A 57,059-nucleotide genomic window follows, 5' to 3' on the forward strand; every position below is an offset into this window, starting at 1 on the left:
CATGGCCGGTGCTTCGTAACTGCCGCCGGACAGTTCCAGCAGGTCGATGGGCAGCGGGTTGAGCATTTCGACCACGGCGCGTGCATCGGCTTCTGCAAAACCGCCCCGTTGGAAGTCGGCGGAGTTGAGTTTGACGGCGACACAAAACGACGGGCTGACGTTGGCGCGTACCGCACGGATCACTTCCAGCAGCAACCGCGCGCGGTTCTCCAGGGTGCCGCCCCAGCGGTCGGTGCGCTGGTTGCTCAACGGCGACAGGAACTGGCTGAGCAAGTAGCCATGGGCGCCGTGGATCTGCACGCCGGTAAACCCGGCTTTTTCAGCCAGGCGTGCGCTGGTGGCAAAGCGCTGGATCACATCCTGGATGTCGTCTTCGGTCATGGCCTTGGGCGTGGCAAACATCTTCGAGAAACCGCCCAGGTCGAGCGCCACGGCGGACGGTGCAATGGCTTGCTGGCGCAAGTTGGCCGGTGTCTGGCGGCCTGGGTGGCTGAGCTGAACCCAGAAGTGCACGCCGTTGCCGCGCGCCACGTCGGCCCACTCGCGAAAGCTCGCCAGGTGCTGCTCGTCTTCGAGGGCCACGCCACCGGGGCCGGTCATGGCGCGGCGGTCGATCATCACGTTGCCGGTGATCAACAAGCCAGGCTCGCCCTGCGCCCAAGCCTTGTACAGCTGCTTCAGTTCAGGGGACGGCGCCTGATTGCCATCGGCCATGTTTTCTTCCATCGCGGCCTTGGCGATGCGGTTGGAGAGGACTTGGCCATTAGGCAGTTGCAGGGCTTCAAAGGGTGACATGGGTTGACTCCTGAGCGGGGGAGGCCTCAGGCTAAGCTTAAAGTTAACTTTAATGTCAAGCAGGTGCGGCGATGAATATTGGTGAGCTGGCAAAGCAGAGTGGGCTGGCAGCGTCGCGGATCCGCTTTTATGAGGCCGAGGGGCTGATCAGCCAGGTGGGGCGCCAGGCCAATGGTTATCGGCGTTATGCACCAGAGGCCCTGCAAACCCTGCAACTGATCCAGAGCGCGCAACAGGCCGGTTTTACCTTGCAGGAACTCAAGGCGCTGATGCCGGCGCCGGGTGAGCACAAGCGTGAAGAGCTGATCGAGGCGCTGGAGCGCAAGGTCGCGCAGATCGAAGAGATGCAAGCGCAACTGGCTCATAGCAAGGCGCAATTGCTGGGAGTGATCGAAGCGGTGCGGGCGCAGCCCGAAGGTGTGCCGTGCAGCATGGGGCAAAAGCAGGTGCTGGCGTCGATCAAACTCAATGCATAAAAAAAGCCCTGGCATGCCAGGGCTTTTTCATGCGCCAAGACTCAGCGACGGCGGAACAACGGCAGTGGTTCGTCCGTGGCGGCCTGGTACGTCACCGAGAAGTCCTTGAGGCTTTCCAGTGCTTCGTAGGGGTCTTTGTCGGCGCGTAGGGCGAAGGCATCGAACCCGCAACGGCGCAGGTAGAACAGTTGGTCGCGCAGCACATCGCCAATCGCGCGCAGCTCGCCTTTGTAACCATAACGGTCACGCAGCAGGCGCGCGTTCGAGTAGTTGCGGCCGTCGGTGAAGGCCGGAAAGTTCAGGGCGATGACCTGGAAGTGCTCCACGTCGTCACCGATTTCTTCGGCTTCTTCCTCTGCATCCAGCCACACACCCAGGCCGCCATCGCGGGCCTTGAGGGCGTGGCCGTGTTCGCGCCACAGGGCCAACGGCACGATCAGGTCGTCGCAGTTGGAAATGCCGTCGAAGCTCGCGTCCTTGGGCAGCAGGTGCCAGGTTTCGTCGAGGACTTCGTTGTTCTTAATGATTCGCTGCATAGACGCGCTCCTTGAACAGGTCGATGCCGATGCGCTGGTAGGTGTCGATGAAACGCTCATCTTCGGTGCGCTGTTCGATGTACACATCGATCAGTTTGCCGATCACCTCGGGCATGGCTTCCTGGGCGAAGGATGGGCCGAGGATCTTGCCCAGGCTCGCATCGCGGCTGGCGCTGCCACCCAGGGACACTTGGTAGAATTCTTCGCCTTTCTTGTCCACGCCCAGGATGCCGATGTGGCCGACGTGGTGGTGACCACAGGCGTTCATGCAACCGGAGATGTTCAGGTCCAGCTCGCCGATGTCGAACAGGTAGTCCAGATCGTCGAAACGGCGCTGGATCGATTCGGCAATCGGGATCGACTTGGCGTTGGCCAGGGAGCAGAAGTCGCCGCCCGGGCAGCAGATGATGTCGGTCAGCAGGCCGATATTCGGCGTGGCGAAACCGCCTTCGCGCAGCTCGCCCCACAGGGTGAACAGTTGGCTCTGTTCGACGTCCGCGAGGATGATGTTCTGCTCGTGGGAGGTGCGCAGTTGACCGAAGCTGTAGCGCTCGGCCAAGTCGGCGACGGCGTCCAGCTGCTTGTCGGTGATATCGCCCGGTGCAACACCGGTCGGTTTCAGCGACAGGGTCACCGCCACGTAGCCCGGCTTCTTGTGCGCCAGGGTGTTGCGGCCACGCCAGCGGGCGAAGCCTGGGTGTTCTTGGTCCAGCGCTGCGAACTCGGCGTCCTGATTGCTCAGGGCTTTGTATTCAGGGTCGACGAAGTGCTTGGCGACGCGGTGCACTTCGGCTTCGGTCAGGGTGGTCTGGCCGCCGCGCAGGTGTTCCATCTCGGCGTCGACTTTCTGGGCGAACACCTCAGGAGTCAGCGCCTTGACCAGGATCTTGATCCGGGCCTTGTACTTGTTGTCACGACGGCCGTAGCGGTTGTAGACCCGCAGGATCGCGTCGAGGTAGCTCAACAGGTCCTGCCACGGCAGGAACTCGTTGATGAAGGCACCGACCACCGGGGTACGGCCCAGGCCACCACCGACCAATACGCGAAAGCCCAGCTCGCCGGCTGCGTTGTGCACCGGTTCCAGGCCGATATCGTGCACTTCGATGGCCGCACGGTCCGAGGTCGAGCCATTGATGGCGATCTTGAACTTGCGCGGCAGGTAGGCGAATTCGGGGTGGAAGGTGGTCCATTGACGGACGATTTCGCACCAGGGGCGTGGGTCGATCAGCTCGTCGGCGGCAACACCGGCGAATTGGTCGGTGGTCACGTTGCGCAGGCAGTTACCGCTGGTCTGAATAGCGTGCATCTGCACGGTGGCCAATTCAGCCAGGATATCCGGCACATCTTCCAGCGCCGGCCAGTTGAACTGTACGTTCTGGCGGGTACTGATGTGGGCATAGCCTTTGTCGAAGTCGCGGGCAATCTTGGCCATCATGCGCGTCTGGCGCGACGTCAGTTGGCCGTAGGGCACGGCCACCCGCAGCATCGGCGCAAAGCGCTGAACATAAAGGCCATTTTGCAGGCGCAGAGGGCGGAACTCTTCTTCGCTCAGTTCACCTGCCAGATAGCGTCGGGTCTGATCACGGAACTGCTTGACGCGGTCCTCGATGATGCGCTGATCGTATTCGTCGTATACGTACATATAGGTCCTGTTCTCGGCAAATCTGCGCGCACGGCCGCGCACTCCCAACGGAGCCGGCGCACGATACCAGTTTGCGTTTATGCGCAAAAGTGATGTTTGAGTATATGCAAATAACCAAATCGCCTAATGAGAACCGTTATCGCCATACCCACATTTGTCATGCGGGCAATCATCAACTTTACTGTGCTCGTGTCTTCGTGCAATCACCTATAAAACCGACAAGAGGCGATGCGATGAGCAATCCGACAAAAGCCCGTAAACCCGACAGTACCGTTGATGCCTGGGCCATCCTGTTCCTGATCATTCTGGTCGTGGGAACTGCCGTGTTCTGGGTAAGCCACCAGTAAACAGCCTCGATTGACTGTCGCAATGCCACTATCATGGCGGTCAATATTCAAGGCTTGAACATCCATGTCGAAGGTGCTGATTGCGTGTGTGTGGTTGCTGGGATCGGCGTACGGGGCGATGGCCCATGCCACGTCGGTGGTGTTTCTCAACCCTGGCATGTCGACGGAAACCTTCTGGGTCAGCTACGCGCAATTCATGCAGGCCGGTGCCAAGGACCTCGGCCTGCATTTGCGTGTGCGCTATGCCGAGCGTGACGCCCATAACACCCTGAGCCAGGCCCGCGAAGCACTGCAAGGCAGCGAACGGCCGGATTATCTGGTGCTGGTGAACGAGCAGTATGTCGCCCCGCAGATCCTGCGCATGGCCCAGGGCAGTGGGGTGAAGCTGCTGATCGTGAACAATGCGCTGACCGCCGATCAGGTGCAATTGCTCGGCAACAGTGCAGGCTGGATCGCCAGCATGGTTGCCGACGACGAACAGGCCGGCTACCTGATGCTCACCGATCTACTGCGCCAGCACGGTCCGGTCGCAGCCGGTGAGACCATCGACCTGCTGGCATTCTCCGGCACCAAGACCACCCCAGCTGCGCAGTTGCGTGAACAGGGCTTGCACCGCGCCCTGGCCGAGCACCCTGAAGTACGCCTGCGTCAATTGGTCTACGGCGAATGGAGCCGTCAACGTGCGTTCGAGCAAGCCACGCTGCTGTTCAAGCGCTATCCGCAAACCGCGCTGGTGTGGTCGGCCAACGACGAGATGGCGCTGGGTGCCATGCAGGCATTGCAGGACAGCGGGCGCGTGCCGGGCAAGGAGGTGTTGTTCAGCGCGGTGAACAGTTCGCCGCAGATCTTGCAGGCGCGGCTGGAGGGGCGCTTGAGTACGCTGGTTGCCGGGCATTTCACCCTGGGCGGCTGGGCGATGGTGTTGATTAATGATGACGCCAAGGGCGTGGATATCAGCGCCCATGGTGGGCGTGACCGCCAGGAGGCGCTGTTCCAGCTGATAGGCGCCTCCCAGGCACAACGCTTGCTGGGCCCCACGGCGCCTGTCGATTTTCGCGCACTGTCTGCCCTCGGCAAGCCAGCGTCCTACCGTTACCCGTTCAGCCTGCAACTGCTGCTGCGCTAGACACCGGCCAACAGCAGCACCAGCTTGACGATGCCGAACAGCGTCAAGGCAAACACCGCCGTGAACAGAATACCCAGCACAACAAAGTGGCTGGGCTTGCCGTGGGTGAAGTCGCGGGCGCGGTTCTTGCCGCTTTGCACGCCAAACGCGGCCGCCATCACACTGTGCAACATTTGCCAGAAAGTAGGGGGCTTGTTGTTGACTGGATCGTCCATACATCCCTCGACACAAGGTGTGTGAGGGACAGCATAGACAATCCCGCCGGGCTTAGTTGTCGTAACCCAGGTTCGGCGCCAACCAACGCTCGGTCACGCTCAGGTCCTGGCCTTTGCGCGCTGTATAGCTCGCCACCTGGTCCTTGTCGATCTTGCCCACGGCAAAGTACTGCGCCTGCGGGTGGGCAAAGTACCAACCGCTGACCGCTGCCGCCGGGAACATCGCGTAGTGCTCGGTGAGGAACACGCCACTGCGGCCCGCTTCCATCTCACGTGCCTCCGGGTCCAGCAGTTGGAACAAGGTGCCTTTCTCGGTGTGGTCCGGGCACGCCGGGTAGCCCGGGGCAGGGCGGATGCCGCTGTACTGCTCCTTAATCAGCGCCTCGTTGTCCAGTTGCTCATCCTTGGCATAACCCCAGTAGTCTTTACGCACTTGCTGGTGCAGCCACTCGGCGCAGGCTTCGGCCAGGCGGTCGGCCAGGGCCTTGACCATGATCGAGTTGTAGTCGTCGCCCGCGTCCTGGTAGGCCTTGGCCACTTCTTCGGCGCCGATGCCGGCGGTGGTGATGAAACCACCGATGTAGTCGGTCACGCCGCTGTCCTTGGGCGCCACGAAGTCGGCCAGGGAGAAGTTCGGCTTGCCGTCGGTCTTGATAATCTGCTGGCGCAAGTGATGCAAGGTCGCCAGCGGCTTGCCGTCTTCGCCGTAAACTTCCAGGTCATCGTCCTTGACTTGGTTGGCTGGCCAGAAACCAAACACTGCACGGGCGCTGATGAGTTTTTCGTCGATCAGCTTGGCGAGCATTTCCTGGGCGTCGGCGTACAACGCGGTAGCCGCTTCGCCGACGACTTCATCGGTGAGGATGCGTGGGAATTTCCCCGCCAGGTCCCAGGAAATGAAGAACGGCGTCCAGTCGATGTACTCGGCCAGCACCTTGAGGTCGATATTGTCCAGCACCTTGGCGCCGGTAAAGGTCGGCACTACCGGCGTGTAGGTGCTCCAGTCGAACTGCGGCTTCTTGGCGATGGCGGCCGGGTAGCTCAGGCGTTCGGTGCGGGCGCTGCGGTTTGCGGTGCGTTCACGCACTTCCACGTATTCTTCGCGGGTACGCTCCACGAAGCCGGCTTTCAGCTCCTTGGACAGCAACTGAGTCGCCACGCCGACCGCACGCGAGGCGTCGGTGACATACACCACGGCATCGTTGCTGTACTTGGGCTCGATCTTCACCGCCGTGTGCGCCTTGGAGGTGGTGGCGCCACCGATCATCAGTGGCAGGTGGAAGTCCTGGCGCTGCATCTCACGGGCCACGTGCACCATCTCGTCCAGGGACGGCGTGATCAGGCCGGACAGCCCGATGATGTCGCACTTCTGCTCCTTGGCCACTTGCAGGATCTTCTCTGCTGGCACCATCACGCCGAGGTCTACGATGTCGTAGCCGTTGCAACCCAGCACCACGCCGACGATGTTTTTCCCGATGTCATGCACGTCGCCTTTTACCGTGGCCATCAGGATCTTGCCCTTGGCTTCCGGCTTGTCGCCTTTTTCCAGCTCGATGAACGGAATCAAGTGCGCCACGGCCTGCTTCATCACACGGGCGGATTTCACCACTTGGGGCAGGAACATTTTGCCCGCGCCAAACAGGTCGCCGACGATGTTCATGCCGGACATCAGCGGGCCTTCGATCACTTCTATAGGCCGTGCGAACGACAGTCGCGACTCTTCGGTGTCCTCGACAATATGCGTGGTGATGCCCTTGACCAGCGCGTGTTCCAGGCGCTTGTTCACCGGCCAGCCGCGCCATTCTTCGGTCTCGGCTTCCTTGACGCTGCCGTCGCCCTTGTACTTGTCAGCGATGGCGAGGAGGGCGTCGGTGCCGTCCGGCGTGCGGTTGAGCACCACGTCTTCCACGGCGTCACGCAGCTCGGCCGGGATCTGGTCGTAGATCTCCAGCTGGCCGGCGTTGACGATGCCCATGGTCAGGCCGTTGCGGATCGCATACAGCAGGAACACCGAGTGGATCGCCTCACGCACCGGGTTGTTGCCACGGAACGAGAACGACACGTTGGACACGCCGCCGGAGCTCAATGCGTAGGGCAGTTCATCGCGGATGTAGGCACAGGCGTTGATGAAGTCGACGGCGTAGTTGTTGTGCTCTTCAATCCCGGTGGCGACCGCGAAGATGTTCGGGTCGAAGATGATGTCTTCCGGCGGGAAGCCGACTTCGTTCACCAGGATGTCATAGGAGCGTTTGCAGATTTCTTTCTTGCGCGCTTCGGTGTCAGCCTGGCCGGCTTCGTCGAACGCCATCACTACCACGGCGGCGCCGTAGCGCTTGCACAGCTTGGCGTGGTGGATGAACTGCTCCACACCTTCCTTCATGCTGATGGAGTTGACGATGCCCTTGCCCTGGATGCATTTGAGGCCGGCCTCGATCACTTCCCACTTGGAGGAGTCGATCATGATCGGCACGCGGGAGATGTCCGGCTCGCCGGCAATCAGATTGAGGAAGGTCACCATGGCCTTCTTCGAATCCAGCATGCCCTCGTCCATGTTGATGTCGATCACCTGGGCGCCGGCTTCCACCTGCTGCAGGGCGACTTCCAGGGCTTCGGTGTAGTTGTCCTCGCGGATCAGGCGGGCGAACTTGGCCGAGCCGGTGATGTTGGTGCGCTCACCGACGTTGACGAACAACGAGCTGCGGTCGATGGTGAACGGCTCCAGGCCCGACAGGCGGCAGGCTTTCGGGATATCCGGGATCTGGCGCGGCGCGTAACCGGCCACGGCCTTGGCGATGGCCTCGATGTGGCCCGGTGTGGTACCGCAGCAACCGCCGACAATGTTCAGAAAGCCGCTCTGGGCGAACTCTTCGATGACCTTGGCGGTTTGTGACGGTAACTCGTCGTACTCGCCGAATTCGTTGGGTAGACCGGCGTTCGGGTGCGCAGAAACGTGGGTGTTGGCCTTGTTCGACAACTCTTCCAGGTACGGACGCAACTCGCTGGCACCCAGGGCGCAGTTCAGCCCCACGGAAATCGGCTTGGCGTGGGCCACGGAGTTCCAGAACGCTTCGGTGGTCTGGCCCGACAGGGTACGGCCGGAGGCGTCGGTGATGGTGCCGGAGATCATGATCGGCAGTTCGATGCTCAGCTCCTCAAACACACCTTGCACGGCAAAGATCGCAGCCTTGGCGTTGAGGGTGTCGAAAATGGTCTCGATCAGGATCAGGTCGGCGCCGCCTTCGATCAGGCCTTTGGTGGCCTCGGTGTAGTTTTCCACCAGCTCATCGAAGGTTACGTTGCGGTAGCCGGGGTTGTTCACGTCGGGCGACAGCGAGCAGGTGCGGCTGGTCGGGCCGAGCACGCCGGCGACGAAACGCGGCTTGGCCGGATTTTCGGCGGTCTTGGCGTCGGCGATCTTGCGCGCCAGGCGTGCGCCTTCTACGTTTAGCTCGTAGGCCAGTTCTTCCATGCCGTAGTCGGCCATGGAGATGCGCGTGGCGTTGAAGGTGTTGGTTTCGAGGATGTCGGCACCGGCATCCAGGTAGGCTTTTTCGATGCCACCGATCACGTCCGGACGGGTGATTACCAGCAGGTCGTTGTTACCCTTGACGTCGCTTGGCCAATCGGCGAAACGTTTGCCACGGTAGTCGTTTTCCTCAAGCTTGTAGCTCTGGATCATCGTGCCCATACCGCCGTCGAGGATCAGGATACGTTCCTTGAGGGCTTGATGAAGGGCTTGCAGACGAACGCTACGATCGGACATGGGACTACTCTGGTCAGGCATTTCGGAGGGCGTGAATCATAACAAACCTGTGCCGATTTAGAGTATGTGCAGTTTTTGCATGAATATCGTTCATGTTGTTGTAGGGTGTGGCCCGGTAGAATCACTGGCAAATTTTCAGCGTACGTATTGAATCGGAACCGGATACATGTCACTTCGCCTCATCACCAGCGCCGTCCTGGCACTGGTCGCCTGCATTGCACAGGCCGACGGACCCGCCCCGGCGATTTCGTACACCCGCGACATTCAACCCATCTTCACCGAGAAATGCGTGGCCTGCCACGCCTGCTACGACTCCGCTTGCCAACTGAACCTGGGCAGCGGCGAAGGCGCAGCCCGTGGCGCCAGCAAAGTGCCGGTCTACGATGGCGAGCGCAGCCAGGCGACGCCGACCACCCGTTTGTTCTATGACGCGTTTGGCAAGCAAGCCTGGCAGCAAAAGGGCTTCTATTCCGTGCTGGACGCCCAGGGCAGCCAGGCAGCCTTGATGGCGCGCATGCTGGAGTTGGGCCATAACGCACCGTTGCAGCCCAACGCCAAGTTGCCTGAAGACATCGTGCTGGGCCTGAACCGTGAAAACATGTGCGCCATGCCGGGTGAGTTCAACGCTTACGCGGGTGCCCATCCCAAGGAAGGCATGCCGTTGGCGGTCACCGGCCTGACGGACCAGCAGTACCAGACCCTGCAACGCTGGCTCGCGTCCGGCGCACCTATCGACGAGCAAGGTCTGGCGCCCAGTGCCAAGGAAGCCCTGCAGGTACAACAGTGGGAAAACCTGTTCAACCAGCCCGGAGCGCGGGAAAGCCTGGTGGCACGCTGGCTGTTCGAGCACTTGTTTCTCGCGCATATCTATTTTGAAAACGGCGAGCCAGGGCATTTCTTCCAGTGGGTGCGCTCGCGTACGCCAAGCGGCCAGCCAATCGACCTGATCGCCACCCGTCGCCCCAATGATGACCCAGGCACCCGTGTGTATTACCGCCTGTGGCCGGTGCAGGGCGTGATCGTGCATAAGACCCACATCACGTACCCGTTCAGTGCCGAGAAGATGGCACGCATTAAAGAGTTGTTCTACGCCGGCAACTGGCAGGTCGACGCCTTGCCGGGCTATGGCCCAGGCCGTCGCGCCAATCCGTTCGAAACCTTCGAAGCCATCCCGGCCAAGGCGCGTTACCAGTTCATGCTGGACAACGCCGAGTACTTCGTACGCACCTTCATCCGTGGGCCGGTGTGCCGTGGGCAGATCGCCACGGACGTGATCCGCGACAACTTCTGGACCCTGTTCCAGGACCCGGAGCACGACCTGTACATCACCGATGCGCGCTATCGCGGCCAGGCCACGCCGTTGCTGGCCATGCCGGGGCAGAACGATGACGTCGGCAGCGTGCTCAGCCTATGGTTGGCTTACCGCGACAAGCGCAATGCTTACGAGGCCCTGCGCCGCGACAGCTACGCCGACTTGCCCCCGCCAAGCTGGTCGAGCCTGTGGGCCGGTAATGACAATGCCTTGCTGAGCATCTTCCGCCACTTCGACAGCGCCTCGGTCACCAAAGGCCTGATCGGCGAAGTGCCGCAAACCATGTGGCTGTTCGACTACCCGCTGCTGGAGCGCACCTATTATCAGTTGGCGGTGAACTTCGATGTGTTCGGCAATGTGTCGCACCAGGCCCAGACCCGATTGTACTTCGACCTGATCCGCAATGGCGCCGAGCAGAACTTCCTGCGCTTGATGCCGGCCGATTCTCGCGATGACTTTATGGATGATTGGTATCAGAACAGCGGCAAACTCAAACTGTGGCTGGACTATGAGGCGATTGATGACGATAAGCCTACCGGCCTGCACCTGAGCGAAAACGATCCGAAGCGCGACTTTGCCAACCAGTTGCTGGCGCGTTACGGCGATTTGAATGCGAGCCCGGATCCGATCAACCGTTGCATGGGTGCCTATTGCTCCCGTGATGGTGTCGACCCCGCCATTCAGGATGCGGAGCAGGCGCTGAGCCGCCTGACGTCACGCCCGGCCGCTGGGCTCAAGGTTATCGATCAATTGCCTGAAGCGACGATGCTGCGGGTTGAGACTGCCAGCGGTCAGCGTGTGGTTTACAGCATGTTGCGCAATCGTGCTCACAGTAATGTGGCGTTTCTGTTGGGTGAGGCTTATCGCTATCAGCCGGGCCTGGATACGGTGACGATTTATCCGGGTGTGCTGAGCAGCTACCCGAACTTTATGTTCAATATTCCGGCCCAGGAAGTGCCGGTGTTTGTGGCTGAAATGGAGCGGGCCAAGGATGCCAAGCGGTTTGAGAAGATTGTGGATCGCTGGGGTGTGCGGCGTAGTCATCCGCTGTTTTGGCAGTATTTCCATGATCTGTCGGCGTATATTCGTGAGACTACGCCGGTGGAGGAGGGGGTGTTGGATATGAATCGGTATGAGAATTTGTGAGATTGTTTCGGAGTACATATCCGTTGCTGCGGTAACGGCTGATATTGGTTCCGCCCTTACGGCGGCTCACTTTTGAAAAGCGCAAAAGTAAGCAAAACGCTCTTGCCCCAACACTCGGCACCTCGCCTAGGCTCGGCATGCCCTCACTCCGGCTTGAATCCGTGGGCCGCCGCGATGGGCCATCCTTGGCCCAGCGCGGCTAACCCGGCGTCCTGCCGGGTTACCCACGGATTCAAGCCTGCGTTCGGCCAGCGTGTTTGACGGGGCGCCTCAGATCAAGATCAAGAGCGACTCGCTTCGCATCGTGGATACGCAGTCCGCTGTAGGAGCCGGCTTGCCGGCGAAAAACGTGAGACCGCCGCGTTTTGTCTGATTCCCCGCGTCATCGTTGAAGACCATCGCAGGCAAGGACTAGGCGTCCCCCCAGCTCCTACAGAGACCGCGTTTGCTTTTGCCTTTGCTTCACACCACTCAAGCCGGCTGTCAGGCCGCTGTGCTTTTGATTTTGATCTTAGGCGCCCCGTCAAACACGCTGGCCGGAATTCGACAGGGATTTGGGGGGTAAACCGGCAGGGATGCCGGTTTAGCCGCCCCGCGCCATGGATGGCGCGTGGCGGCGGCCCCCCAAATCACTGTCGGATTACGGGCACACCGAGCCTAGGCGAGGTGCCGAGTGTTGGGGCAAGAGCGTTTTGCTTACTTTTGCGCTTTTCAAAAGTGAGCCGCTGTAAGAGCGGAACCATAAGCAGCCGTTACCCAAATAACGGATATACACCCAACCCAACCCAACCCCATCAAACCCACCCCAACCAACTCCAGTAAGTCCCCGCAAACACCAACATCAACAAATAACCAACAAGCGTCACCAAAACCCCCACCTTGGCAAACTGCCGCGCCGTAAACGTCCCCGTCCCCAGACACACCATATTCTGCGGCGCATTGATCGGCAGAATAAACCCATAACTCATCACAAACCCCAACAGCATCGTCATCCCCAGCCGACTGAACTCCCCCGGCAATGTCTGCAACACCGCAATCAAAATCGGCAGCAGCGCCGAGGTCAACGCCGTCGCACTGGCAAACCCCAAATGAATCACGATCAAAAACGCCCCCAGAATCGCAAACACCCCCAGCGGCCCCACCTGATCCAACCCCGTGTGCGCCACCACCGCAGCCCCCAACCACTGCCCCGCCTGGGTGGTCAACAGCGCCGTGCCCAGACTGATGCCCACCCCAAACACAATCACCGTGCCCCACGGGATCCGCGACTGCACATCCTTCCAAGTCATCACGCCGATACCCGGCAGCAACAGCAACACCAGCCCCGCGTACGTGGTCGAGGTGGTGTCAAAACTGTGCAAACGCCCTTCCGTGGCCCAGGCCAGCAGCAACATCACCGACACCGTCAACAGGCGCTTCTGCGGCCCGGTCATCGGCCCGATATCTACCAGCGATTGCGCTACCGCCTCCTTGCCACCGGGAATGCTGTCGGTCTCCGGCGGCAGCAACTTGAGCACCAGGAACAGCAACACCGCCGACATGATCAACGCCCACGGCGCCCCCGCGATCAGCCAGTCGATCCACGACACGCGCTGGCCAAGCATCTTGTCCATGAAGCCAACGGTCAGCAGGTTCTGCGCGGCGGCGGTCTGGATGCCAACGTTCCAGATGCTGGTGCCCTGGGCCACCACGATCATGATGCCGGCGGCGATGTTCGAGCGCTTGTCCACGCCGAACGCGGCGATCACCCCCATCATGATCGGCACCACGCAAGCACTGCGCGCGGTGGCGCTGGGCACCACCAGGCTGAGCAGAATGGTCACCGCAATCGCCCCCAGCAGGATGCGTCGGGTGCTGGTGCCGACGCGGCTCAGGGTGACCAGGGCGATGCGTCGGTCCAGGCCGGTGTGGGTCATGGCGGCAGCGATAAACAATGCGCCCGCCACCAGCGCCAGCGCCGGATTGGAGAAGCCGGTCAGCGCCATGCTGATGGCCGGGCTGGTGCCAATCAAATGAGTGGAGTCTTGCAGCGACGGCGCGGTGCCGAGCAGAAAGGCCATCAACGAGGTGATCATGATCGCGCTGGCTTCATAGGACACCGCTTCGGTGATCCACACCACCACGGCAAACGCGAGGATCGCCAGCATGCGGTGCCCGGCCACCGGCAAGTCGGCGGGCAGCGGCAACAGCAGCACACCGGCCATCACCAGCACGGCGATCACCAGGCCCAGGGGTAATTTATAGGATGCCGCGCTCATCGGGTACTCCAAGGCTCTAGATCAAGCCTTGAGCATGGAGCAAAACCATCTGGGACCTGTTGACCTAGGCCAATAACTGACTCAACACGGCGCCCTGCCCTGCAAGGCCAGCAACGCGTTGGCCGGAAGCCTTACGCTACTTGGGTACCGTGAGGCGTCAGGCACGGGCAAAGGCCACGGCTTTCTCAAACTGCTCCGGGGTAGGACGCACACCGGTGTAGAGCACGAATTGCTCCAGGGCCTGGATGGCGATCACTTCCAGTCCAGTAATCACCCGTTTGCCCTTGGCACGGCCACGCACGATAAGCGGAGTTTCGGCGGGGATCGCTACCACATCGAATACAGTCTCGGCAGAGTCCACCGCCTCTGCATCAAACGCCAGTGCGTCCGCCTCAGCCCCGCCGGTCATGCCAATGGGCGTCACGTTGATCAGCATCTGCGGGCGCAGGTCACCCAATTCGGCCAGCCACTCATACCCCAGGTTTTGCGCCAATGCCCGGCCTGCGGTTTCGTTGCGCGCCACGATCACGCCATTGGCGTAGCCGCCATCGCGCAAGGCACTGGCCACGGCTTTGGCCATGCCGCCGCTGCCGCGCAGGGCGAAGGTCGAGTCCTGCGGCACCGCGTGCTTTTTCAGCAGTTGCTCGATGGCGATGTAATCGGTGTTGTAAGCCTTGAGGTGCCCGTCAGTGTTGACGATGGTGTTCAGCGAGTCGATGGCTTGAACCGAATCGTCGAGTTCGTCCACTAAGGCAATGGCAGCCTCTTTGAACGGCATGGAAACCCCGCAACCACGGACGCCCAGCGCGCGGATACCACCGATCGCGCCAGGCAAATCCTGGCTGCTGAAGGCTTTATAGTAGAAGTTCAGACCCAACTGCTCGTACAGGTGGTTATGAAACCGCAGGCCGAAATTCCCGGGGCGCGCCGACAGAGACATGCACAGTTGGGTGTCCTTGTTGGGGTGCATCTGCATGGGTAACTCCTTTGAGTAAGCGATTGGGTACAGACCTTACACAACCTTTACCTAGCGGCTGTGCTGTTTTTCAGAAATACGTTGTCTTAAAAGTATCCCCGCGACATTACTTGAGTCTAACGATTGCAGACCACAAGCGCTGGGGCTAACCGAGGAATGACCATGATTCGTACAATCCCCAAGATCGCCTTGCTGGTTGGCGCACTCGCGATGGCAGGCCAAGCCTCCGCCCACGGTGGTGGTTGGGGTGGGCCGGCCGTATTGGGTGCTTTAGTCGGCGCCGCCGTCGTGGGCTCCGTGGTTGCCAGCCAGCCACGTGAGGTCTACGTGCAGCAGCCGGTGTATGTGCAACCGCAGCCGGTGTATGCCGCGCCGCCGCCGGTCTACTACGCACCGCCACCACCGGTGTATGTGCAGCAGCAGGTGTATTACCGCCCGGCACCGGTGTATTACGGCCCACCGCGTGGCTATTACGGTCCACCACGCGGTTACTACGGCCCTCCCCACGGCTACTACGGTCGCGGCTGGTAATCGGATCGTCTGACAACACAGGCCTCGCAGCGTTGCGGGGCCTTTTTTTGCCTGCAAAGTCCGGATTCAGGGGGTCAAGGTCGTTCTGGGGACAATGCCCGACGCCCAATCGCGCATCATCGACACCAATGTCTACTTGCCCGAACCGGCCTTGCGCTGTCATGTTTGTGTCACGACATACTTCCACTATCGATCCTGTCCACCCAATAACAACAAGGACGACTGACCATGCCCACGCAAAACCCGCACCGCACCGCTGGCCTTTGTACGTCCAGCAAGGTCTATAGCGCCCTCACCGAGCTCAAGCACCTGGAAGGCCACCGCAGCGCCAAGTTCCTCGCGCTGCTGGCGGAAAACCTGGTGCGCAAGGGTCTGCTCAGTGAGCAGGAAGTGGTGCACATGCTCGATCAAGTGGTGGACTGACGCCTCGCGTCGATGACGACTATCGAGACAGGTGATTTTTCCTGCATCACCCCGCCCCGTAAAGTGACCACCATAGCGATTGGAGGTCCATATGCACACTGTTCAAATCATGTCCGTCATCGGCAGCGCCGTTCCCGCCCCTCTGCGCAAGCTGGGTCTGCTTGCCTGCTGGTACCTGGTACGCGATGGCGAAACCATCAGCGGCCCGCTGACATCCCTGTCCGACGCTGAGAAACAGCTGCAACACGCCTCGAATTTCAGGCTCCACGCCTGAGGTTCAGGGTAATGGCAACTTGACTCGCGGCTTGCTCTCCACGAACAACGCCCAGCTGGACATAAACAACGCCGCCACCAAAGGCCCGATCACAAAGCCGTTCAAGCCAAACACCGACAAACCGCCCAGGGTCGAGATCAGGATCAGGTAATCCGGCATCTTGGTGTCCTTGCCCACCAGGATCGGACGCAGCACGTTGTCCACCAGGCCGATCACAAACACGCCAAACAGCGCCAGCACCACGCCTTGCCAGATGGCGCCGCTCAACAGGAAGTAGGCGGCCACCGGCCCCCACACAATCCCCGCGCCCACCGCCGGCAACAGCGACAGAAACGCCATCAGTACCGCCCAGAGCAATGCACTGGGAATATCCAGGAACCAGAAGATAAGCCCGCCGAGCGCACCCTGTGTCACGGCCACCAGCACATTGCCCTTGACCGTGGCCCGCACCACACGATTGAACTTGAGTTGTAACCGGCGCTTCTGCGGCTCGGCCAACGGCACCGCCGTGCGCACCTTGCGTACCAGCTCCGGGCCGTCGCGCAGCAGGAAATACAGCAGGTACAGCATGATGAAAAAGCTCACCAGGAAATCGAACGTACCCTGGCCGAAGCTGAACGCCTGGGTGGCAAAGAACTGGCTGCCCTGCATCGCACTCTTGACGATCTTCTCGCGCAAGCCTTCCAGGTTGCCCATGCCGAAACGGTCCAGCAGGTGCTGGAAGTACGGCGGCAACACATTCTTGAACTGCTCGATATACCCAGCCACGTCCAGCTTGCCGCTTTCGATGTTCTTGTAGAGCGTCGCGCCTTCCTGCACCAACAAGGCACTGGTGATGATCACCGGCAGGATCGCGATGATCAGGCAAGCACTCAAGGTGGCCAGGGAAGTGAGGTTGCGGTTCCAGCCAAAGCGCTGTTGCAGGCGCCGCTGCATCGGCGCAAAGATGATGCCGAGGATCACCGCCCAGAACACCGCGCCGTAGAACGGCAGCAGTATCCAGATAAACGCGATGGTCACCAGGGCAAGCAATAACAGCAAGGTCTTGAATTGCAGGTTGGTTTGATTCATGTCCGGTCCATGTCAGAAAAGCAACGGGCCCATATAGGCCCTGTTGCTTAGTCCGCAGCGAAACCTGGGAGTGCCCTCGGTTATCGAACAAGCATAGACCGCCTCACTGAATCCCCTTCGCCTCCTTCAACAGCGTCTGGATCATCTGCTCCTGAGCGTCATAACGACCTTCGCCAAAATGGGTGTAACGCACCTGCCCTTTGGCGTCGACCAGGTAATGGGCGGGCCAGTACTGGTTGTCGAAGTTGCGCCAGATCGCGTAGTTGTTGTCGATGGCCACCGGATAGGTGATGCCTAGCTTGCGCACCTGGTCCTTGACGTTGCCGATGAGGCGTTCATAGCCGTATTCCGGGGTGTGCACACCGATCACCACCAGGCCGTCCTTCTCATAGGTCTTTGCCCATTGCTTCACGTAGGGCAGCGTGTGCTGGCAGTTGATGCAGTCGTAGGTCCAGAAATCCACCAGCACCACCTTGCCTTTCAAGGATTCGCGGGTGAGTTCAGGGGAGTTGAGCCATTCGACCGCGCCGACCAGCGATGGCATGGCACCCTTGGCATTGTCCCGCGCCGGGTCGGCCTTGACCTTGCTCACCACGTAATCCAGCACTTTGGGGACGGCTTCCAGCACGCCTTGCTCCAGGCTGCTGACGCCTTCGGACGAAGTACCGGCCAGCAGGGTTTTGTCGGCGCCAGTGGAAATCACCACCGCCGCCGCCAGTACCGCCACTCCGGCCCCACGGCGCAGCCAACCGGTCACCGGAATGGAGGCCTTGAGTCGATTGACCAGGCCACGCCCGGCAAAAATCAGCGCGCCAAGGGACAACGCGCTACCCAGGCCGTAGGCCACCAGCAACAGGCTGGTCTGCGCATTGGCACCTTGCAGCATCGCGCTGGTCAGGATCACTCCCAGGATCGGCCCGGCGCACGGCGCCCACAGCAGGCCTGTGGCGACGCCGATCATCACCGACTTCAGCGGGCCGGACAGCGTGCGGCTGTCAGGATCGATACGGTTACCCAACAACACCAAGGGGCGTGCCAGCCAGCCACCGACCCGCGCCGAGATCAGCGACAGCGCAAACAGCCCCATCACGATCAGTGCCACGTGGCGGCCGGTGTTATTGGCCTGAATCACCCATTCCGTGCTGACCACCGCCAGGCTGGACACCAGCGCGAAGGTCAGGACCATGCCGCCGAGCGTCAGCAGGATCGACCGGCGGGAGCGGTCGACGCCGGCGAACAGAAACGGCACCACCGGCAGGATACAAGGGCTGAGGACGGTCAGGATGCCGCCCAGGAATGCGATCAGTAGCATGACGTTCACCTTATGGCTGGAAGGACTCAGTTATCGCCGACGCAACCGTCGCCGAACTTGAGGTAATCGAGCACCTGGGCCTTGTCGTGGGAGTCCAAGTAGGTCATGCGCGCATTCACCACGCCGCAGGCCGGCTTGGAATCCTGGCTCATCGACAGCACTTGCTTGATGTCCAGGTGAGTGCCGTAGTGGTAGGTCTGAGCGGTAACGGCGGCTTCGGCACGGGCCGACAAGGTGCAGATGTTCAGGGCGGCAAACAGGCAGGCGGCGTAGATGGCTTTGGTGTTCATGGTGGTTGACTCCAGGTTCTCAGGGTGGGAGGCGGTGTGCCTCGTTGGAATCAATTAAAAGCCCCTGAGGTATCGCGCCTGTGTCGGAAAACCGCGCGGATAAATCGATACGTATCCACAGCCCACTCCGATACACAGCGATACAAAAAGCCCAAAGGACGATCTGGATCAATAAACCGCCCTCGCCGCTCGGCTACCTTCGCGACCTTTTGCGACCCGTGCCCATGCCTCCGATCCTCGCCCCCGAACTGCTCGCCCCCGCCGGCACCCTGAAAAACATGCGCTACGCCTTTGCCTACGGCGCCGATGCGGTCTACGCCGGCCAGCCGCGCTACAGCCTGCGGGTGCGCAATAACGAGTTCGATCACGCCAACCTGGCCCTTGGCATCCAGGAAGCCCACGCCCTGGGCAAGCGCTTTTATGTGGTGGTGAACATCGCGCCGCACAACGCCAAGCTGAAGACCTTCCTCAAGGACCTGGCGCCGGTGATCGCCATGGGCCCGAACGCGCTGATCATGTCCGACCCTGGGCTGATCATGCTGGTGCGCCGGCATTTCCCCCAGATGCCGATCCATCTGTCGGTGCAAGCCAACACGGTGAACTGGGCCAGCGTGGAGTTCTGGCAACAGCAAGGGATCTGTCGGGTGATCCTGTCGCGGGAATTGTCGCTGGAAGAGATCGACGAGATCCGCCAGCAGGTGCCGGCCATGGAGCTGGAAGTGTTTGTGCACGGTGCGTTGTGCATGGCCTATTCCGGGCGTTGCCTGCTCTCGGGCTACATGAACAAGCGCGACGCCAACCAGGGCACCTGCACCAATGCCTGTCGCTGGAAGTACCAGGCCACCCCGGCGGTGGAAAACACCACGGGGGATATCGTCCAGCACTGCCAGCCTACCCTGGGCATTGGCGCGCCCACCGATCAGGTGTTCCTGCTTCAGGAAGCCAACCGCCCCGATGAACAGATGCCCGCCTTCGAAGACGAACACGGCACCTACATCATGAACGCCAAGGACCTGCGCGCCGTGCAGCACGTGGAGCGCCTGACCCGGATGGGTGTGCACTCACTGAAGATCGAAGGCCGCACCAAGTCGCACTTCTACTGCGCGCGCACCACCCAGGTGTATCGCCAGGCCATCGATGATGCGGTGGCCGGTCGCGCCTTCGACCGCACCCTGATGACCGACCTTGAATCCCTGGCCCAGCGCGGCTACACCGAAGGTTTCCTGCGCCGCCATGTGCACGATGAATACCAGAACTACCAGAACGGCAGCTCCGTGTCAGAGCGCCAGCAGTTCGTCGGCGAGCTGACCGGCGAACGCCGGGGCGAGCTGGCCGAGGTCAAGGTGAAAAACCGTTTTGCCGTGGGCAATCACCTGGAATTGATGACCCCTGCCGGCAACTTCCACTTCGACCTGGCCACTTTGCACAACGCCAAAGGCGACGCCATCGACGTCGCGCCGGGGGACGGGCACACCGTGTATGTTCCGCTCCCGGCACAGATGGACCTGCGCTTTGGCTTGCTGATGCGCGACCTCTAACGCGTCGCCGCGCAGAACCGGTGGATCGCCGCGCAGGCCTGGCGCAACGAATCGTCATCCAGGGCATAGGCGATGCGCAGGTACGGCGCCAGGCCGAAGGCGCTGCCGTGCACCACGGCCACATTGGCTTCGTCGAGCAAGGCGTGGGCGACGTCCTCGTCCGTCTCAAGCAACCTGCCGGCGGCCGAGGTGCGCCCCAGTAGGCCCGCGCAAGAGGCAAAGGCGTAGAACGCGCCGCTCGGGCGGATGCATGCCAAGCCAGGCGTGGCGTTTAGCAAGGACACGACCAGGTCGCGGCGCCTCTCGAAGACCGCCCGTGATTGGCGGATAAAGTCCTGTGGCCCGTTCAAGGCAGCAATGGCAGCGTGCTGGGAAATCGCGCTGGCCCCCGAGGTCTGCTGGCCTTGGAGTTTTTCCATGGCCTCCAGCAGCCAGCGCGGGCCGGTGGCGAAGCCGATGCGCCAGCCGGTCATGGCGTAGGCCTTGGAGACACCGTTCATGGTCAGCACCCGAGGCGCCAGGCGCGGCTCGACCTGGGCCAAGGTGTGGAACGCCTGGCCGTCGAACAGCAGGTGCTCGTAGATGTCATCCGCCAGCACCAGCACATGGGGATGCTTGAGCAACACGTCAGCCAGCGCCTGCCATTCCAGGCGACTGTAGACGGCGCCCGTCGGGTTGGACGGTGAATTGAGGATCAGCCAGCGGGTGCTGGAGTTGATCGCCTGGTCGAGGGCGGCCGGGGTCAGTTTGAAGCCGTCCTCGGCGCTGCACGGCACAATCTTCGACGTGCCGCCACACAGCTCGACCATTTCCGGATAGCTGACCCAGTACGGCGCGGGCACGATCACTTCGTCGCCTTCGTTGAGGGTGGCGGCGAGTGCGTTATAGATCACATGCTTGCCGCCGTTGCTGACGAGGGTGTCTTGCCAGGTCACGTCCAGGCCGTTTTCGCGACGGAATTTCTCCGCCACCGATTCGCGCAAGGCGCGCACGCCAGCGACCTGGGTGTAGCGCGTATGGCCATTGCGGATCGCTTCGATGCCGGCCTGGCGAATGTGCTCCGGCGTATCGAAGTCTGGCTCGCCAGCGCACAACGAAATGATGGTTTCGCCTTCGGCCCGGCGCGCGGCGACGCGGTCGATGATGCGGTAGGTGGCGGACGGTTGCGCCTGGGCCAGGCGCTTGTTCAGGGTATTCATGAGCCCTTCCTCTGCAAGGTGTGATAACCCAGGGATTCACGGGCCTGCTTCAGCGTCTTGCCCGCCTCGATCTGCGCGCGGATCTGCGATTCCACCGCTTCGATCTGCCGCGCCACCTGCGCCACCTCAGCGGCACGGGCGCGGGGCACCACCAGCACGCCGTTGGCGTCGGCCACTACGATGTCCCGGGCGCACACGCGGGTTTCGCTGATTGCCACCGGCTGGTTCACCGACAGCACTTCGACGCGGTCCTTGCCGGTGCGCATGTAGCGGCCACGGGTGAACAACGTGTAGCCATCGCCCAGGGCTTTGCTGACGTCGCGGCACACGCCGTCGATCACCGTGGCGGCTATCCCGCGCGTGCCGGCGTACTGGGTCATGATGTCACCCCACACCGTGCAATCGGTGCGCCCGGCGTTGGCGATGACCACCACGTCCCCTGGCAGCACATCTTCGATAAAATCGCCCACCGAGCCCGGCGGCGTGTTGGCCGGCACGTATTGCACGGTAAATGCCGGGCCCACGACGGTGCCACGGTAGTTATCCAGCGGCGCGATGCCCAGGCATTGGCCGGGGATGCCCAGCTTGTCCATGGCATCCGAGACGCCAGGGGTGTCGAGCCCTTCGAACAGGGCGACCAACTGTTGATCGTTCATCGGGCAGACTCCACGCGGATGGCTTCGAATTGGCTGTCGTGCATCACATCGGCGACCGAGCGGCCGCTGCGCACGGCGTCGACCATGCTGGCTTCACGGGCAGCGATGCGCTCGCCCAGGTCGAGCACTTGCTCGATCACCGCAGCCGGGATAAACACCGTGCCGCAGCGGTCGGCGATCACGAAGTCATCTTCCGAGACGTCAACACCGCCGACGTTGAGGGTGACACCGGAATCCACCTGCACCACACGGTTACGCGCGCTGATCATGGTCACGCCACGGCCATACACCGGATAACCAATGGACGCGCTGCCGTCGATATCACGGCTGAAACCGTCGATCACCGAACCCCGGATATGTTTGGCGACGGCGGCGTTGGCGATGATGTCGCCCCAGCAGGAAACGCCATCGATCCCGCCAGCAATCACCAGCACGCGGTCATCGGTGGTAATCGCGTCGATCACCGGGGAAATCAGGTGCGCCGTGGGCGCGTCATCGGTCTTGGGGGCCAGTTTGACCGTGCTGGCCCGGCCGACCACTTTGGGACAGTCCCACAATGGCCGGATGCCGACCACCGCGCCCGTCAGTTGCAGGAAATCCAGTGCGTCGGAAACCGTGTTGGTATCGAGTTCAGCCAGGCGCTGAAGCGGGTCGACAAGTGACATGAGATGAGCCCCTGTTGTGGTTGGGGCTCAAGTCTCACTGAGGGGCGGTGATCGGTATATTCGTATTAACGTTAGGCAAACATACGTTTTACCTATGAAAGATCAGATCCGGAACTGGCCGACCAACTGCCCCAGGCGCTGGCCCAGATCCGCCAGGCTGCGAGAGGTCTGGGCGCCCAGTTGGGTCTCATCGGCCACGCTGTCCACCGCCACGGCAATCTGATGCACGCTGCGGTTGATCTCTTCGGCCACGGCGGTCTGCTCCTCGGCGGCGCTGGCAATCTGGGCGTTCATCGAATTGATGGTGCCGATCAACTGGGCCATGGTGTCCAGAGACGCGCCGGCTTCGTTGGCCTGGGCCGAGGTGCCGTCGCCGGCATCGCTGGAACGGCGCATGGCCTCCACCGCCGCCTCAGTGCCTTTTTGCAGGCGGTCGATCATGCCCTGGATTTCCTGGGTGCTGGTCTGGGTGCGACTGGCCAGGGCGCGCACTTCATCGGCGACGACCGCAAAACCACGCCCGGCCTCCCCTGCTCGCGCCGCTTCGATGGCGGCGTTGAGCGCCAGCAGGTTGGTCTGTTCGGCGATGGAGCGGATCACGCTGAGCACACTGACGATGGAAGACACGTCCTGCTGCAGGCTGTCGAGGGACACACCGCTGTTACGGATGTCGCTCACCAGCGCATGGATCTGCGCAATGCTGCCATCTACCACACGCTTGGCGGCCTGGCCTTCGGCGTCGGTCTGTTGGGCCGCGACCGAGGCGCCCTGGGCACTGCGCGCCACTTCTTGCGCAGCCGATGACATCTCATTGATCGCGGTGGCGACCTGATCGGTCTCGTGGCGCTGGCGCTCCATGGCCTGTTCGGAGCGCTGAGCCTGGTCGGAGACCTGGCTGACCAGGCCGGTGAGCTGGCTGGTCATCTCGGTGATCTGGCGCACCAGCCCGTGGATCTTGTCGACAAACCGGTTGAACGCGCCTGCCAAGTCACCCAGCTCGTCCTGACTGGTGATGGCCAGGCGGCGGGTCAAGTCACCTTCGCCGGCGGCGATGTCGTCGAGGCTGGCTTTCATCAAGTGCAGCGGACGCAGGATGGTATTGGCCAGCAGCATGCCGACGGCCGCGATCACCAACAGCACCACCACGGCCACGCCGAGAATGCTCAGCAGCACGCCCTCCATGCGTTTCTGCACCTTGGCTTCGACCACCGCCACCTGGGCTTCAATGCCGTCCAGGTTCACCGACGTGCCAATGACCATGTCCCATTTCGGCAGGTATTCGGTGTAGCCGAGCTTGGGTACCAGTTCGGTCTGGCCGGGCTGGGTCGAGCTGTATTGCAGGTAGTGGGTGCCGTCCTTGCCGACCTTGACCAGGTCGCGATTGACGTACACGCCATTGGGGTCGCGGTTGTCCTTGAAGCTCTTGCCCACGCCGTCGGGGCTGTTGCCCTTGAACAGGCGGATGGTCTCGGAGTCGTAGCCGAAGAAGTAGCCGTCCTTGCCGTAACTGGTGTTCGACAGGAGCTTGACCACCTGGGCACGCGCGGCGGTGTCACCGGGTGCGGCCGCTTCGTAGAGCGGCTTGATGGTGGTCATGGCCACTTCGACATAACTTTGCAGCGTGGCCTTGGCGTCGTTGAGCAGGCGCTGGCGGGTTTCGTCCACCTCGTTGCGCGCCTGCCCCTGCAGGATCCACACGGTGGTCAGGCTGATGACCACGGCAAACAGCAACACCGGCACTACGGCGAGGGACAGGACTTTGGCCTTGAGGCTCAGACGCATGGCTTTTCTCTCTCTTATTAGTGGCGACTGGAGAGGTTATCGGCCGGTTACGCTGAACCTGTAGATCAGAGGGTCATCGCCGCCAGCCAGCCAAACGCCAGCAACGGGATGTTGTAGTGCAGGAACGTCGGCACCACCGTGTCCCAGATATGGTGGTGCTGACCGTCGACATTCAGGCCGGAAGTCGGGCCAAGGGTGGAGTCCGAAGCAGGCGAACCAGCATCACCCAGGGCACCGGCCGTGCCGACGATGCACACGATGGCCACCGGGCTGAAGCCCAGTTGCACGCACAGCGGTACAAAGATCGCGGCCAGGATCGGCACCGTGGAGAACGACGAGCCGATGCCCATGGTCACCAGCAGGCCCACCAGCAACATCAGCAACGCGCCGACCCCACGGTTATGGCCGATGAACGCCGCCGAGGTTTCCACCAGTGAGCGCACGTCGCCCGTGGCCTTGAGTACTTCGGCAAAGCCTGACGAGGCGATCATGATGAAGCCGATCATCGCCATCATCTTCATGCCTTCGGTGAACAGGTCGTCGGTATCGCGCCAGCGCACGATGCCCGACACCGAGAAGATCAGGAAGCCGGCCAGGGCGCCGATGATCATCGAGTCCAGCCACAGCTGGATGATGAACGCCGAGGCAATCGCCAGGCCGGCCACCAGCAGGGTCAGTGGGTTGTATTGCACCGCCACTTGCTCGACGCGCTCGATTTTCTCCAGGTCGTACACGCGTTTTTTGCGGTAGCTGATAAACACCGCCACCAGCAGGCCCACCACCATGCCCAGCGCCGGCAGGCTCATGGCGTGGGTGACGTTGACCTGGCTGATGTCCACCCCGCTCTTGGCCACGTTGGCCAGCAGGATCTGGTTGAGGAAGATATTGCCAAAGCCTACCGGTAGGAACATATAGGGCGTGATCAGGCCGAAGGTCATCACGCAGGCGATCAGGCGGCGGTCCAGTTGCAGCTTGGTCAGTACGTACAGCAGCGGCGGCACCAGCAACGGAATGAACGCGATATGGATCGGCAGAATATTCTGCGAGGCAATCGCCACCACCCACAGCAAGCCGATCAGCAGCCATTTGACGTGGTTGCCGCCGCTGGCCTCCTGGCGGTCCACCAGCAGCAGCGCCTTGTCAGCCAAGGCGTGGGCCAGGCCGGATTTGGCAATCGCCACCGCGAACGCGCCGAGCAAGGCGTAGGACAATGCCACGGTTGCACCACCGCCCAAGCCGCCGTTGAAGGCTTTGAGCGTGGCGTCGATGCCCAGGCCACCGGTCAAACCACCCACCAGGGCGCCGACGATGATGGCGATGACCACATGCACGCGGGACAAACTGAGCACCAGCATGGTGCCGACCGCGGCAATGACTGCGTTAATCATGGTTACCTCAAGCAGAAAAACAAAAAAACAGGCATGCCCGCGCCCAGGCGGCCATGGGGTGGCAGCCAGCGTGCAGGCTTGAAGGAGGTCTTATTAGAGGGCGCGCACTTTGCAGCAGGTGGCGTCGCATGTCAAAAAACGGCGCCGCTTTCAGATTTCAATTGAACGTTTAAATAATAAAGATTCGGAAAAAGTGGCCGATAGCCTGACTCTCTGTGTTTTCAGGTTTAAGGATGCTCCTCGATGTCCCTCAGACAGCTCTCCATTCAATGGAAAATCACCCTGCTCGCTGGCCTCTGCCTGCTGGGAATCGTGACCCTGCTGGTGGGTCTGTCGTTGTATCGCATGGAGCAGAGTTCGCAGCAGGTCAAGGCATCCAGTATGCAGATGCTGGATGAAGCCGCCCAGGCGCGCATCGAGGCCCAAGGCGAAGTGCAGGCATTGGGCATTCGCCGCCAGTTCATGGACGCCTATCAATACGGTCACGGTTTTTCCCGCCAGGTGCTGTTCTTGCGTGAGCAGGCCGAGAAGCGCTTTCTCGATGCCTTCGACACCCGCGAAGACCTGACTCGCCAGGTCAAGGCCGCGCTGCAGGCCAACCCGGATTTGCTCGGCCTGTCCCTGGTGTTCGAAGCCAATGCCCTGGACGGCAAGGATGAGCTGTTCGCCGGCCAGGCCGAGCTGGGCAGTAACGATAAAGGTCGCTTCGCCCTGTACTGGTCGCAGCCGACACCCGGCAAGCTGGAGTCGATGGCGTTGCCGGAAAGCGACATGTCCGACACAAGCGTCGGCCCCAGCGGTGAAAAGGCCAACGCCTGGTTCACCTGCCCACGCAGCACGCTCAAGCCGTGCGTGATCGAGCCGTACTTCTACAGGATCAACGGGCAAAACGTGCTGATGACCAGCATCGTCTTCCCGTTGATGGTCAACGGCAAAGTCATCGCCTCGCTGTCGGTGGACATCAACCTCAACAGCCTGCAGGCCGTGAGCCAACAGGCCAGCCAGAAGCTGTACGACGGCCAGACCCAAGTCAGCATCCTCAGCCCTACCGGTTTGCTCGCCGGCTACAGCCCGGACGTGAGCAAGCTCAGCCAGCGCCTGGACCAGGTTGATACGGCCAACGGTGCGCAATTGATCAGCGCCCTGGCCAGCAGTACGCAAATCCGTAGCCTGCGCACCGACCACCAACTGAAGGTACTGGCACCGTTCGCGCCAATCCCGGACGGCAAGTCCTGGGGCGTGTTGCTGGATGTGCCGGAGAAAGTCCTGGTCGGCCCGGCTGAAGCATTGAAAGCACAGATGGACGCCGATAACACCCGTGGCACCTTGCTGGAGCTGGGCCTTGGCCTGCTGGCTGCGGTGGTCGGCTTGATCCTGGTGTGGTTGATGGCCCGCAGCGTGACCCGCCCGATCCTCGGCGTGGCCCGCATGCTCGAAGACATCGCCAGCGGCGAAGGCGACCTGACCCGACGCCTGGCCTACGACAAACAGGACGAGCTGGGCCAATTGGCCGGCTGGTTCAACCGCTTCCTCGACAAGCTGCAACCGATCATTGCCGAGGTGAAACGCTCGGTGCAGGACGCCCGTGGCACAGCCGATCAATCCGCTGCGATTGCCACTGAAACCAGCGCCGGCATGGAACAGCAATATCGCCAGGTCGACCAGGTGGCCACCGCGTCCCATGAAATGAGCGCCACTGCCCAGGATGTGGCGCGCAGCGCTGCCCAGGCCGCACAAGCCGCCCGCGACGCCGACCAGGCCACCCGTGATGGCCTGAAGGTGATTGACCGCACCACGCGCAATATCGGCGAGTTGGCGGCCGACATGAGCACGGCCATGACCCAGGTCGAAGGCCTGGCCGCCAACAGCGAAAAAATCGGTTCGGTGCTTGAAGTGATTCGCGGCATTGCCGAACAGACCAACCTACTGGCCCTCAATGCTGCCATCGAAGCCGCCCGCGCGGGTGAGGCCGGCCGTGGCTTTGCGGTGGTGGCCGACGAAGTACGCAACCTGGCGCAGCGCACCCAGGAATCGGTGGAAGAAACCCGCCTGGTCATCGAACACCTGCAAAGCGGCACCGAAGAGGTGGTCGGCTCCATGGGCAACAGCTATCGCCAGGCCCAGGGCAGTGTCGAACAGGTGGGGCAAGCCGTGACGGCGCTGCGCCAGATTGGTGATGCGGTGACAGTGATCAGCGACATGAACCTGCAGATCGCCAGCGCCGCCGAAGAACAAAGCGCCGTGGCCGAGGAGATCAACAGCAACGTAGCGACCATTCGCGATGTGACCGAGTCGCTGTCAGAGCAGGCGAATGAATCGGCACGGGTGAGCCAGGCATTGAACAGCCTGGCGAATCAGCAGCAGGGGTTGATGGATCAGTTCAGGGTGTGATCAGACCCTTGTCGAAGCGACAGGCTTATCCCTGGCGCTTCGGCAATTCGATCAACACTTTCAGCCCGCCCAACTCGCTTTCCTGCAACTGCAGCACCCCGCCCCACACCTCGACGATATCCCGCACGATCCCCAACCCCAGGCCATGACCCTGGATCTGTTCATCCAGGCGCGTGCCACGGCTGAAGACCTGGTCACGCTGGGTTTCAGGAATGCCGGGGCCGTCATCTTCTACCGCCAACAAATAGCTGTGCTCGGCCTCGGTAACGGTCAAGCGCACCTCGGCATCCGCCCATTTGCAGGCGTTATCCAATAGATTGCCGAGCAACTCCAACAGGTCTTCTCGGTCCCAGGGCAGCTGCAAGCCGGGCGCGGCGTGGGAGCTCAGGTCCAGGTGTTCACCGTGGATCATGTTGAGGGTAGCGAGTAGGCCGGGCAGTTCTTTTTCGCAATCAAACAGCGCGCCCGGCAGGGTTTCCCCGGCCAGGCGAGCACGATTGAGCTCGCGGTTGAGGCGGTGCTGCACCTGCTCCAAGTGATCGCGCAACAGCTTGCTCAGCTCGGGATGATCCTTCAGCGCGTCGCTCGAAGCGGCGCTCAACAGCACCGCCAGCGGGGTCTTGAGGGCATGGCCGAGGTTGCCCAGGGCATTGCGTGAACGCTTGAGGCTGTCTTCGGTGTGAGCCAGCAGATGGTTGATCTGCGCCACCAGCGGCTCCAGCTCCTGCGGCACCTGGGTGTCGAGTTGTGAACGCTGGCCCTGTTGCAGTTGGGCGATCTGGTTACGCGCGGTTTCCAGCGGGCGCAAGGCGCGGCGCACGGTGATCCGTTGCAGGATCAGCACCAGCAGCAGCGCCGCCAGCCCCAGCACCAGGCCGATCTGACGCATCAGGCGGAAGCTTTCCCGCACGGGCGTGTAGTCCTGGGCCACGCTGATGGAGATTGGCTGGCCGAAGCGTTTGTAGTCCTCGCGCAACACCAACAGTTGCTGGCCTTCCGGTCCCAGTTGCAGGTTGCCCTTGAGTCCCGCCTCGGGAAGATGCGGCAGGTCCTGGTCCCATAACGAGCGGGAGCGCCAATGCTTATCGGCAAAATCGATACGGAAATAGTGCCCCGAAAACGGCCGTTGATAGGCCGGCGACAGGCGTTTCTCATGCAATTGCAAACCATCAGGGCCACGTACCAGCGCCACCAACAAGCTCTCGCTGTCATTGCGCAAGCCGGCTTCCAGATAGCGCTGCAACCCCGTTTCGAACAACCACAGGCTGGTTTGCGCCAGCGCTACGCCGACGACCACCATCACGCTGACCAGGCCCAGGCTCAGGCGCCGTTGGATCGACCTCATGCGCCGCTGCCGCCGAACCGGTAACCCTGGCCGCGCCGGGTCTCGATCACACTGCGGCCCAGCTTGCGACGCAGGTGGTTGACGTGGACTTCCAGCACATTGGAGTCGCGCTCGGTTTCGCCGTCATACAGATGCTCGGCCAGGTGGCTTTTCGACAGGATCTGTTCGGGGTGCAACATGAAGTAGCGCAACAGACGGAATTCGGCCGCGGTCAGCTGGATCTCCGCGCCATCGCGCAGCACGCACTGGCGGCCTTCATCCAGGTGCAGGCCGGCGGCCTGCAGGGTCGGTTGATTCGCATGACCGTGGGAGCGGCGCAACAGCGCCTGGATGCGCAGGTGCAGTTCCTCGGGGTGAAAGGGTTTGCTCAGGTAATCATCGGCGCCAGCCTTAAGCCCTTCGATGCGCTCGGCCCAGGAATCGCGGGCCGTGAGGATCAGCACCGGGATGGCCAGCGCGGCGGCACGCCATTGCGCCAGTACCTCAAGCCCCGGCAAACCCGGCAGGCCCAGGTCAAGAATGATCAGGTCATAGGGTTCGCTACGCCCCTGGTACGCGGCGTCGCGACCATCGGCGAGCCAATCGACGGCATAACCCTGGCGTTGCAGCCCGGCCAGCAGTTCATCGGCCAGGGGAACGTTGTCTTCCACCAAGAGCAGGCGCATCAGTCTTCCTCGTCTTTGATCAGCACACCCGTGGATGCGTCCAGCTTGATCTCGCGCACCACGCCGTCGGCGGTGACCAATTCCACTTCATAAGCATATTTGCCATGCTTTTTTTCAAGCTCGGCTTCCAGCAGACGCGAACCGGGATGACGCCCCATGGCCTGCTCCAGCAACTGCTCCAACGGCAAGATGATCCCCTGCTGGCGCAGTGCCAAGGCCTCATCCTGATCAAGATCGCGGGCCGCCAGGCTTGAGCAAAAAACCAGGAGCACCAACGCCACTCGACTGCTGGTGTTTAAATTTACCTTCATTACGTTTCCTGATGATTCTTGAGAACCTGCCCAGTGAGCGCGTCCAATTCAATCTCCCACTCGATGCCGTTGGTGTCTTCCAGCTCAACTTGGTACAGGTACTTGCCGTACTCCTCGTCCAGGTCGGTATCCAGCAGCGTCGAGCCAGGATGCAGAGCCAGGGCCGTGGCTTCCAGTTGATCAAAGGCGATAATAGTAACAGTGGCAGGCACTTTCAGTGGCTTGTCGGGGTCCACGGCTCGGGCCTGGGTCGCCGTGAGAGCGATGATACCGGCGGCGACCAGCACTGTGAGGCGCTTCATGGAGAGTCTCCGTTTCAAGATTTTTCCTACGTCCGCCACGGTACCGTCTGCAACTTAACTGAAACTGAATTGCCACCATGGCAATTTCCCACAAGCCTCTTCACCCATCGCCGCGAGAGATTTCCTATACTGCCCCGCTCGTTGCATGAGAGACCGGAATGACAGCCATCCACATCAAGTTTCCCGCCCTGACCCTCAAGGCTGGCAAACGCGCCTTTGCCCGCATTCGCGAGCAAGGCCTCACGCCGGCCGACGTCGGCATCCTGCCCGGCGCGGCCGGCGGCCCCAAGGCATTGGGCATCCAGGGCCTGGACCTGGCGTTATTCGGCGATTGGCTACCCCGCGCGCCACGGGAACGGGCGCTGGTCGGTGCGTCCATCGGCTCCTGGCGGTTTGCCAGTGCATGCCTGCCCGACCCGGTGCAAGGCCTGCTGGACCTCGGCCGCCTGTACAACGAACAAAGCTTTGCCAAGGGCGTGACCATGGCCGAGGTCAGCCAGAGCTGCCAGCGCATGCTCGACGACCTGCTGGCCGGTCGCGATGCGCGGGTGCTGGACAACCCGAACTATCGCCTGAACATCATGGTGGTCAAGAGCCACGGCCTGCTCGCTGATGACCACCGTGGGCGCCTGGGACTCGGCCTGTCGTCGGTGATCGCCGATAACCTGCGCGGCCGCGCGCGGCTGTCGCGGCACTTTGAACGGCTGATCATCCACGACCCACGCCAGGCGCCACCGGTGCATCCCTTAAAGGATTTCCCCTCGCGCTTCCTGGCCCTGGAACTGGGCAACCTGCGCCAGGCCCTGCTGGCCTCAGGCTCGATTCCCATGGTGATGCAAGGCGTGCGCGACCTGCCGGGTGCAGGCGCCGGCACCTACCGCGACGGCGGCCTGTTGGACTATCACCTCGACCTGCCTTACCACGGCGACGACATCGTGCTGTACCCGCACTTCACCGATCGGGTCATCCCCGGCTGGTTCGACAAGGGCCTGCCATGGCGGCGCAGCAGCCCACAGGGTTTGCAGGATGTATTGCTGCTGGCGCCTTCCAAGGACTACCTCGCCCGCCTGCCCCACGGCAAACTGCCAGACCGCAGCGACTTCAAGCGCTTCATGGGCGACGACCCAAGCCGTAACAAGTACTGGCAGACCGCGATGAGCGAGAGCCAGCGGCTAGGCGATGAGTTTCTGCAACTGGCGGATAACGGCCAATTGGGCGAGCGGCTACTGGCCCTGTAGCCGCTGGCCACATGCAACCTATCATTCGCCAGCAAGTCGATGCCTACAGAGGGACGGTATGCGCGGCAGGGGCTCAAGCTGTTAAACTCGCCGCCTGCCAGACACCGACCGAGCTGAAAACACTGTGGAAATCTTCAAGGAATTTACATTCGAATCCGCCCACCGCCTGCCCCACGTACCGGAAGGCCACAAATGCGGGCGCCTGCATGGGCATTCGTTCAAGGTGGCGATCCACCTGAGCGGCGACCTGGATCCCCATACCGGCTGGATTCGCGACTTCTCGGAGATCAAGGCGATTTTCAAGCCGCTCTATGAACGCCTCGACCACAACTACCTCAATGACATCCCAGGCCTGGAAAACCCCACCAGCGAAGTGCTGGCCAAGTGGATCTGGAACGAGTTGAAGCCCCTGCTGCCTGAGCTCAGTGCGATTCGTATCCACGAAACCTGCACCAGCGGCTGCATCTATCGCGGCGAGTAACCGTGCGATGTGAAAAAACCACCCTGCGCGGTGGTTTTTTTGTACCTGCCTCCCTTACAGTCGTGGATTCCTGCCCGCAAGGAGCCCGCTGCAATGATGCGCCCCGCCACTGCTGATGATGTTGCTGCCATTGAGGCTATCGCCCAGGCCGCCTATTCGCCGTACATCGAACGGATGGGCCGCAAGCCCGGCCCGATGCTGGAGGATTACCGCCAGTTGGTGCAGGCCGGTGGCGTACATGTGCTGGAAAATGCTGGGAACGTTCAGGGTTTTATTATCCTGCTGGATGATGGCAACGCGCTGTTGCTGGATAACCTGGCGATTGCCCCAGAAGCCCAAGGGCTGGGCTTTGGGCGATTGCTGATGGACTTTGCCGAGCGCCAGGCGCTCGATGCCGGCTTCATGGCCATTCGGCTGTACACCAACGAAGCCATGAGCGAGAACATTACGCTGTACACCCGTCGAGGCTATGTCGAGACCCACCGGGCCGAAGAACACGGCCTGCGCCGGGTGTACATGACCAAACAACTCGCGGAGTAACCCATGGAGAACACTTGGCTGGCCCAGGCCAAACGCTTGCAGGCATTGGCGTCCACGGGGCTGCACTTTTGCACCGATGATTTCGAGCGCGAGCGCCTGGAAGAGATTGCCGAGATTGCCCACAGCATGCTCGCGCAATTGGGCAATGTGCCCTTGGAGCGCATCACCGGGTTGGTTACGGACTTCGCCAAACGCTACTCGACGCCGATGATCGATGTGCGCGGTGCGGTCATTCAAGGCGATCGGATTCTGTTGGTTCGGGAGTTGACCGACGGCTGCTGGGCGCTGCCCGGCGGGTATGCCGATATTGGTTTGTCAGCAGCGGAAAACATCGTCAAGGAGATTCGCGAAGAAGCCGGGCTGACGGTGACCGCGCGGGCCCTGTACAGCGTGACGCACAAGGCCAAGGGCATGTATCGACCGGATGTGCGCGACTTCTACAAGCTGTACTTCCTCTGTGAACCGGTAGACCAGTCGGCGCCGATGGCGGGGTTCGAGACCACCGAAGTGGGCTTTTTCCGCCTGGACGAGCTGCCGCCGCTGTCCCGCGGGCGCACCATTGAAAGTGACCTGGAAGCCGCATTCGCCTTCCACCGTGGCGAGACCACCCAGACGCTGTTCGACTGATCCAATTTGTATCACTGCTGCACCGCTTTCGTGCCCGATTGGGCACGGCGAACACTCCTTCCAGCGTTTCTCCCCTGTTTGGCTATAAATACTGTGCACACTGCACAGCGCCCGTCGTGCGCACATCACTGCCGCCGCTTTGGCACGCGCGGTGCAATAGGCCTGCGTCACTCATTCAGGGAGCAAGGCACATGACGCAGCAAGAACCGGGCAACGATTACCCCCTCAGCGAAGTCCCGATGCATGCGCGCAAAGGCCTGGCATCTACCGCCATGGTGCTGTTGGGCTTTACCTTTTTTACCGCGACCATGTTTGCCGGCGGCAAGCTGGGGGTGGCGTTCAGCTTCACCGACATGCTTGGCGTCGTAGCCTTGGGTAACCTGCTGCTGGGTATCTACGCCGCAGGCCTGGGTTACATTGCCTTCAAGAGCGGGCTGAATTCGGTGTTGATGGGGCGCTTCTGCTTTGGCGAAGTGGGCAGCAAGCTCAGTGACTTGATCCTCGGTTTCACCCAGATCGGCTGGTACGCCTGGGGCACCGCCACGGCCGCCGTGGTGCTGGGCAAGTATTTCGAGCTGGGCCAGGGCAGCGTCCTTGCGTTGATGGTGCTGTTCGGCCTGGTGTTCTGCGCCACGGCGTACATTGGCTATCGCGGGCTGGAGATCTTGTCCTACATCGCGGTGCCGGCCATGGGCATCCTGTTGTTTCTGTCGATGTGGGTGGCCACGGTCAAAGTCGGCGGGCTGGATGGGCTGCTGGCGGTGGTGCCGACCGGTGAACTGGACTTGTCCACGGCGATCACCCTGGTGTTCGGCACCTTTGTCAGCGGCGCGACCCAGGCCACCAACTGGACGCGTTTTTCGCGTTCGGCCAAGGTGGCGGTGCTGGCCAGCCTGATCGGTTTTTTTATCGGCAACGGTTTGATGGTGCTGATCGGCGCCTACGGTGCCATCGTCTATCAGCAACCGGATGTGGTCGAAGTATTGCTGCTGCAAGGCTTCGCCATGGCGGCGATGGCCATGTTGCTGCTCAACATCTGGAGCACCCAGGACAACACCATCTACAACTTCGCGGTGGCCGGCTGCAACCTGCTGCGCACCAAACGCCGCAAGACCGTGACCCTGGCCGGCGCGGTGATCGGCACGCTGCTGGCGTTGCTCGGCATGTACGACATGCTGGTGCCATATTTGATTCTACTGGGCACGGTGATTCCGCCGATTGGCGGGGTGATCATGGCAGACTTCTTCTATCGCTATCGCGGCCACTACCCGCGCCTGGCGGATGCGCGCCTGCCGGCGTTCAACTGGCCGGGGCTGGTGGCCTATGGGGTGGGCACGGTGCTGGCGTTCAACTCGCCTTGGGTCGCTCCATTGGTGGGTATCGTGGCCGCGTCGTTGACCTACATCGTGCTCACCGCTGTACTACGCGTGCGTGCGCCCTTGGCTGACGCCCAGGCATGAGCCTGACCCTCGCCGATGTGCTGGCCCTGCCGGGCCTGGAGTCCATGCACCTGCGTGCCGGCGCCGCTGGCCTGGATAATCGCGTGCGTTGGCCGTATGTGGCGGAAAACAGCGGGATCGCCGAGTGGGTGTTGGGGGGTGAGTTGGTGTTCGTCACCGGGATCAATCACCCACGCGACGAAACCAACCTGCTGCAACTGCTGGAGGAAGCCTGCGAACGTCAGGTGGCCGGGCTGGTGATTCTGACGGGACCCGCTTATATCCAGGCGATTCCGCAGCGTTTGCTCGACGCCGCCGAAGCCGCCGGCATGCCGCTGATCGAACAGCCCTACTCGTTGAAAATGGTGCTGGTGACCCAGGCCATTGGCTCGGCGCTGATCCAGTCCGAGCAGTTGGGACGCTCGCGGCATGATGTGCTGGAGCGCTTGCTGACCGGCGATTACCAATCACTGGATCTTTTGTTGCACCGGGCCACGCAGTTGGGCATGCCGTTAGCTGAGCATTGGCAGGTGGTTCAACTGCAACTGGAAGGCAGTGAGTTGCTGTTTGCCCAGGGTGATGCAGCCTCTGTGGAGGCGCAACTGGCCCGCCAACATGACGGCATCAGCCGTCGATTGCGTCAACTCTCGGCCGGTTTGCCGGTACTGGGGCGGGCCGGGCAATGGACACTGCTGCTCCCGGCTCCGGATGCTGTCGCAGCGTTGGCTAACCGCCAGCAATTGGCCAACTGGCTCAACCCATTGAACCTGCGCCTGGCACCGCTCAAATTGTTTATCGGCCTGAGCGCCGCCGCTCACCCACCGGCACGCCTGGCCCAGGGGCAGGATGAGGCCCGCCAGGCGCTGGCGGCTGCACGACGTTTCAGCGAACGCGCCGGGTTATGCGTGTACGACGAACTGGGCGTGCTCAAATTGCTCAGCGGCGTGCGTGATCGCGCCCTGCTCGACCAATTCCTGAATGAACGCCTGGGCCCATTGCTGCGCCACGACCTGCACCACGGCCCCAGCCTGATGCCCACCCTGGAAGCCTGGTTCCACGAGAATGGTAACCTTGTGGCCGCCGCTCAGCGGCTGGCCGTGCACCGCAACACCCTGACGCACCGCGTCCAGCGCATCGAAGCCCTGTGCGGGCTGACGCTGGATAATGCTTATGATCGCCTGGACATCGGTATTGCGCTGATGATCTGGCGACTGTCCGCCTGATTGTTTTTAGCCAAGAGGAACTTGCCCATGCACATCATCAACGCCCGCCTGCGAAACCGTGAAGGCCTGCATGATCTGCACCTGGAACATGGCCGGATCGCCAGTATCACGTTGCAATCGGGGTCACCGATTGCGGCGGCCGACGACCTGGACGCCGCCGGCAACCTGGTGATTCCACCTTTTGTCGAACCGCATATCCATCTCGACGCCACCCTGACCGCTGGCGAACCGCGCTGGAACATGAGCGGCACCCTGTTCGAAGGCATCGAGTGCTGGGGCGAACGCAAAGCCACCATCACCCAGGAAGACACCAAGACCCGCGCCAAGAAGACGATCCAGGCCCTTGCTGCCCACGGGATCCAGCATGTGCGCACCCACGTTGACGTCACCGACCCGGACCTCACCGCGCTCAAGGCTATGCTGCAAGTGCGTGAAGAAAGCACGCACCTGATCGACCTGCAGATCGTCGCATTCCCCCAGGAAGGCATCGAGTCCTATCGCAACGGCCGCGAACTGATGGAAGAAGCCATCCGCCTGGGCGCCGACGTGATCGGTGGCATCCCCCACTTTGAATACACCCGCGACCAGGGCGTGAGTTCGGTGAAGTTCCTGATGGACCTGGCCGAACGTACCGGCTGCCTGGTGGACGTGCATTGCGACGAAACCGACGACCCGCACTCGCGCTTTCTCGAAGTGCTGGCCGAAGAAGCCCGCAGCCGCGACATGGGGGCCCGCGTCACCGCCAGCCACACCACCGCCATGGGCTCCTACGACAACGCCTACTGCGCCAAACTCTTCCGTCTGCTGGGGCACTCGGGGATCAGCTTCGTCTCTTGCCCCACCGAGAGCATTCACCTGCAAGGCCGCTTCGACAGCTTCCCGAAACGCCGTGGTGTCACCCGGGTCAATGAACTGCTGGAAGCCGGAATGAACGTGTGTTTCGGCCAGGACTCCATCGTCGATCCCTGGTATCCCCTGGGCAACGGCAACATCCTGCGGGTATTGGAAGCCGGTTTGCACATCTGCCACATGCTCGGCTACCGCAACCTGCAAAGCGCCTTGGACCTGGTGACCGACAACAGCGCCAAGGCCATGGCCCTGGGTGAGCGTTACGGCCTGGAACCCGGACGGCCCGCCAACCTGTTGATCCTCTCGGCGGACAGCGACTATGAGGTCATTCGCAGCCAGGGCTTGCCGCTGTACTCGATCCGCAACGGCAAGGTGTTGATGAAGCGTCAGCCGGCGCAGGTGGAGTTTGTGTAGACGCCAGGCTCAGACGATCGAGTCGATATCCAGTGTTTGCGCCCTCCCCCATTCGTGATGCAACGCGGGAGGAATGCGGGCGACTTGCGACAGTTCACGGTTTTCACGGTGGCTGAACCAGCGCTTGAGGCTGGGTTGCAAGTGGGCGCTATGGGCCTGGCTGCCGTAGACATCACGGGCTTCCAGGCGTCGCCAGCGCAGGGTCGCAAGGCGCTCACGGCTGGTGTGCAAGCGGTCGATCTCGCTGTTCAAGGCATCATGATGTTCATAGCCCCGGTCGTTGGCGGGCCTGAGACGGGCCAGCTCCCGACGCTTGTTGCGCAGTTGCTCGCGCATGGTTTCAAGTGCCAGGTCGAGCAACTCGAACTCTCTTGGCGTGACCAGCGGGGCGTTGCTTTCCTGGGTTTGTTGCCAGCGACGGAGCGTCGCCCAGGCCGCCGGGATGTAGCTGGCGGTCATGAAGTGCTGGTTGGCCTGGAACAGCTGTTTCAGCAGGTTATCCCGCTCGGGCATATCGCCATGGAGTTGCAAGGCTCGGTTGCAACCCGCCTCCTGGATGGACTCACAACCGGGCTTCCACAACACCGAAGACTGTGTGCCATCTGGCAGCATGATCGGCATGAAGTGGTGTTGTTCGCCGTGGTGTTGGTAAGGGTTTCCACCCAAACGCACCAAACCGGCGGCGAACAGCAGGCCGCCCGGCGCGGGGGCGCTGAACAGGGTGATGGCGCCGGGGATCCAGAGTTTGGCGGTGGTGTTCATCCACGGGGCCGGGACGCTGGGGACGGGGTCGTTGTGATTGACGATGCGATGGTGGACCAGGGTTGAGGCGCCCTCGGTAAATTCGGAGTCGGCGGCACGGGGGGCGCCGTAGGTGTAGAGGAGGATGTTGTAGTTGCCCTCAGGTGCTCGGCGTAACCCTTCCGCCAGCAGCAAGGCGATTGCGCCGCCCAGGCTGTGGCCGCAGATGATAATTCGTTGGCCGGTGTGAAATTGGTCGAGGTAGCTCAGCACGAAATTGCGCATTGCGCGGTACGCTTGGTAGAAACCTTCATGTGCCTTGCCGACACCTTCCACAAAAACTACCTGATGGGCGTTTGCATCGCGCATCCCATCTGCGGCGCTGGCGGTGCCACGCACCGCGATCAGGATTACGTCATCGTGATGGGTGATAAACGCCTGGGTATCCGTACCAAATTTGTCATCATCGAAAAAATGCAAGTTCGCCGGATGCTCCTGTTTCTCCCCCAACTCGGGTTGGTTTTGTGGATACAGCTCTGGATCGAAGGGCAGGATCTCAAATCGCTGGGAGTAAGGGACCTCTTCGTAAAGGGGGTAAAAACGCTGCACTTGTTCTGCATCAAAACGCCAAGCCTCGTGGAAACCTGAAAGCTGCTCGGCGAACAGATGTCCGACGCTGGGATCAAGGGGGAACCGAACTTGGTCCTGGGGTTTTTTAGGTGGCTCTTGGCCGAAGTTGCAATAACTCAAGGTGGCCATCAATGCCAACTGATAAAGGTTCAAGGCGCAGAAACCTTCTTCGATTGAAAGCATCGGCCGGAAGGCTCGCAGTGGCCGGACCTCCAAAGCAGTGTGGTTGTTGGGAAACAACACGACGCCTGCCAAGTTTGATTGGGGCGGTCCAAACCCCAAGTCGCCCATCATCTTTAATGCATGCCGCTGGGGTTGATGACTCCGCTGCGCAACAGGTGGCAAGTGGGCGACATGACGGACTAAATCACGCACTTCGACCTGATAGAACCGGTTGGCCTTTTGCTGAGCAGGATTACTTTCGAGGCGCCGCCCATCAGAGGCGGCAAACCGCGTCTGCTCAGCCCGAGCCTGAAGCTCGGTAATAGGGAGCTTGTAGGTGGAGCGCTCCATCAGCCATTGATATGGCTGCTCTGCGCCGGAATACAGGTCATCAAAAACAAGTACCACGGGCCCACAATATATATCCTGCAGCTTGGCAAACCCTTCTCCATTGAGCCTGCCCTTGTATTGCTGCCCTGCACTATCGTAGACCGTATAAGGCAGGCCACCGTATGCCGTTCCCACGCCCACTTCATCGACGAGGCAAAAGCTCACCCAATGCCCGCGCAATGCACAGGCCGGCTTGCTATCACTGAAAAAAGACTGCTTCCTTGCATCCAGCTTCATGGCCTTGCTCCTTGTCATTTACACGATGGATAGACATCACAAACGCGACCATCCGGCATTTTTATAGGTTTAAAGTCGGAGGTGTTGCCGTTACAAAACGCATAAAGGTCCTCAAAGCTTTTACCTCTACAACGCTTCCAGCCGCCTGGCACGACTACCCAGTTATCACCAACAGCCGGTTCTTCCCGATCAGTGACTGTCAACACCAACCTGAGCGTGTTCCCCGCTAATTGATCACGTTGAGCAGCACCACCCGCCACAGACTTCTGCAACTGTCCCTGTTCATTTATCGAGCGACATTGCAGGAGTTTCCTGATCGCATGAAACGGCCCCACCGTCCTGAACCGCCAATGACATTGCCCAACCAATTCCTGGACACCCGACTCAGGCATTCCAGATTGATCATCCCCGCGATCTCGAATGGCGATACCTGCACGATCTCCACCTACGTCCGTATCACGCGTTCCCCACTTCGCATAAAACTCAAACTCCAGACTTCGCAGTACCGAAGGGCAGCCCTCGATTTTTTCGCTCAGCGGCAACTCATATCTCACCCGACTTGCCAGAGGTTTGTAGTCGGTAAAAAAGACTTTCCGCTCAGGCCTCTTTCCTCGACGTCGCGGCAACGTGCAGATTTCACCCGTAGCGGGCAAATAATTTGCGGCAGTTTTAAGCTCAAACTCCGCCGGCAGATCCACCTCCAGCGTAAAGCTATCAACCGGCTTGCCCGCACACCCTGTCAGCCCCAGCATCCCCACCACGCCCCATACACCTAGGCTTCTTTTATTCATCCTTTCCTTCCATTGATCGCCACTGCTCCACCACCCGGTCAAAGTGATCCGCCGGCGCCTCCCCAGCCAGCGGTTGCCACCCAATGACACTGCTTCGGGTGGCCTCCTCCAACCGTCGTACCACCAGAAACTCCAATCGCTCTGGCCCCCGCCATTGCCAGGCACGTGCCTGCTCCAGCACCTGGCTCAGCCAGATTTTCGGGTCCTGGAATTCCACCAATGCGACCAGGTCTTCGCTGTGTTCGGCCAACAGATAACGCAGGATATTGGCGTGCAGGATCGCTTCGGCGTTTGGGTTGGGTGTGTTCAGCCAAGGGACCGGATCAGGCAGCGGATACTCGCCGGGAGCCGGGTTATCAGCCATTCGCCAGCGGTCTTCGTGCCAGTAACACAGGCTGATCAAGGGGCCGAGGAATACCGGCCAGTGCTCAGGACATAGATAGTCCAGCGCACGCGCCAGGGTACGGTTGTCGTGAAAGCGGTACAGTGATTGCTCGCCCTCCGGCCCCGCCAGCAAACGGTCGCGCCAGTGCCGGGTCACGCTTGTCAGGTCTTCGTTTGGCAAGCTGCCCAGCCAGCCCCAGTGACCCTCGGGCTGTTGCAAGAGGTCTCGTAATGCAGGCTCGCTCATCTGCTTCAGCAGCAGGATGACGGGACCTTCCATCATGAGTTCCGCCAGCACAGTCTCGCCATAGAAGCTGCGGTAGTCCGACAAACTGCGCACCGCCAGCAGCGGCTCGCGCGCGGCACTCTGCCCGTCGAGGATCAAACACAGGTGCCTCCCTGCCTGCTGTTGTTGGGCCATCCATTGGCCTGGCATGTCCTGCATCAGGCAGCCCTCCCCGGCAGATCACAGAGGCCTTCACGGCAGCGTTCGCACACTGGGCAGTAGTCCGCCCCCAGTTGTCGGGCCAGGTTCATGGTCGAGCCTTGTACCTTGGAGACCTCTGGCGCACCGGCCATTCTCAAGGCGCTCGCCAACGGGGTCGCAGACGGTAACCCCCCAAGGGCTATGGGACGGCTGCTGAAAATGCCACCGGCCTGGATGACCAGATGCTCTCCACCTGCCTTGAGGCTCAGTTGCGCACCGGCATCGATCACCAGGCTGGCACCGGACTTGAGGTGAAGTTGCTGCCCAGCCTCGATGACCAGGGTCCGCGCCACCTGGGTCCGACTATCGCCTTGTACATCAAGGTAGTCGTTGGCCTTGAGCACCACTTTGCGGTCGCCGGTGACGTGGCGATGCTCTTCGCTTTCCAAGTGAACCGTGCTCAAGCCATGGATGACTTCTCGCCGCTCCCCCACGACCTCCAACCGACTGTCATGGCCGACCCTTTGCTCCAGGTCTCGCTGCGCACGCAGGTAGACAAGCTCCTCGCCACGACGGTCTTCCAGGTACACCTCGTTGGCGCCTTCCCCCCCAAGGGAACTGCGGCTGCGCAAAACGCTACGGGTCTTGTGTTGCGGCAAGGGATAGGACGGCCGGTGCAACGCATTCGGCAGGCAGCCGTTGATCAACGGGCGATCGGGATCCCCGTCCAGGAAAGTCACCAACACCTCCATGCCCACACGCGGGATCATCGTTGCGCCAAACCCGTCACCGGCCCACCCGGACGCCACCCGCACCCAGCAGCTGCTTTTATCATCCGCCTTGTCCCGGCGGTCCCAGTGAAAGCGCACCTTCACCCGGCCGTAAGCGTCGCAATGCACGTCCTCACCGGCCGGACCGGTCACGGTTGCAGTCTGGCTGCCATTGATGGTCGGCTTGGGATGCCTGAGAGACGGCCGATGCACGGCCTGCCAAGGTGTTGCGGTAAAGCGATTGCGATAGCCGTGGAACCCGTCGGTTGCCGGTGTTGCTTCCTCCAGCACCTGGGGTTGATAACCCTCATGACGCACCGACGTGATCAGCCACAGGTCGTTGCAGGATGGATCGGGATGATCTCGTATCTCAAGGAAGTGCCCACTGCGCAGCACTGGCTGATCACTCTTGCCCAATGCCCGATGCCGGTCGCGCTGGTGACGCTCCAGGCCCCGCTGCGCCAATTGCTTGCCACGGGTATGACCGGTGAATCCTGCCGGGTACTGATAGTCCTCAAGGGGGAGTGTCGACGCGACACCCGCGCTGTCGTGCAGGTGGAAGGAAGGATGTTCGAAGTCGTAATCACGGCGCACGGTCTTTTGGCTACGGATGCCCAGACGTACGTCGAAACGCTGGATGACCGGTGTATCAGCTTGCGGCCCGCCAGGCGCGCAGTAGCGTTGCACGGGTAAGCGGCGAAACACGGTCTGGTCATCGCCAAACACCAACAGATGAGTGTCCGCGCTGTGACGGAAATGGTAGTGAATGCCCTCTTCTTCACATAGCCGCTGGATGAAGTGAAGATCACTCTCTGCGTACTGCACGCAGAACGTACGCGGCGGATAAACCACGGGGCCAAGCTCAAAGGCGTAAGCATCTGCCAGGATGCCATGCTGCTCAAGGACCTCTGCGATGATCTGTGGCACGCTGCGCTGCTGGAAAATCCTCTGATTGCGCCGGTGCGCAAGGTAAGCCAGGCGAAGCGCCAGGGTCAGGTGGTAGCGAGTGATGCGTCGGCCTGGGTCATCACGGCCAACAGCGTAGATCAGCCCATGCAGGCCCCCGCTCATTTCGCCGAAATCCAGGTAGGCGGGTTGGTGGAGCAGCGCCTCCAGATCAAGGGAAGGGTTTTCAGTGACCACCTGTATGTGGATGAAAAACGGTTGATCGAGGATTTCACTGCCTTTGAATGCCAGGACTTGCAAGTCGGTATTGATAGGTGGAAGAACCAGATTGAAACGTGACGAAACAAACGCGTTAACCATCCGTTGTTACCCGCCGTTAATAGATGAACACCCTGAGATACTTCTTCTCGACAACTATGCACAACCATGGAAAAACCATGAAATTAGTTACCGAGAAAAAGTGCCGGAACGTCTCAAAGCTTAGTCATTTCAAGCAGAAACCGGCCATTTCAAAATAAAAAAGAAGTTTCGTACGATCAAGTTGGAAGTATCTTTTACAAAATAATAAAACGAGCCAGCGCACCATTCCTTGATAACAAGAAATGCCCTACAACAAATTACTCCAACAGAACTAACTAACATAGAAACGGCTGACACTAGGGTCACAGTGTCAGCCGTTAAACAACGTCATGTTTGCAGCTGCGCAGCGCCGAACAGACTGACGCTCAGCAACGTTTTGCCCTGAGCGTGCAAGCGAACCGGCGCAATGCCACCCGGCATCACCACCGCAACCTCCCCACTCTCAACCCAGCCCGCCCGCCACGCCGCACACGCCACCGCACTGGCGCTGGTTCCGGAAGACGCGGTGGGCCCTTCCCCCCGCTCGAACACCCGTGCGATGACTCGATTGCCGGCTTGGCGCGCCGCCCATTGCAGATTGATCCCTGCCGCACAGGGCCGACCACCGCCTGCAGGGGGCGCAAATGCAATCGCCTTCAACGGCTCGTAAAGCGCGGGTTGCTGCATCCTCAGGTTGTCCGGCAATGCCGAGACCTGCTCGACCAGCGTTACGCAATGGGGGTTGCCCACCCGCACAAATTGGCTGGTTGACCACTGCAGGTCGACCGCCGCCAACTCGCTCACATGACTCCGCTCAGTTTCATCCACACCCGTCTGCGCGCCCACCGCCGCCGGCCCGAAAGTGGGTAACCCCAATTCAAGCCAGAACCCCGCGACCTGTTCACGGACTGCCGGTTCAACCCGTGTGGACACCGGTGATACTGCGTCAGATTTATCGTGGTGCACCCGCAACTCACAGGCCCCACTCATCAGGGCCTGGTCGGTGAGTGCCTGGGCGAAAATCGTCAGGCCGTTGCCACTACGCTCGGCCAGGGAACCGTCGGTGTTGACGATCAGCAGGTCAAATGGCGGCTCGGCCTGGAACGGCCCGACCAGCAAGCCATCACAGCGATGAGCCTTGGCACCGGCCGGACGGGGTAGCGAGCCCCAACTGCATTCGGCGGCGATGGCTGACGATGTCCAGTTGCTGCGGGTACGCGCAGCCAGCTCAGCGCTCTCGGGTACAGCAATGCCCGCGTCTCTCAACGAGGCCGGGCTGACCACGCTATAGATATTGCCGCGGGCGTCGTAGAACAGTGCCATGAGGTCATCCACCTGGGCATGTGCTGAAGAAGAAGCCGATTGTGTGGGATCTCGACGCTACGCACCATCCTGCAAGCACTACACTTTCAGTTCCCCTGGATGGACGTTTTCATCAGGCCGAAGTCCGTGCGCAGTCGAGCAAACGCCGTCCTCTCACGTAAGAGGATGCAAGCATGAAGACAATCACCCCACAAAGTCCCGTTGAAACCCTATACCGAGAAGGCCGCAAGACATTTATCGAATTGGTGCCGGATGGCGGTGCAAGGTTGGATGCGCTGTTCCATACGGCACCCGCCCTCGGTGAGTTGGCGGTAGGCGTGGTATACGGCTATCTGCATAGCCGCCCCGGCCTTGACCCACGCTTGCAAGAGGCCGCGATCTTTGCCGCGATTGTGGCAGCGGGCATGGTCGGGCCGCCGCTGAGCGTGCACTTCAAGACCAGCCTCGCCGAGGGCCTTGCGCCGGGTGAGCTGACCGAACTGCTGCTGGTTGCGTCAGCTTTTACAGGGTTCCCCCGTGCGGTGGCGACGGCCGACCAACTCAACCAACTGTTCGCCAGTGCAGGCCTGCCTTCTCCCCCGCCACCGGCACCACGCGCAATCGTCATGGCTTTTTGTGACAGTGTGCGCCGGGGCCAGCCGTCCTTCCCGGTGGACGCCCAGGTCCGCAAACTCCTGCGCAAACCCCGTCGCCTGTCACTGCACGCCACTGCGGCCGACAGAGTGGTGATCGAGAGTTACAAGGGCATGGAAACCCGCCCCAGAGGGATGCTACTGGTGCGGGTAGTGGGCGCCGAGGTGGTTGAAGTCAACGTCTATGGGCCAACGTCTGCCTGACCAGGTGCCGAAGGCGGCCTGGAAGGTGGTAATCCACCGCGAGAACCCAGGGGTTCAAAAGCCCCCACAGGGATTACGCACCTTCCAGACCGCCTCCTACACACTCGATACTGCTTGTGTGGCGGCGAACCGTCGTGACGTTCCAGATGTGTAAAAATAAAATTCATGACCATCGCCATCTCAAGGGAATGCGGCTCGCGCCTCATGGCCTGATGTGCAAGGATGTCACGCCGGACATCGTTCGTAGAACGCAAAACCAAGGATTTTTCATGACTGCCATCCCCACCTCAGCGCCCGTGGTTCCCGGGCGGCTGGAGCAAATGTCGACCCGTATCGCTTTCTTCATTGCCGGCTTCGGCATCGCAGCCTGGGCGCCGCTGGTGCCCTATGCCAAGGCCCGTGCCGATTTGAGCGAAGGCACTCTTGGCCTGCTGCTGTTGTGCCTGGGCGTCGGTTCGATCATCGCCATGCCTGCCGCCGGTGCGCTGGCCTCGCGTTTTGGCTGCCGACGCGTGCTCAGCGCCGGGACGATCATGATCTGCCTGGCATTGCCGATGCTGGCGACGGTCAGTTCGATTCCGTTATTGATGGCAGGGTTGTTTCTGTTTGGCGCCGGCCTGGGAACGGTGGATTCCACAGTCAACCTGCAAGCGGTGATCGTCGAGCGGGCCAGCGGCAAGACCATGATGTCAGGCTTTCACGGGCTGTTCAGCCTGGGTGGGATTGTCGGTGCAGCGGGCGTTTCAGCGTTACTGGGACTAGGACTTTCGCCACTGCAAGCGACCCTGGTGGTGATCGTCATCACGCTGGCGGCACTGCTCAAGGCCGCGCCGCACCTGCTGCCCTACGGTAGCGAGAGTTCGGGCCCGGCGTTTGCCGTGCCCCACGGCGTGGTGCTGTTCATCGGTTGCCTGTGTTTTATCGTGTTCCTGGCCGAAGGTGCGGTACTCGACTGGAGCGCGGTGTTCCTCAGTGCCGAACGCGGCTTGGACGAAGCCTATGCGGGACTGGGTTACGCGGCCTTTGCCTTGACCATGACTGCAGGTCGATTGACCGGAGATGCCATCGTGCGTCGGCTGGGCGCTACCCGGGTGATCGTGGCCGGCGGCGCGCTGGCGGCCGCCGGCACATTCCTCGCCACCTTGTCACCGGCTTGGGAAATGGCCCTGCTGGGTTATGCATTGATAGGCGCCGGTTGCTCCAACATCGTGCCAGTGCTCTATACCGCTGTCGGCAAGCAGACGGTCATGCCAGAACATATCGCCGTGCCGGCCATTACCACCCTGGGCTATGCGGGGATATTGGCTGGACCGGCCGTGATCGGGTTCATCGCCCATGGCAGCAGCCTGGCGACCGCCTTTCTATTGATTGGCGTATTGCTGGCGGCGGTGGCGATCAGCGGGAAGATACTGCGCGTATGAACATAAAGCGGCATGAGCAGATTGAGTCTTTCAAGCGGCTCATGCGGGTTTGCGTAGGTTACTTCCCCTTCTCTTCCTTGTCGTTTTCAAGCCAGCGATCAATGCTGTAGTTCTTCAGCCAGCCATCGTCATTCAGGCTTCCGAAAGGGCTGTAACCATTGGCTTTGTAACTGTCCAGAGAGGCCATCAAACCCGGCCTCTCCATCAGGTTCTTGGCCAGGTACACCTGTTGCTCGCTGTACTTTTTCAAAGGAAACCCGGTGCGCACATCCCGCAGAGGTTCACCGTTATTGCCTATTTGATTGGGGTCCTTGGCGATTTCAATAATCGTGTCTTTATTCACGTACCGATGTCTTTGTGTACCGAAAAAGAACGTGCGGTCTTCCGATTTGTCCCGCCAGTCATCAAACATGCCCTTGAACGCCTGGACAACCTGAGCATCGGTTTTCGCATGGAACGGGTCCGCGCTCTGCGTATTGGGGTTGGTATTGCCAATCTGCGAGTCGCCAGCCTTGGTCAAGCTGTCATGGGTGATTTCACCGCCCTTTGCGGTGATCGCATCGTTCAATCGAGGTCGGTTGAGTATCTCTCGCGCCAACATGATGGTGCGCTCCGAGACTTTGCTACTGCTGGGTTCTTCTTTGGCGATCTCCTGCAATGAACCTTGGGTCAGTCGGCCATCCTTCTTGAAAGCGTCCAGCAATGACAGGTTGTTTTTCAAGTCAGTCGCCAGCAGATGGTCGTCCGAGCTGACAAAGGGGTTGCCAACTTTCGTCATGCCTCCATATAGGTTCTGGCCGTCGAAGTGCCGGTCGGCGCCGTTCGCGAAACGGGTGTTGATTGACTGCGTGGCAGGCAGCGGCTTACCCAGTGCACGGGCATCGACCTCAAAGCGAGACTGACCACTCCCCGTTGGCTCAGGTGTGTTGGACCCAGCTGCTTGCGTATAGCTCAGATTATTGACACTACCAATCATGACTCACCTCCACCCTATCTAGATTTCGTAGCCTGGGCCTTGATTGCCTGATCCTCGAAAGGGCCTCGAAATCAAGATGGCACAAGCAGCGATTGAGTGGTCCTGAGAAAACAACGGTTCCGAAGAGGGTCGTCCAAAACACTGGATATACCTCTGGGAATCTTAAGCGCTTGTAACCAACTGCCCTGCTGCGCATCCATGCTTTGGAAAATCCTGCTGTGTGACAGGGTGAAACCTAGCGCCGGGACACCTTGCTCCAAAGGCTCGCTAACATTGAAAACACAGGGTTGGGCGCCGACTGCTCCGTAAACAAACGAGAACCTTTGTCAAAATCCTCGGCGGTGGGCGCCTTGAAGCTGAACCTGGGTGAGGATGTGAGGTTCAGCTCTTGAGGTTTTCTTGAGTTTTGCGCCTCATGCGCCAGTGCAGTCACGGTCGATGCGGTATACGGAGAGTGACGGGAATCAAATGATGTCGAGTTCATGGTCCAGACCTAATCCGGTAGATGAAGGCCCCCATCGGCATTCAATGGCCGGTGGATATTGTCTTTGTGGTAGATCTTCGTAAACAGTTCCAGCGGCGCATTCCGCCCCGTGCCACGTAGTGCATGGCATGGGGCGGTTGCGGGATTAGCTGAGCAGGGATTTCAACTCCCAAAGGGAGATCTTTTCGTTGCGAACAATACTGTCCATCGACGATTTAAGACTTGAACGAGCCATGACCTCTTGCGAAAGCTGGATGAGACGGTCGGTACTCGATATGCCTGTCAATGGCTGATTCGAACGACTTCTGAGCTCCCAGAAAGATATGCTGTTTGGGTCGCTGCCCGTCAACTTAGGGAATTCCCTCACCATTTCTTGTATGAGGCTTCTATCGCTGCTGATTTTCAAAGGGTTTTTGGATTGCATAAAGTTAACTAAATCGTCTTTGGATATACGATTATCCAGATCCCCAGTGCCGGCATTTCTACGGAGCGCATCCAACAACCCGGGGCGTTTCACGATTTCCTTCGCCAATCGGACATCGTCCCGAAACGGGAATCCCTTGGCCATGTTTTCTATATTACTGGCCGTGACCCCTCCTGATGAATACAAGCGCTTTTCCAACGCGTCATACTTATTGAAAAGTGCCCCAGCCAGTTGATCGTTGTCTTGCCTGAAATACGGCAACGAGGGGCTCGGACGTGGCGGCGGGCCGGGATTCGGACGCAGGCCGATTGGCAACGGACGTGGCGGCGGGCCACCGAATACTGGGCCGTGATAACTTTGCTGCGCAGCGAAATTCACGCCTACGGTGACCTGTGTGCTTACCGTGGCACCCGACCGCCCGGCACTGGACTTTGGATCTGCGGGAGAGGCGTTATCGACGGAAAGTGCGACGCTCTGATTGTATGCTGATACCGACATTTTTTTCTCCAGTTCGGTGTATTCAGACGCCCGACCTCACTGTCCCCAGCCGCTCAATTAAGTCATCAAGGAAAATAGTAAAGACAGGCATATCCTGTGTGGCAGAACTGTGGGAACCGGTTCCTGAGACCCTTGAAAGTATCCAGAATCGAAGTAGGAAGAACATCTGATCGAGTGAGAGACAAGCCACTCTATCGGCAGGCAGTGCCGCTCTCCCTTAGCAGGAAGAGCGGCAATATTTCAATCAGAACCCGACGCTGGCCTGTACGAAGAACGTACGAGGTTCGCCCAGGTACAGCCCGGCATTGTTGTCACTGGAACGGGTGTAGTGCTGCTGGTCGAAGACGTTTTTCACGCCCACACCCAATTTCAGGTTGGACAACTGTTCGCCAAAGTCATAACCACTGCGCACGTTGACCGAGACATAACCGGGGATATCACCGTACTGACCGTCAGCCGTGCCCTGGGTGACGTAGGTGCTGGTCGTGCCTGGCGCACGCTGGCCCGACTGAGCGTACACATCCAGGTTGTGGGTCCAACGGTTGACGTCATAGCGCAGGCCCAAGGTGGCCACTTCACGGGAGTACAGCGGCAGGTCACGGCCCTTGAACGGTACGTCGCCTTCCGAGGTGGCCTTGGTGTAGGTGAAGCCGGCATTGGCGGTCAGGCCGTCCAGGCGCGGGTCCAGGTTCGACAGGTCATAGTGGGCGGACGCTTCGATGCCGGTGTGCTTGGTCGCACCGAGGTTGGTCCAGCCCACATCGTTGCTGACGTATTGCAGCTCATCCGAGAAGTCGATGTAGAAGAACGTCAGTTCGCCACCCCACACATTGTCGTTGTAGCGCGTACCCACCTCGTAGGTCTTGGCCTTTTCGGGGTTCAGACCATTCGCGGTCTGGTCGCCGGTGCCGCCCTGGCCCAGTTGGAAATATTGCAGGCTGCCAAACGACGTCTCGTAGTTGGCGAACAGTTTCCAGGCGTCGGAGACGTGGTACATCACGCTCAGGGCCGGCAGTGGTTCGTTGTTGTGGACTTCGCGGCGTTTTTCCTGGGTACGCGTGCCGTTCAAGGCAACCACCGGGCGATCGTGCCATTCAGTACGGATGTCTTCGAAGCGGATGCCCGGCGTGATGGTCCACTTGCCGATATCGACCTTGTTATCGATATAGAACGCGTTGGCCTCGGTACCCCCGGTGCGGTCCTGGTAGACGTGACCATCGCTCTGCCCACCCGGCGTCGGCACATTGTTGACCAGGTTCAGGCTGGTGGCCTGCTCATGCATGCCTTCCTTGAGGTAGCGATAGCCCAGGCTGACTTCCTGGGTGCTCGGGCCTACGTCAAACACATGGGACACCCGTGGCTCGATGCCAAAGGTGTAGTAGGTACGCGGATAGGAGCCGATCGTCTTGAGGTCGCGGTTGGCGATGTTGCTGCCGCGGAAGCTGTCGGAGTAATAAGTCAGCACTTCGGCCTGGGTGCGGTCGTCGATCTGGCGGATGTACTTGAAGGACACGTCCTTGCGGCGTCCGCTGAAATTGTCCCAGTCACGCACCGATTGGTACGGGTTGGCATCGAACTGCTTCTGGGTCAGGCCGCCGGGCATGTCGGCGCTGGCGTCGTAGTAGTGGAAGTTCAGCGAGAAGTCGTCTTGATCGGTCGGCGCCCAATGGGTCTTGAAGATCACGTCGTCGATGTCGTTGGAATTGTTGCTGTTGCGGTAACCGTTGCCATTGACCCCGGAGTACAGCAAAGCGGCGCCGATGCCATTGTCGGCGGTGCCGCCGATAAAGGCGTTGTCCACGTGCTTCCAGCCGCCGTGGGCGGAGGTTTGCAGGGTGGTGCCGACTTCGCCGGAGAATTTCTCGGGGATGGCACGGGTCACGAAGTTGATCACGCCGCCGACGTTTTGTGGCCCATAACGCACGGAACCGGCACCGCGCACCACGTCGATGCTGTCCAGGTTGCCGGCGGAAATCGGTGCCATCGACAGTTGCGGCTGGCCATAAGGCGCAAACGCAGCCGGCACGCCGTCGATCAGCACGGTAGAACGTGGCGACAGGCGCGACGTCAGGCCACGTACGCCGACGTTGAGGGAAATATCACTGCCGCCAGTGCCGTTGGATTCCTGCACCTGCACGCCAGGCACGCGACGCAGTACGTCGCCAACGTTCATTGCGCCTTGCTCCACCATGGCTTCGCGACGGATCACCGTGCGTGCGCCGGGATGGTTCTGCACCACTTCAGCGTTGGCATCGCCAAGCCAGTCGCCGACCACCTTGATATCGGTGGCGCCCAGTTCCAGGGGCGAGCCGGCTTCACCGGTGCCGCTGTTCAGCGGGCGCAGGGTCACGGAGCCTGCGTCGATCTGGTAGTCCAGGCCGCTGCCTTGCAGCAATTGGCGCAAGGCTTGTTCTGGGGAAAGATTGCCGTCTACCGCTGGTGCCTGCTTGCCCGCGACCAACTCGGAGCTGAAGAACACTTGCAGGGAAGTTTGCTGGCCCAATTGGCTCAGCGCCGCGCCCAAGGGCTGGGCCTGGATGTGAATGGCGTCGGCGGCGTAAGCCGCAGGGAGCGCGGCACTGACCGCGAGCGCCAGGGCCAGCGGCGCCCAGCGGGAGATTTTATTGTTGTTAACGGCAAGTTTTTTCACGTCGAACCTAGTCCTGTGATCGCAAGAGTATGCGGCTGTTAATGCAAACCAGTTGCAGTTGCAGGAGAAGACGAAGAACTCGAAAAAAACCTGAATGTCAGCGTGAAATTATTTCCTGGCTGCCGTCCGGCAAGGTGCGCAAGGCTACCGGCAGGATGTGCGGCAAGGCCTTGAGCAAGGCGTCGGTGTCATTGGCCTTGAACACGCTGGTCAGGCGCAGGTTGCCCACCGCGGGCGTACTGACCCGCAGCGGTTGCTCGCGATAACGCGAAACTTCCCGCGCCACTTCACCCAGCGAAGCGTTGTTGAAGACCAGCTTGCCCGTGCGCCAGGCGGTCAATTCCTCAGTGTTCACCGCGTAGGCACCAGCCACCGATCCTTTGTTGTCGACGTGGGTCCCCAGGCCCGCCGTCAGCGTGACCACCTTGTCCGGTGAATGCCCTTGCACTTTCACAGTGCCGGCCTCGACCATCACACGAGTCTGGTCGTCATCACGACGCACATCAAAGCGCGTGCCGGTCACCGTCACCTGCCCTGCCCCGGCGGCCACGACGAACGGCCGGCTGGTGTCATGCTCGACGCTGAACATTGCCTCGCCCTGCTTGAGTTCCACGCCGCGCCGGCCCTTTTCATAATGCACCGCAACCACGCTGCGGCTGTTGAGGTCCATCACCGAACCGTCGGGCAAGGCCACCTGGCGATGTTCACCCAGGCGCGTACTGAACTCGGCACTGTAGGGTTTTGGATGATCGAGCCCGCTGAACAGGCCCAAGCCCAACGCGACGGCGACCACACTGGCGGCCACCGCGTAACGCAACACGGCGCGGCGCTTGGGCCGTTCCATCGGGGCCTCGCATAACGCCTGCAAGCGCGCCTTGGGCAGCAAGTCGGTGGCACTCCACAGGCCTTGCAGCACATCAAATTCGTATTGATGATCGGGATGCTCGTTGCACCATGCATCAAAGCGTTGGCGCTCGGCAGCGCTCAACTCGGCGTCTTGCAGGCGCACAAACCATTGCGCGGCTTCGTCTCGGGCACGGTTATCCATCATGGAAGATCCTGTTTCAAAGCGGGCATTCATGGCGCCATCGCGTCCAGGCGGTCGCGCAGATGCCGCAGGGTGCGGATCATATACTTTTCCACCATGTTTTTAGACAGCCCCAGGCGTTCGGCGATTTCCTGCTGGGTGAGCCCCTCGATTTTCTGCCAGATGAAAATCTTGCGACAGTTGAGCGGCAGCTCGGCCAAGGCCCGCTCGATGGAGTCTGCCAACTGGATCGCGTGCATGAAATGCTCCGGGTCGCCACTGTGGGGCGAACGCTGATCAAAGGCTTCCAGCGTGATGGCCTCACGGCGGTCTTCGCGTCGATAGGCATCCACTGCGATATTGCGCGCGGTCTGATGCAGGTAGGCGCGCGGTTGCTCCACCTGATCGGATTTCGACTCCAGCACCCGCACAAAGGTGTCATGCGCCAGGTCTTCGGCCTGCTGACGGTTTCTCAGGCGACGCGTCCAGGTTCCGATCAACTCTTCGTAATGTTCGAAAAAGCCTGTTCTGCGGGGCGGCTGAGGGATCATCGCGGGTGCACTGGGGAGGCGGGGCGTGAATAGTAATGCTTCCTATTAAGTGGAGCAATTGCTACCCGTCGTACACCTGGAAACTAATGCGTGCTGCCCACCTGCTTGAGACGGCTGAGTTTTTCGCGGCTGCCGCACACGCTCATCTGGCACCATTTGCGCTGCTTGTTCTTGGAGATGTCGAAGAACACCCAATCGCAGTCAGCGGCGCCGCAAATGCGCAATGCGTGCAGATCACCGGACACCAGTAACTGCGTAGCCTCGATGGCCAAGCGCCCGAGCACCATAGCCGTCAGCTCCTGCGCCGTGGTGCAGGGCTTCCACGCCCAGGCAGGCTTGCCCTCCACGGAACGCAGCACCCGCCAGGCAACGCCTTGCTGGAACACGTGGTTGATTTGCTGCAAAGCCTCATCGGGCGCGGCACCCTGTAACGACAACGGATAGAACACCGCGTACAGGCATTCCCTGAACGCAATGATCGCGTCCAGGTCCGGCTGGTAAACCATGGAGGAGGCAAACACCATCGGTTTGTAGTCGTCGAACTCTCGGGCCGAGATCAACGACGCATGCAATGCCCATTCGAAGAAGAACTGAAAGCTGGTGAGCCGCTCCTCTATGACCTTGAGCGAAGTGCCAGGACGACGGCCGTTGGTGGTATTGATGAAGTCCAATACCCGGGCCCCACCAATCAGGCGGATCGATTTTGCAGTGCCCGTAAAATGTGTCATGCCTGCTCCTGAAAAAACGCGTTCTCCCTGCGATGGCGCAGATTACCCTGTTTTTTCGAGTTGCAGACATTGTCATCCCCGCGCAAAGACAGACGGCTAAGTGCGCTCGTCGTTGTGCGCCACCCAGTCAAGAATCGTCGCGACCGACTGTTCCACGGAAAGCGCCTGGGTATCCAAGTGCACCTCCGGAAACACCGGGACATCGTAGTGGGAGTCGATACCGGTAAAGTGCTTGATCAACCCGGCGCGGGCTTTTTTATACAGGCCCTTGGGGTCACGTTGTTCGGCGGTTTCCAACAGCGCGTCCACATGCACTTCGACAAAAAACTCATTGCCGATGATCGAGCGCGCGTAGTGCCGGCTGGCCGACGAGGGAGAAATCAACGCCACGATCACGATCAGCCCCGCCTCCAGCATCAACCGCGCCACTTCGGCGACCCGGCGGATATTCTCGTCACGGTCGCTGTCGGTAAAACCCAGGTCTCGGCACAGCCCGCCACGCACCGAGTCGCCGTCGATAATGGCGGTGATCCGGCCCTGTTCCTGCAGGGCATTGTCCAACGCATCGGCAATGGTCGACTTGCCGGACGCGGAGAGGCCGGTCATCCAGATGACCACGGGGTTATGTTTCATGCCAGAGCGGTGACTGAACGCAAACGCGTGCAGGTTCCGGTGCGGCGTGTCTGGAAAATAACTCATGACTGTTCACCCTCCTTGACCGAAACAGGCTGTTTGCCCAACAGGAACACCATCACGCATTGCACGAACAACAACAGCGCCACCACCCAGTAGACGGTCGAGAACGACCCGGTCAGGTCCTTGGAAAATCCGCCCAGGAAATTGCCGCACACGCCGCCCAAGCCGATCAACACGTTGGCAATGCCAAAGGCCTGGGTCAGCCGACTGACCGGGACGATTTGCCCGATGTAACTGGGCACCAGTCCGAAGATGGGATAAAACGCCAACGCAAACAGAAACGCCGCCAGGTAGAACAAGGGCAGGCTGTTGAAACTGAATACCAGGGTGGCGGCCAAGCCCGCGCTCAGGAAACACATCGCCAGCGACGCGCGCACCCCGACCTTGTCGGCAATCCACCCCACCAGGAAGCCCGACGCCATGCCCACCGCGCCGATGGTGGTCCAGATAAACCCGGCGTCCTGTACCGACACACCCAACTCATCACGCAGGAACGGCGCCAGGTACGTCTGGAACGGCAGCAACGCCATGCCATTGAGAAAAGCGATGGCCCAGGTCAGGTACAACGAGCGGCTGAGCCAGGGCTGGCGGCTGTCGAACGCGGTGGCGCGCTCCCCGGAAAACCCGGTGTCTTGGCTCGCAGCGAAGTTACGCAACAGAAACCAGGCCACCACACACAAGGCCACCGAGACCAGGCCGGCGGTGAGCCAGATCGAGCGCCAGCCGCCATTCAGTGTCAGGAAGGACACCAGCAAACCGTTGATGAAAACGCCGTAGCTGGTGCCACTGGAAATCAGCCCCATGACCCGCGAGCGATTGCCTGGGCTGAAGCCCTTGGTGACGATCTCTGCCAACGGGATGTACACCGAGGCGGAACAGCCACCGAGTAGGATCAACAGCGCGCCCGACAACCAGATGCTGTTGCTGACACTCAACCCCAGCAGCGCCAGGGACGTCATCACCGTCGATACCAGGCTGATTTTCCACCCTTCGAAAAACCGGCTGATATAGCTGGTCACCGATGAAAACAGCAGGAAGCCAATCTGCGCGCCGCCAGTGATCAAGCCCACCGTGGTGTAGTCAAAACCGATGTCGCGGCGCATGTCCACCACCAAGTTGGCGAACAGGTAGACGCCAAAGCCATAGGTGCTGGCCACGAACCCGGTGAGGACCACCGCCAGCACGACGCTGTCCAGTGGCCGGGCATTGCTCTGTACGAGTGTACTCATCAAACCCTCCTTATTCGGCGCGCGCGGTGTGGATGACGAAGTCGCAATCCATCATGTCGTAGTCACGTTCGAAGTCGCCGTAACTCTCATGGTCGGTAAACCCGGACTTGAGCACTTCCTCCTTCAACTCGCCCGGCAACAGGGGATACACCTGCAGCCGGTATTGTTCCGCGTCATCAAAGGAATAGATGAACTCACACAGGTGCTCATCGACCTCTCCCAGGCTGACCGAAGCATTCGTACCGCAGTAATAGTAATTGCCGCTGGCCTTGTAGTTGCCGGCACGAATGGCGAAAAAATTGCGTTGGTCCACGATCAGCAAGCCGCCCGGCTTGAGCAAGGCCCTGAACTTCGCCAGTACCCGCAACCGATCATGAGCGGCGAAGACATGGCACAACGAACTGCCCAGGCAGACCACGGCATCGAACTGGCCAAGCTCTTGGGGATCAAGTGAGTGCCAGTCGCGGTAATGGGACTGAATGTCCAAGCCATGCTTACGAAAGTTCGCCCGCGCCTTGGTCAGCATGGTACTGCTGCCGTCCGTGGCCACCACCTCGAAGCCCGCCTGCTTGAGTTGGACGGCATGGAAGCCGCTGCCCGTCGACACGTCGATCACCGACCGCATGCCGTGGCTGCGCAGCAGGTTTTCGAAGAACCCGTCCTCCCCCGCTTTGCGTTTTTCCCAATCGATCAATTCATCCCAACGCTCGACGAAATCCTTCGAGTACTGCTTGGCATAACTGGCGACTTCGTTGTGCTTGCGCCCCGATATCTGATTCATCACACACCTACCAGGTTGAATTCTTGAAGGACAGGTACTTGCTCGCCAGCTCGCGGGCAAACTCGGCGGACTGCTCGATGGACATGGTGTTCCTGGAATACCCCAGCATCGA

General features: G+C 60.8%; 50 protein-coding genes and 3 pseudogenes (2 of these 53 cut by a window edge). 18 read left to right on the forward strand and 35 right to left on the reverse strand.

Going from position 1 to position 57,059, the window contains the following annotated elements:
- Positions 1 to 795, reverse strand: partial view of an NADH:flavin oxidoreductase/NADH oxidase family protein gene (locus ACP7BX_RS26240; RefSeq protein ID WP_177052988.1) — the 5' portion only. It extends 438 nt beyond the left edge of the window; only the first 795 of its 1,233 coding nucleotides appear in the window; it begins with the start codon at positions 793 to 795; the stop codon falls past the left edge of the window.
- 71 nt (positions 796 to 866) lie between these two features.
- Here ACP7BX_RS26240 and ACP7BX_RS26245 point away from each other — a divergent pair, with 71 nt between their 5' ends.
- The gene (locus tag ACP7BX_RS26245) at positions 867 to 1,271 is read left to right on the forward strand and encodes a MerR family transcriptional regulator (RefSeq protein ID WP_314535190.1); all 405 of its coding nucleotides are present in this window, start codon (positions 867 to 869) and stop codon (positions 1,269 to 1,271) included.
- 41 nt (positions 1,272 to 1,312) lie between these two features.
- On the opposite strand, the gene ACP7BX_RS26250 is transcribed toward ACP7BX_RS26245, so the two are convergent.
- Entirely contained in the window at positions 1,313 to 1,807 is a 495-nt protein-coding gene (locus tag ACP7BX_RS26250) for a DUF934 domain-containing protein (RefSeq protein ID WP_426130177.1), read from the reverse strand.
- On the reverse strand, positions 1,791 to 3,449 hold the full coding sequence (locus ACP7BX_RS26255; RefSeq protein WP_033902260.1) for a nitrite/sulfite reductase: 1,659 nt from the start codon (positions 3,447 to 3,449) through the stop codon (positions 1,791 to 1,793). The genes ACP7BX_RS26250 and ACP7BX_RS26255 overlap by 17 nt, the downstream gene beginning before the upstream one ends.
- Before the next feature lie 411 nt (positions 3,450 to 3,860).
- Between ACP7BX_RS26255 and ACP7BX_RS26260 the strand changes: the two genes are divergently transcribed.
- The gene (locus ACP7BX_RS26260; RefSeq protein ID WP_426130179.1) at positions 3,861 to 4,922 is read left to right on the forward strand and encodes an ABC transporter substrate-binding protein; all 1,062 of its coding nucleotides are present in this window, start codon (positions 3,861 to 3,863) and stop codon (positions 4,920 to 4,922) included.
- Here the strand turns inward: ACP7BX_RS26260 and ACP7BX_RS26265 are convergent.
- Together ACP7BX_RS26265 and metH are read right to left on the reverse strand one after the other, a co-directional pair.
- Positions 4,919 to 5,137, reverse strand: coding sequence for a DUF2970 domain-containing protein (locus ACP7BX_RS26265; RefSeq protein WP_033902258.1), 219 nt, complete (start codon positions 5,135 to 5,137; stop codon positions 4,919 to 4,921). The two genes, ACP7BX_RS26260 and ACP7BX_RS26265, sit on opposite strands and share 4 nt — an antisense overlap.
- Positions 5,138 to 5,189: 52 nt before the next feature.
- Positions 5,190 to 8,900 carry a methionine synthase gene (gene metH / locus ACP7BX_RS26270; RefSeq protein ID WP_314535196.1) on the reverse strand — a complete coding sequence of 1,237 codons (3,711 nt, stop codon included), beginning with the start codon at positions 8,898 to 8,900 and terminating at the stop codon, positions 5,190 to 5,192.
- Between the two features lie 166 nt (positions 8,901 to 9,066).
- On the opposite strand from metH, the gene ACP7BX_RS26275 reads away from it, so the two are divergent.
- Positions 9,067 to 11,358, forward strand: a complete 2,292-nt coding sequence (locus ACP7BX_RS26275; RefSeq protein WP_426130182.1) for a fatty acid cis/trans isomerase — start codon at positions 9,067 to 9,069, stop codon at positions 11,356 to 11,358.
- Between the two features lie 794 nt (positions 11,359 to 12,152).
- On the opposite strand, the gene ACP7BX_RS26280 is transcribed toward ACP7BX_RS26275, so the two are convergent.
- A complete protein-coding gene (locus ACP7BX_RS26280) occupies positions 12,153 to 13,616 on the reverse strand; it encodes a DASS family sodium-coupled anion symporter (protein ID WP_426127475.1) in 1,464 nt (487 codons plus the stop codon).
- 157 nt (positions 13,617 to 13,773) lie between these two features.
- A complete protein-coding gene (locus ACP7BX_RS26285; protein ID WP_038845092.1) occupies positions 13,774 to 14,592 on the reverse strand; it encodes a shikimate 5-dehydrogenase in 819 nt (272 codons plus the stop codon).
- 156 nt (positions 14,593 to 14,748) lie between these two features.
- On the opposite strand from ACP7BX_RS26285, the gene ACP7BX_RS26290 reads away from it, so the two are divergent.
- From ACP7BX_RS26290 to ACP7BX_RS26300, 3 genes are all read left to right on the forward strand, one after another.
- Positions 14,749 to 15,123 carry a hypothetical protein gene (locus ACP7BX_RS26290; RefSeq protein WP_016980060.1) on the forward strand — a complete coding sequence of 125 codons (375 nt, stop codon included), beginning with the start codon at positions 14,749 to 14,751 and terminating at the stop codon, positions 15,121 to 15,123.
- 228 nt (positions 15,124 to 15,351) lie between these two features.
- Entirely contained in the window at positions 15,352 to 15,546 is a 195-nt protein-coding gene (locus ACP7BX_RS26295; RefSeq protein WP_033899765.1) for a hypothetical protein, read from the forward strand.
- 91 nt (positions 15,547 to 15,637) lie between these two features.
- Complete coding sequence (locus ACP7BX_RS26300) at positions 15,638 to 15,820, forward strand: hypothetical protein (RefSeq protein WP_033899763.1); 183 nt, start codon at positions 15,638 to 15,640, stop codon at positions 15,818 to 15,820.
- Between the two features lie 3 nt (positions 15,821 to 15,823).
- On the opposite strand, the gene ACP7BX_RS26305 is transcribed toward ACP7BX_RS26300, so the two are convergent.
- The 3 genes from ACP7BX_RS26305 to ACP7BX_RS26315 all read right to left on the reverse strand — a co-directional run bounded on the left by ACP7BX_RS26305 (position 15,824) and on the right by ACP7BX_RS26315 (position 18,493).
- The gene (locus ACP7BX_RS26305; protein WP_269133476.1) at positions 15,824 to 16,891 is read right to left on the reverse strand and encodes an AI-2E family transporter; all 1,068 of its coding nucleotides are present in this window, start codon (positions 16,889 to 16,891) and stop codon (positions 15,824 to 15,826) included.
- A gap of 103 nt (positions 16,892 to 16,994) precedes the next feature.
- Positions 16,995 to 18,203 carry a cytochrome c biogenesis protein DipZ gene (locus tag ACP7BX_RS26310; protein ID WP_426127471.1) on the reverse strand — a complete coding sequence of 403 codons (1,209 nt, stop codon included), beginning with the start codon at positions 18,201 to 18,203 and terminating at the stop codon, positions 16,995 to 16,997.
- A gap of 26 nt (positions 18,204 to 18,229) precedes the next feature.
- Positions 18,230 to 18,493 carry a DUF2790 domain-containing protein gene (locus tag ACP7BX_RS26315; protein ID WP_426127469.1) on the reverse strand — a complete coding sequence of 88 codons (264 nt, stop codon included), beginning with the start codon at positions 18,491 to 18,493 and terminating at the stop codon, positions 18,230 to 18,232.
- Between the two features lie 224 nt (positions 18,494 to 18,717).
- Between ACP7BX_RS26315 and yegQ the strand changes: the two genes are divergently transcribed.
- Positions 18,718 to 20,031 (forward strand): tRNA 5-hydroxyuridine modification protein YegQ, encoded by a 1,314-nt coding sequence (gene yegQ, locus ACP7BX_RS26320; protein WP_426127467.1) that lies wholly within the window; start codon positions 18,718 to 18,720, stop codon positions 20,029 to 20,031.
- Here the strand turns inward: yegQ and ACP7BX_RS26325 are convergent.
- The 6 genes and pseudogenes from ACP7BX_RS26325 to ACP7BX_RS26350 all read right to left on the reverse strand — a co-directional run bounded on the left by ACP7BX_RS26325 (position 20,028) and on the right by ACP7BX_RS26350 (position 25,718).
- On the reverse strand, positions 20,028 to 21,230 hold the full coding sequence (locus ACP7BX_RS26325; protein ID WP_426127465.1) for a pyridoxal phosphate-dependent aminotransferase: 1,203 nt from the start codon (positions 21,228 to 21,230) through the stop codon (positions 20,028 to 20,030). The two genes, yegQ and ACP7BX_RS26325, sit on opposite strands and share 4 nt — an antisense overlap.
- Positions 21,227 to 21,886, reverse strand: coding sequence for an RraA family protein (locus ACP7BX_RS26330; protein ID WP_426127463.1), 660 nt, complete (start codon positions 21,884 to 21,886; stop codon positions 21,227 to 21,229). The genes ACP7BX_RS26325 and ACP7BX_RS26330 overlap by 4 nt, the downstream gene beginning before the upstream one ends.
- Positions 21,883 to 22,551, reverse strand: a complete 669-nt coding sequence (locus tag ACP7BX_RS26335; RefSeq protein ID WP_426127461.1) for an RraA family protein — start codon at positions 22,549 to 22,551, stop codon at positions 21,883 to 21,885. The genes ACP7BX_RS26330 and ACP7BX_RS26335 overlap by 4 nt, the downstream gene beginning before the upstream one ends.
- 102 nt (positions 22,552 to 22,653) lie before the next feature.
- On the reverse strand, positions 22,654 to 23,475 hold the full coding sequence (locus ACP7BX_RS26340) for a methyl-accepting chemotaxis protein (protein WP_426161318.1): 822 nt from the start codon (positions 23,473 to 23,475) through the stop codon (positions 22,654 to 22,656).
- Between the two features lie 36 nt (positions 23,476 to 23,511).
- Positions 23,512 to 24,333: pseudogene (locus tag ACP7BX_RS26345) on the reverse strand (cache domain-containing protein); the annotation flags it as partial.
- 65 nt (positions 24,334 to 24,398) lie between these two features.
- Positions 24,399 to 25,718 (reverse strand): Na+/H+ antiporter family protein, encoded by a 1,320-nt coding sequence (locus ACP7BX_RS26350; RefSeq protein ID WP_162240118.1) that lies wholly within the window; start codon positions 25,716 to 25,718, stop codon positions 24,399 to 24,401.
- Between the two features lie 465 nt (positions 25,719 to 26,183).
- Between ACP7BX_RS26350 and ACP7BX_RS26355 the strand changes: the two are divergent.
- Together ACP7BX_RS26355 and ACP7BX_RS26360 are read left to right on the forward strand one after the other, a co-directional pair.
- Positions 26,184 to 27,254, forward strand: a pseudogene (locus tag ACP7BX_RS26355) (HAMP domain-containing protein); the annotation flags it as partial.
- A gap of 276 nt (positions 27,255 to 27,530) precedes the next feature.
- A pseudogene (locus ACP7BX_RS26360) lies at positions 27,531 to 28,112 on the forward strand (methyl-accepting chemotaxis protein); the annotation flags it as partial.
- Positions 28,113 to 28,137: 25 nt separating this feature from the next.
- On the opposite strand, the gene ACP7BX_RS26365 reads toward ACP7BX_RS26360, so the two are convergent.
- The 4 genes from ACP7BX_RS26365 to ACP7BX_RS26380 are packed head-to-tail and all read right to left on the reverse strand — an operon-like array spanning position 28,138 to position 30,735.
- The gene (locus ACP7BX_RS26365; protein ID WP_426127459.1) at positions 28,138 to 29,457 is read right to left on the reverse strand and encodes a sensor histidine kinase; all 1,320 of its coding nucleotides are present in this window, start codon (positions 29,455 to 29,457) and stop codon (positions 28,138 to 28,140) included.
- Positions 29,454 to 30,122, reverse strand: coding sequence for a response regulator transcription factor (locus ACP7BX_RS26370; protein ID WP_426127457.1), 669 nt, complete (start codon positions 30,120 to 30,122; stop codon positions 29,454 to 29,456). Before ACP7BX_RS26370 ends, ACP7BX_RS26365 begins: the two co-directional genes overlap by 4 nt.
- Positions 30,122 to 30,433: a PepSY domain-containing protein gene (locus ACP7BX_RS26375; protein WP_314533651.1), complete on the reverse strand. Its 312-nt coding sequence runs from the start codon at positions 30,431 to 30,433 to the stop codon at positions 30,122 to 30,124. Before ACP7BX_RS26375 ends, ACP7BX_RS26370 begins: the two co-directional genes overlap by 1 nt.
- Entirely contained in the window at positions 30,433 to 30,735 is a 303-nt protein-coding gene (locus tag ACP7BX_RS26380) for a PepSY domain-containing protein (protein WP_314533654.1), read from the reverse strand. The genes ACP7BX_RS26375 and ACP7BX_RS26380 overlap by 1 nt, the downstream gene beginning before the upstream one ends.
- A gap of 158 nt (positions 30,736 to 30,893) precedes the next feature.
- Here ACP7BX_RS26380 and ACP7BX_RS26385 point away from each other — a divergent pair, with 158 nt between their 5' ends.
- The 7 genes from ACP7BX_RS26385 (at position 30,894) to codA (ending at position 37,546) form a co-directional block, all read left to right on the forward strand.
- Positions 30,894 to 31,973: a patatin-like phospholipase family protein gene (locus ACP7BX_RS26385; protein ID WP_426127455.1), complete on the forward strand. Its 1,080-nt coding sequence runs from the start codon at positions 30,894 to 30,896 to the stop codon at positions 31,971 to 31,973.
- 124 nt (positions 31,974 to 32,097) lie between these two features.
- Positions 32,098 to 32,454, forward strand: a complete 357-nt coding sequence (gene queD / locus ACP7BX_RS26390; protein ID WP_003190259.1) for a 6-carboxytetrahydropterin synthase QueD — start codon at positions 32,098 to 32,100, stop codon at positions 32,452 to 32,454.
- A 93-nt stretch (positions 32,455 to 32,547) separates the two neighbouring features.
- A complete protein-coding gene (locus tag ACP7BX_RS26395; protein WP_426127453.1) occupies positions 32,548 to 32,994 on the forward strand; it encodes a GNAT family N-acetyltransferase in 447 nt (148 codons plus the stop codon).
- Positions 32,995 to 32,997: 3 nt separating this feature from the next.
- Positions 32,998 to 33,621: an NUDIX hydrolase gene (locus ACP7BX_RS26400; protein ID WP_426127451.1), complete on the forward strand. Its 624-nt coding sequence runs from the start codon at positions 32,998 to 33,000 to the stop codon at positions 33,619 to 33,621.
- Between the two features lie 191 nt (positions 33,622 to 33,812).
- Positions 33,813 to 35,081, forward strand: coding sequence for a cytosine permease (codB, locus tag ACP7BX_RS26405; protein ID WP_033899730.1), 1,269 nt, complete (start codon positions 33,813 to 33,815; stop codon positions 35,079 to 35,081).
- Positions 35,078 to 36,283, forward strand: coding sequence for a PucR family transcriptional regulator (locus ACP7BX_RS26410; protein WP_426127448.1), 1,206 nt, complete (start codon positions 35,078 to 35,080; stop codon positions 36,281 to 36,283). Before codB ends, ACP7BX_RS26410 begins: the two co-directional genes overlap by 4 nt.
- 27 nt (positions 36,284 to 36,310) lie before the next feature.
- Complete coding sequence (codA, locus tag ACP7BX_RS26415) at positions 36,311 to 37,546, forward strand: cytosine deaminase (RefSeq protein WP_177077842.1); 1,236 nt, start codon at positions 36,311 to 36,313, stop codon at positions 37,544 to 37,546.
- Positions 37,547 to 37,555: 9 nt separating this feature from the next.
- Here the strand turns inward: codA and ACP7BX_RS26420 are convergent, their stop codons facing one another.
- The 5 genes from ACP7BX_RS26420 to ACP7BX_RS26440 form a co-directional block, all read right to left on the reverse strand.
- A complete protein-coding gene (locus ACP7BX_RS26420) occupies positions 37,556 to 39,706 on the reverse strand; it encodes a lipase family protein (RefSeq protein WP_426127446.1) in 2,151 nt (716 codons plus the stop codon).
- A 14-nt stretch (positions 39,707 to 39,720) separates the two neighbouring features.
- Positions 39,721 to 40,497 carry a hypothetical protein gene (locus ACP7BX_RS26425; RefSeq protein WP_314533671.1) on the reverse strand — a complete coding sequence of 259 codons (777 nt, stop codon included), beginning with the start codon at positions 40,495 to 40,497 and terminating at the stop codon, positions 39,721 to 39,723.
- Positions 40,490 to 41,326, reverse strand: a complete 837-nt coding sequence (locus ACP7BX_RS26430; protein ID WP_426127444.1) for a DUF4123 domain-containing protein — start codon at positions 41,324 to 41,326, stop codon at positions 40,490 to 40,492. Before ACP7BX_RS26430 ends, ACP7BX_RS26425 begins: the two co-directional genes overlap by 8 nt.
- Positions 41,326 to 43,344: a type VI secretion system tip protein TssI/VgrG gene (gene tssI / locus ACP7BX_RS26435; protein WP_426127442.1), complete on the reverse strand. Its 2,019-nt coding sequence runs from the start codon at positions 43,342 to 43,344 to the stop codon at positions 41,326 to 41,328. The genes ACP7BX_RS26430 and tssI overlap by 1 nt, the downstream gene beginning before the upstream one ends.
- Before the next feature lie 327 nt (positions 43,345 to 43,671).
- Positions 43,672 to 44,646: a diaminopimelate epimerase gene (locus ACP7BX_RS26440; protein WP_426127440.1), complete on the reverse strand. Its 975-nt coding sequence runs from the start codon at positions 44,644 to 44,646 to the stop codon at positions 43,672 to 43,674.
- 173 nt (positions 44,647 to 44,819) lie between these two features.
- On the opposite strand from ACP7BX_RS26440, the gene ACP7BX_RS26445 reads away from it, so the two are divergent.
- A complete protein-coding gene (locus tag ACP7BX_RS26445; protein ID WP_426127438.1) occupies positions 44,820 to 45,482 on the forward strand; it encodes a carboxymuconolactone decarboxylase family protein in 663 nt (220 codons plus the stop codon).
- A 269-nt stretch (positions 45,483 to 45,751) separates the two neighbouring features.
- Positions 45,752 to 46,903, forward strand: a complete 1,152-nt coding sequence (locus tag ACP7BX_RS26450) for an MFS transporter (RefSeq protein ID WP_269133454.1) — start codon at positions 45,752 to 45,754, stop codon at positions 46,901 to 46,903.
- 58 nt (positions 46,904 to 46,961) lie between these two features.
- Here the strand turns inward: ACP7BX_RS26450 and ACP7BX_RS26455 are convergent, their stop codons facing one another.
- The 10 genes from ACP7BX_RS26455 to ACP7BX_RS26500 form a co-directional block, all read right to left on the reverse strand.
- Entirely contained in the window at positions 46,962 to 47,879 is a 918-nt protein-coding gene (locus ACP7BX_RS26455) for a hypothetical protein (RefSeq protein WP_269133453.1), read from the reverse strand.
- A 629-nt stretch (positions 47,880 to 48,508) separates the two neighbouring features.
- Entirely contained in the window at positions 48,509 to 49,285 is a 777-nt protein-coding gene (locus tag ACP7BX_RS26460; RefSeq protein ID WP_426127435.1) for a hypothetical protein, read from the reverse strand.
- Positions 49,286 to 49,529: 244 nt separating this feature from the next.
- Positions 49,530 to 51,935 carry a TonB-dependent siderophore receptor gene (locus ACP7BX_RS26465; RefSeq protein ID WP_426127433.1) on the reverse strand — a complete coding sequence of 802 codons (2,406 nt, stop codon included), beginning with the start codon at positions 51,933 to 51,935 and terminating at the stop codon, positions 49,530 to 49,532.
- A gap of 97 nt (positions 51,936 to 52,032) precedes the next feature.
- Entirely contained in the window at positions 52,033 to 52,986 is a 954-nt protein-coding gene (locus ACP7BX_RS26470) for a FecR family protein (RefSeq protein ID WP_426127431.1), read from the reverse strand.
- A gap of 26 nt (positions 52,987 to 53,012) precedes the next feature.
- Positions 53,013 to 53,513 (reverse strand): sigma-70 family RNA polymerase sigma factor, encoded by a 501-nt coding sequence (locus ACP7BX_RS26475; protein ID WP_033899716.1) that lies wholly within the window; start codon positions 53,511 to 53,513, stop codon positions 53,013 to 53,015.
- 83 nt (positions 53,514 to 53,596) lie between these two features.
- Positions 53,597 to 54,241 carry a CGNR zinc finger domain-containing protein gene (locus ACP7BX_RS26480; RefSeq protein WP_426127428.1) on the reverse strand — a complete coding sequence of 215 codons (645 nt, stop codon included), beginning with the start codon at positions 54,239 to 54,241 and terminating at the stop codon, positions 53,597 to 53,599.
- A 96-nt stretch (positions 54,242 to 54,337) separates the two neighbouring features.
- Positions 54,338 to 54,940, reverse strand: coding sequence for an adenylyl-sulfate kinase (cysC, locus tag ACP7BX_RS26485; protein ID WP_426127426.1), 603 nt, complete (start codon positions 54,938 to 54,940; stop codon positions 54,338 to 54,340).
- A complete protein-coding gene (locus tag ACP7BX_RS26490; RefSeq protein WP_426127424.1) occupies positions 54,937 to 56,166 on the reverse strand; it encodes an MFS transporter in 1,230 nt (409 codons plus the stop codon). Before ACP7BX_RS26490 ends, cysC begins: the two co-directional genes overlap by 4 nt.
- Before the next feature lie 10 nt (positions 56,167 to 56,176).
- Positions 56,177 to 56,947 carry a class I SAM-dependent methyltransferase gene (locus tag ACP7BX_RS26495; RefSeq protein WP_426127422.1) on the reverse strand — a complete coding sequence of 257 codons (771 nt, stop codon included), beginning with the start codon at positions 56,945 to 56,947 and terminating at the stop codon, positions 56,177 to 56,179.
- Positions 56,948 to 56,954: 7 nt separating this feature from the next.
- On the reverse strand, positions 56,955 to 57,059 hold the end of the coding sequence (locus ACP7BX_RS26500; protein ID WP_426127420.1) for a hypothetical protein. The gene runs 1,032 nt beyond the window's last position; 105 of the gene's 1,137 nt are visible here — the last part of the coding sequence; the start codon falls outside the window, past its right edge; it ends in the stop codon at positions 56,955 to 56,957.

This window comes from Pseudomonas sp. DWP3-1-3b3 (assembly GCF_049896305.1).
GTDB lineage: Bacteria > Pseudomonadota > Gammaproteobacteria > Pseudomonadales > Pseudomonadaceae > Aquipseudomonas > Aquipseudomonas azotoformans_A.

Coding starts and splice junctions, on each gene's coding strand:
- ACP7BX_RS26340 (WP_426161318.1), bottom strand. CDS start 23,475: ATGACCAGCCAGCTCACCGGCCTGGTCAGCCAGGTCTCCGACCAGGCT.
- ACP7BX_RS26490 (WP_426127424.1), bottom strand. CDS start 56,166: ATGAGTACACTCGTACAGAGCAATGCCCGGCCACTGGACAGCGTCGTG.
- ACP7BX_RS26420 (WP_426127446.1), bottom strand. CDS start 39,706: ATGAAGCTGGATGCAAGGAAGCAGTCTTTTTTCAGTGATAGCAAGCCG.
- ACP7BX_RS26395 (WP_426127453.1), top strand. CDS start 32,548: ATGATGCGCCCCGCCACTGCTGATGATGTTGCTGCCATTGAGGCTATC.
- ACP7BX_RS26450 (WP_269133454.1), top strand. CDS start 45,752: ATGACTGCCATCCCCACCTCAGCGCCCGTGGTTCCCGGGCGGCTGGAG.
- ACP7BX_RS26325 (WP_426127465.1), bottom strand. CDS start 21,230: ATGAATACCCTGAACAAGCGCCTGGCCCAGGCGCAACCGTCCGCCACC.
- ACP7BX_RS26475 (WP_033899716.1), bottom strand. CDS start 53,513: ATGATCCCTCAGCCGCCCCGCAGAACAGGCTTTTTCGAACATTACGAA.
- ACP7BX_RS26295 (WP_033899765.1), top strand. CDS start 15,352: ATGCCCACGCAAAACCCGCACCGCACCGCTGGCCTTTGTACGTCCAGC.
- ACP7BX_RS26480 (WP_426127428.1), bottom strand. CDS start 54,241: ATGACACATTTTACGGGCACTGCAAAATCGATCCGCCTGATTGGTGGG.
- ACP7BX_RS26365 (WP_426127459.1), bottom strand. CDS start 29,457: ATGAGGTCGATCCAACGGCGCCTGAGCCTGGGCCTGGTCAGCGTGATG.
- ACP7BX_RS26455 (WP_269133453.1), bottom strand. CDS start 47,879: ATGATTGGTAGTGTCAATAATCTGAGCTATACGCAAGCAGCTGGGTCC.
- ACP7BX_RS26425 (WP_314533671.1), bottom strand. CDS start 40,497: ATGAATAAAAGAAGCCTAGGTGTATGGGGCGTGGTGGGGATGCTGGGG.
- codA (WP_177077842.1), top strand. CDS start 36,311: ATGCACATCATCAACGCCCGCCTGCGAAACCGTGAAGGCCTGCATGAT.
- ACP7BX_RS26495 (WP_426127422.1), bottom strand. CDS start 56,947: ATGAATCAGATATCGGGGCGCAAGCACAACGAAGTCGCCAGTTATGCC.
- ACP7BX_RS26265 (WP_033902258.1), bottom strand. CDS start 5,137: ATGGACGATCCAGTCAACAACAAGCCCCCTACTTTCTGGCAAATGTTG.
- ACP7BX_RS26300 (WP_033899763.1), top strand. CDS start 15,638: ATGCACACTGTTCAAATCATGTCCGTCATCGGCAGCGCCGTTCCCGCC.
- ACP7BX_RS26335 (WP_426127461.1), bottom strand. CDS start 22,551: ATGTCACTTGTCGACCCGCTTCAGCGCCTGGCTGAACTCGATACCAAC.
- metH (WP_314535196.1), bottom strand. CDS start 8,900: ATGTCCGATCGTAGCGTTCGTCTGCAAGCCCTTCATCAAGCCCTCAAG.
- ACP7BX_RS26275 (WP_426130182.1), top strand. CDS start 9,067: ATGTCACTTCGCCTCATCACCAGCGCCGTCCTGGCACTGGTCGCCTGC.
- ACP7BX_RS26285 (WP_038845092.1), bottom strand. CDS start 14,592: ATGCAGATGCACCCCAACAAGGACACCCAACTGTGCATGTCTCTGTCG.
- tssI (WP_426127442.1), bottom strand. CDS start 43,344: ATGGTTAACGCGTTTGTTTCGTCACGTTTCAATCTGGTTCTTCCACCT.
- cysC (WP_426127426.1), bottom strand. CDS start 54,940: ATGAGTTATTTTCCAGACACGCCGCACCGGAACCTGCACGCGTTTGCG.
- ACP7BX_RS26305 (WP_269133476.1), bottom strand. CDS start 16,891: ATGAATCAAACCAACCTGCAATTCAAGACCTTGCTGTTATTGCTTGCC.
- ACP7BX_RS26460 (WP_426127435.1), bottom strand. CDS start 49,285: ATGTCGGTATCAGCATACAATCAGAGCGTCGCACTTTCCGTCGATAAC.
- ACP7BX_RS26400 (WP_426127451.1), top strand. CDS start 32,998: ATGGAGAACACTTGGCTGGCCCAGGCCAAACGCTTGCAGGCATTGGCG.
- ACP7BX_RS26440 (WP_426127440.1), bottom strand. CDS start 44,646: ATGGCACTGTTCTACGACGCCCGCGGCAATATCTATAGCGTGGTCAGC.
- ACP7BX_RS26470 (WP_426127431.1), bottom strand. CDS start 52,986: ATGATGGATAACCGTGCCCGAGACGAAGCCGCGCAATGGTTTGTGCGC.
- ACP7BX_RS26445 (WP_426127438.1), top strand. CDS start 44,820: ATGAAGACAATCACCCCACAAAGTCCCGTTGAAACCCTATACCGAGAA.
- ACP7BX_RS26250 (WP_426130177.1), bottom strand. CDS start 1,807: ATGCAGCGAATCATTAAGAACAACGAAGTCCTCGACGAAACCTGGCAC.
- ACP7BX_RS26370 (WP_426127457.1), bottom strand. CDS start 30,122: ATGCGCCTGCTCTTGGTGGAAGACAACGTTCCCCTGGCCGATGAACTG.
- ACP7BX_RS26245 (WP_314535190.1), top strand. CDS start 867: ATGAATATTGGTGAGCTGGCAAAGCAGAGTGGGCTGGCAGCGTCGCGG.
- ACP7BX_RS26375 (WP_314533651.1), bottom strand. CDS start 30,433: ATGAAGGTAAATTTAAACACCAGCAGTCGAGTGGCGTTGGTGCTCCTG.
- ACP7BX_RS26330 (WP_426127463.1), bottom strand. CDS start 21,886: ATGAACGATCAACAGTTGGTCGCCCTGTTCGAAGGGCTCGACACCCCT.
- ACP7BX_RS26315 (WP_426127469.1), bottom strand. CDS start 18,493: ATGAACACCAAAGCCATCTACGCCGCCTGCCTGTTTGCCGCCCTGAAC.
- ACP7BX_RS26380 (WP_314533654.1), bottom strand. CDS start 30,735: ATGAAGCGCCTCACAGTGCTGGTCGCCGCCGGTATCATCGCTCTCACG.
- yegQ (WP_426127467.1), top strand. CDS start 18,718: ATGCCTCCGATCCTCGCCCCCGAACTGCTCGCCCCCGCCGGCACCCTG.
- ACP7BX_RS26310 (WP_426127471.1), bottom strand. CDS start 18,203: ATGCTACTGATCGCATTCCTGGGCGGCATCCTGACCGTCCTCAGCCCT.
- ACP7BX_RS26255 (WP_033902260.1), bottom strand. CDS start 3,449: ATGTACGTATACGACGAATACGATCAGCGCATCATCGAGGACCGCGTC.
- ACP7BX_RS26280 (WP_426127475.1), bottom strand. CDS start 13,616: ATGAGCGCGGCATCCTATAAATTACCCCTGGGCCTGGTGATCGCCGTG.
- ACP7BX_RS26290 (WP_016980060.1), top strand. CDS start 14,749: ATGACCATGATTCGTACAATCCCCAAGATCGCCTTGCTGGTTGGCGCA.
- codB (WP_033899730.1), top strand. CDS start 33,813: ATGACGCAGCAAGAACCGGGCAACGATTACCCCCTCAGCGAAGTCCCG.
- ACP7BX_RS26385 (WP_426127455.1), top strand. CDS start 30,894: ATGACAGCCATCCACATCAAGTTTCCCGCCCTGACCCTCAAGGCTGGC.
- ACP7BX_RS26260 (WP_426130179.1), top strand. CDS start 3,861: ATGTCGAAGGTGCTGATTGCGTGTGTGTGGTTGCTGGGATCGGCGTAC.
- ACP7BX_RS26430 (WP_426127444.1), bottom strand. CDS start 41,326: ATGCAGGACATGCCAGGCCAATGGATGGCCCAACAACAGCAGGCAGGG.
- ACP7BX_RS26410 (WP_426127448.1), top strand. CDS start 35,078: ATGAGCCTGACCCTCGCCGATGTGCTGGCCCTGCCGGGCCTGGAGTCC.